The 57,671-nt window shown below is 42.6% G+C and carries 51 protein-coding genes (1 of these 51 running past the window's edge); 32 read left to right on the top strand and 19 right to left on the bottom strand.

What is annotated here, in order from left to right; genetic code table 11:
- Window positions 1–693, bottom strand: the 5' portion of a protein-coding gene (gene ttcA / locus JMX48_RS04355) for a tRNA 2-thiocytidine(32) synthetase TtcA (RefSeq protein WP_201534787.1). It extends 474 nt beyond the left edge of the window; only the first 693 of its 1,167 coding nucleotides appear in the window; the start codon lies at window positions 691–693; its stop codon lies beyond the left edge, outside the window.
- Between the two features lie 346 nt (window positions 694–1,039).
- Between ttcA and queC the strand changes: the two genes are divergently transcribed.
- The 12 genes from queC to JMX48_RS04295 all read left to right on the top strand — a co-directional run bounded on the left by queC (window position 1,040) and on the right by JMX48_RS04295 (window position 14,327).
- Entirely contained in the window at window positions 1,040–1,819 is a 780-nt protein-coding gene (gene queC, locus JMX48_RS04350; protein ID WP_201534785.1) for a 7-cyano-7-deazaguanine synthase QueC, read from the top strand.
- Between the two features lie 235 nt (window positions 1,820–2,054).
- On the top strand, window positions 2,055–2,384 hold the full coding sequence (locus JMX48_RS04345; RefSeq protein ID WP_201534784.1) for a hypothetical protein: 330 nt from the start codon (window positions 2,055–2,057) through the stop codon (window positions 2,382–2,384).
- 156 nt (window positions 2,385–2,540) lie between these two features.
- Window positions 2,541–3,032 (top strand): peroxiredoxin, encoded by a 492-nt coding sequence (locus JMX48_RS04340; RefSeq protein ID WP_201534782.1) that lies wholly within the window; start codon window positions 2,541–2,543, stop codon window positions 3,030–3,032.
- 272 nt (window positions 3,033–3,304) lie between these two features.
- Entirely contained in the window at window positions 3,305–4,801 is a 1,497-nt protein-coding gene (locus JMX48_RS04335; RefSeq protein WP_201534780.1) for a dihydrolipoyl dehydrogenase, read from the top strand.
- 87 nt (window positions 4,802–4,888) lie between these two features.
- Entirely contained in the window at window positions 4,889–6,076 is a 1,188-nt protein-coding gene (locus tag JMX48_RS04330) for a mechanosensitive ion channel family protein (protein WP_201534777.1), read from the top strand.
- A 227-nt stretch (window positions 6,077–6,303) separates the two neighbouring features.
- Window positions 6,304–8,601 (top strand): bifunctional 23S rRNA (guanine(2069)-N(7))-methyltransferase RlmK/23S rRNA (guanine(2445)-N(2))-methyltransferase RlmL, encoded by a 2,298-nt coding sequence (gene rlmKL / locus JMX48_RS04325; protein WP_201534774.1) that lies wholly within the window; start codon window positions 6,304–6,306, stop codon window positions 8,599–8,601.
- 267 nt (window positions 8,602–8,868) lie between these two features.
- Window positions 8,869–9,444 (top strand): TerD family protein, encoded by a 576-nt coding sequence (locus tag JMX48_RS04320; RefSeq protein WP_201534771.1) that lies wholly within the window; start codon window positions 8,869–8,871, stop codon window positions 9,442–9,444.
- Between the two features lie 193 nt (window positions 9,445–9,637).
- Window positions 9,638–10,705: a DUF475 domain-containing protein gene (locus JMX48_RS04315; RefSeq protein ID WP_201534768.1), complete on the top strand. Its 1,068-nt coding sequence runs from the start codon at window positions 9,638–9,640 to the stop codon at window positions 10,703–10,705.
- 160 nt (window positions 10,706–10,865) lie between these two features.
- The gene (locus JMX48_RS04310; RefSeq protein WP_201534766.1) at window positions 10,866–11,786 is read left to right on the top strand and encodes a glutaminase; all 921 of its coding nucleotides are present in this window, start codon (window positions 10,866–10,868) and stop codon (window positions 11,784–11,786) included.
- A gap of 313 nt (window positions 11,787–12,099) precedes the next feature.
- Window positions 12,100–12,675: a TerD family protein gene (locus JMX48_RS04305; protein ID WP_201534765.1), complete on the top strand. Its 576-nt coding sequence runs from the start codon at window positions 12,100–12,102 to the stop codon at window positions 12,673–12,675.
- A gap of 208 nt (window positions 12,676–12,883) precedes the next feature.
- Window positions 12,884–13,636: a TIGR00266 family protein gene (locus JMX48_RS04300; RefSeq protein ID WP_201534764.1), complete on the top strand. Its 753-nt coding sequence runs from the start codon at window positions 12,884–12,886 to the stop codon at window positions 13,634–13,636.
- 82 nt (window positions 13,637–13,718) lie between these two features.
- A complete protein-coding gene (locus JMX48_RS04295) occupies window positions 13,719–14,327 on the top strand; it encodes a TerD family protein (RefSeq protein ID WP_201534763.1) in 609 nt (202 codons plus the stop codon).
- A 93-nt stretch (window positions 14,328–14,420) separates the two neighbouring features.
- Here the strand turns inward: JMX48_RS04295 and JMX48_RS04290 are convergent, their stop codons facing one another.
- Window positions 14,421–15,713 carry a TerD family protein gene (locus tag JMX48_RS04290; protein ID WP_201534762.1) on the bottom strand — a complete coding sequence of 431 codons (1,293 nt, stop codon included), beginning with the start codon at window positions 15,711–15,713 and terminating at the stop codon, window positions 14,421–14,423.
- Window positions 15,714–16,061: 348 nt separating this feature from the next.
- Here JMX48_RS04290 and JMX48_RS04285 point away from each other — a divergent pair, with 348 nt between their 5' ends.
- From JMX48_RS04285 to JMX48_RS04260, 6 genes are all read left to right on the top strand, one after another.
- Window positions 16,062–17,213 carry an ATP-grasp domain-containing protein gene (locus tag JMX48_RS04285; RefSeq protein ID WP_201534761.1) on the top strand — a complete coding sequence of 384 codons (1,152 nt, stop codon included), beginning with the start codon at window positions 16,062–16,064 and terminating at the stop codon, window positions 17,211–17,213.
- 133 nt (window positions 17,214–17,346) lie between these two features.
- On the top strand, window positions 17,347–18,576 hold the full coding sequence (locus JMX48_RS04280) for a S1 family peptidase (RefSeq protein ID WP_201534758.1): 1,230 nt from the start codon (window positions 17,347–17,349) through the stop codon (window positions 18,574–18,576).
- Between the two features lie 44 nt (window positions 18,577–18,620).
- Entirely contained in the window at window positions 18,621–19,922 is a 1,302-nt protein-coding gene (locus tag JMX48_RS04275) for a phosphoribosyltransferase domain-containing protein (RefSeq protein ID WP_201534756.1), read from the top strand.
- Between the two features lie 42 nt (window positions 19,923–19,964).
- Window positions 19,965–20,765, top strand: a complete 801-nt coding sequence (locus tag JMX48_RS04270) for an HAD hydrolase family protein (protein WP_201534754.1) — start codon at window positions 19,965–19,967, stop codon at window positions 20,763–20,765.
- A 50-nt stretch (window positions 20,766–20,815) separates the two neighbouring features.
- Complete coding sequence (locus tag JMX48_RS04265) at window positions 20,816–21,997, top strand: cysteine protease StiP domain-containing protein (protein WP_201534752.1); 1,182 nt, start codon at window positions 20,816–20,818, stop codon at window positions 21,995–21,997.
- Window positions 21,998–22,101: 104 nt separating this feature from the next.
- Complete coding sequence (locus tag JMX48_RS04260) at window positions 22,102–23,178, top strand: HpcH/HpaI aldolase/citrate lyase family protein (protein WP_227687895.1); 1,077 nt, start codon at window positions 22,102–22,104, stop codon at window positions 23,176–23,178.
- A gap of 150 nt (window positions 23,179–23,328) precedes the next feature.
- Here JMX48_RS04260 and JMX48_RS04255 read toward each other — a convergent pair whose 3' ends face one another.
- The gene (locus JMX48_RS04255; protein ID WP_201534750.1) at window positions 23,329–24,141 is read right to left on the bottom strand and encodes an alpha/beta fold hydrolase; all 813 of its coding nucleotides are present in this window, start codon (window positions 24,139–24,141) and stop codon (window positions 23,329–23,331) included.
- 508 nt (window positions 24,142–24,649) lie between these two features.
- Between JMX48_RS04255 and JMX48_RS04250 the strand changes: the two genes are divergently transcribed.
- Complete coding sequence (locus JMX48_RS04250) at window positions 24,650–25,447, top strand: enoyl-CoA hydratase/isomerase family protein (protein WP_201534748.1); 798 nt, start codon at window positions 24,650–24,652, stop codon at window positions 25,445–25,447.
- Window positions 25,448–25,565: 118 nt separating this feature from the next.
- Here the strand turns inward: JMX48_RS04250 and JMX48_RS04245 are convergent, their stop codons facing one another.
- On the bottom strand, window positions 25,566–25,892 hold the full coding sequence (locus JMX48_RS04245) for a DUF805 domain-containing protein (RefSeq protein ID WP_201534746.1): 327 nt from the start codon (window positions 25,890–25,892) through the stop codon (window positions 25,566–25,568).
- 328 nt (window positions 25,893–26,220) lie between these two features.
- Window positions 26,221–28,824, bottom strand: a complete 2,604-nt coding sequence (gene acnB, locus JMX48_RS04240) for a bifunctional aconitate hydratase 2/2-methylisocitrate dehydratase (protein WP_201534742.1) — start codon at window positions 28,822–28,824, stop codon at window positions 26,221–26,223.
- A gap of 366 nt (window positions 28,825–29,190) precedes the next feature.
- Between acnB and lipA the strand changes: the two genes are divergently transcribed.
- Window positions 29,191–30,237, top strand: coding sequence for a lipoyl synthase (gene lipA, locus JMX48_RS04235; RefSeq protein ID WP_201534739.1), 1,047 nt, complete (start codon window positions 29,191–29,193; stop codon window positions 30,235–30,237).
- A 280-nt stretch (window positions 30,238–30,517) separates the two neighbouring features.
- Here the strand turns inward: lipA and JMX48_RS04230 are convergent, their stop codons facing one another.
- The 3 genes from JMX48_RS04230 to JMX48_RS04220 are packed head-to-tail and all read right to left on the bottom strand — an operon-like array spanning window position 30,518 to window position 34,148.
- Entirely contained in the window at window positions 30,518–32,599 is a 2,082-nt protein-coding gene (locus tag JMX48_RS04230; protein WP_201534736.1) for a TRAP transporter permease, read from the bottom strand.
- Entirely contained in the window at window positions 32,571–33,116 is a 546-nt protein-coding gene (locus tag JMX48_RS04225; protein WP_201534734.1) for a DUF1850 domain-containing protein, read from the bottom strand. The genes JMX48_RS04230 and JMX48_RS04225 overlap by 29 nt, the downstream gene beginning before the upstream one ends.
- A 6-nt stretch (window positions 33,117–33,122) precedes the next feature.
- Entirely contained in the window at window positions 33,123–34,148 is a 1,026-nt protein-coding gene (locus tag JMX48_RS04220) for a TAXI family TRAP transporter solute-binding subunit (protein ID WP_201534732.1), read from the bottom strand.
- Between the two features lie 529 nt (window positions 34,149–34,677).
- Here JMX48_RS04220 and mtnP point away from each other — a divergent pair.
- Window positions 34,678–35,571 (top strand): S-methyl-5'-thioadenosine phosphorylase, encoded by an 894-nt coding sequence (gene mtnP / locus JMX48_RS04215; RefSeq protein WP_201534730.1) that lies wholly within the window; start codon window positions 34,678–34,680, stop codon window positions 35,569–35,571.
- An 80-nt stretch (window positions 35,572–35,651) separates the two neighbouring features.
- Here mtnP and JMX48_RS04210 read toward each other — a convergent pair whose 3' ends face one another.
- From JMX48_RS04210 to arsS, 4 genes are read right to left on the bottom strand one after another with little or no spacing between them, the layout of a single operon-like run.
- Window positions 35,652–36,305: a TIGR04282 family arsenosugar biosynthesis glycosyltransferase gene (locus tag JMX48_RS04210; RefSeq protein ID WP_201534728.1), complete on the bottom strand. Its 654-nt coding sequence runs from the start codon at window positions 36,303–36,305 to the stop codon at window positions 35,652–35,654.
- 17 nt (window positions 36,306–36,322) lie between these two features.
- Window positions 36,323–37,048, bottom strand: a complete 726-nt coding sequence (locus JMX48_RS04205) for a TIGR04283 family arsenosugar biosynthesis glycosyltransferase (protein WP_227687894.1) — start codon at window positions 37,046–37,048, stop codon at window positions 36,323–36,325.
- Window positions 37,049–37,077: 29 nt separating this feature from the next.
- Entirely contained in the window at window positions 37,078–37,941 is an 864-nt protein-coding gene (locus tag JMX48_RS04200; RefSeq protein WP_201534723.1) for a DUF547 domain-containing protein, read from the bottom strand.
- Window positions 37,942–37,953: 12 nt separating this feature from the next.
- Entirely contained in the window at window positions 37,954–38,952 is a 999-nt protein-coding gene (gene arsS, locus JMX48_RS04195) for an arsenosugar biosynthesis radical SAM (seleno)protein ArsS (RefSeq protein ID WP_201534721.1), read from the bottom strand.
- A 660-nt stretch (window positions 38,953–39,612) separates the two neighbouring features.
- Between arsS and JMX48_RS04190 the strand changes: the two genes are divergently transcribed.
- The 7 genes from JMX48_RS04190 (at window position 39,613) to JMX48_RS04160 (ending at window position 45,870) form a co-directional block, all read left to right on the top strand.
- Window positions 39,613–40,554, top strand: a complete 942-nt coding sequence (locus tag JMX48_RS04190) for an alpha/beta fold hydrolase (protein WP_201534719.1) — start codon at window positions 39,613–39,615, stop codon at window positions 40,552–40,554.
- 149 nt (window positions 40,555–40,703) lie between these two features.
- On the top strand, window positions 40,704–41,525 hold the full coding sequence (gene dapD / locus JMX48_RS04185) for a 2,3,4,5-tetrahydropyridine-2,6-dicarboxylate N-succinyltransferase (RefSeq protein WP_201534716.1): 822 nt from the start codon (window positions 40,704–40,706) through the stop codon (window positions 41,523–41,525).
- A 210-nt stretch (window positions 41,526–41,735) separates the two neighbouring features.
- Window positions 41,736–42,398, top strand: coding sequence for a DUF4272 domain-containing protein (locus JMX48_RS04180; RefSeq protein ID WP_201534713.1), 663 nt, complete (start codon window positions 41,736–41,738; stop codon window positions 42,396–42,398).
- Between the two features lie 136 nt (window positions 42,399–42,534).
- A complete protein-coding gene (gene queE, locus JMX48_RS04175) occupies window positions 42,535–43,260 on the top strand; it encodes a 7-carboxy-7-deazaguanine synthase QueE (protein ID WP_201534711.1) in 726 nt (241 codons plus the stop codon).
- A 60-nt stretch (window positions 43,261–43,320) separates the two neighbouring features.
- On the top strand, window positions 43,321–44,466 hold the full coding sequence (locus JMX48_RS04170) for a multidrug resistance efflux transporter family protein (protein ID WP_201534708.1): 1,146 nt from the start codon (window positions 43,321–43,323) through the stop codon (window positions 44,464–44,466).
- 15 nt (window positions 44,467–44,481) lie between these two features.
- Entirely contained in the window at window positions 44,482–45,117 is a 636-nt protein-coding gene (locus tag JMX48_RS04165; RefSeq protein ID WP_201534705.1) for a trimeric intracellular cation channel family protein, read from the top strand.
- 87 nt (window positions 45,118–45,204) lie between these two features.
- Window positions 45,205–45,870, top strand: coding sequence for a trimeric intracellular cation channel family protein (locus JMX48_RS04160; protein ID WP_201534702.1), 666 nt, complete (start codon window positions 45,205–45,207; stop codon window positions 45,868–45,870).
- Between the two features lie 57 nt (window positions 45,871–45,927).
- On the opposite strand, the gene recJ is transcribed toward JMX48_RS04160, so the two are convergent.
- Window positions 45,928–47,742 (bottom strand): single-stranded-DNA-specific exonuclease RecJ, encoded by a 1,815-nt coding sequence (gene recJ / locus JMX48_RS04155; RefSeq protein WP_201534699.1) that lies wholly within the window; start codon window positions 47,740–47,742, stop codon window positions 45,928–45,930.
- A 274-nt stretch (window positions 47,743–48,016) separates the two neighbouring features.
- Between recJ and JMX48_RS04150 the strand changes: the two genes are divergently transcribed.
- On the top strand, window positions 48,017–48,532 hold the full coding sequence (locus tag JMX48_RS04150) for a hypothetical protein (protein ID WP_201534697.1): 516 nt from the start codon (window positions 48,017–48,019) through the stop codon (window positions 48,530–48,532).
- Between the two features lie 82 nt (window positions 48,533–48,614).
- Here the strand turns inward: JMX48_RS04150 and JMX48_RS04145 are convergent, their stop codons facing one another.
- Window positions 48,615–49,619, bottom strand: a complete 1,005-nt coding sequence (locus JMX48_RS04145) for a hypothetical protein (RefSeq protein ID WP_201534695.1) — start codon at window positions 49,617–49,619, stop codon at window positions 48,615–48,617.
- Between the two features lie 254 nt (window positions 49,620–49,873).
- Here JMX48_RS04145 and JMX48_RS04140 point away from each other — a divergent pair, with 254 nt between their 5' ends.
- Window positions 49,874–50,263 carry a hypothetical protein gene (locus JMX48_RS04140; protein ID WP_201534693.1) on the top strand — a complete coding sequence of 130 codons (390 nt, stop codon included), beginning with the start codon at window positions 49,874–49,876 and terminating at the stop codon, window positions 50,261–50,263.
- A gap of 135 nt (window positions 50,264–50,398) precedes the next feature.
- On the opposite strand, the gene JMX48_RS04135 is transcribed toward JMX48_RS04140, so the two are convergent.
- Window positions 50,399–50,770 (bottom strand): hypothetical protein, encoded by a 372-nt coding sequence (locus JMX48_RS04135; RefSeq protein WP_201534691.1) that lies wholly within the window; start codon window positions 50,768–50,770, stop codon window positions 50,399–50,401.
- A 231-nt stretch (window positions 50,771–51,001) separates the two neighbouring features.
- Window positions 51,002–53,113, bottom strand: a complete 2,112-nt coding sequence (gene uvrB, locus JMX48_RS04130; protein ID WP_201534689.1) for an excinuclease ABC subunit UvrB — start codon at window positions 53,111–53,113, stop codon at window positions 51,002–51,004.
- A 184-nt stretch (window positions 53,114–53,297) separates the two neighbouring features.
- Here uvrB and JMX48_RS04125 point away from each other — a divergent pair, with 184 nt between their 5' ends.
- Together JMX48_RS04125 and dps are read left to right on the top strand one after the other, a co-directional pair.
- A complete protein-coding gene (locus JMX48_RS04125) occupies window positions 53,298–53,732 on the top strand; it encodes a GFA family protein (RefSeq protein ID WP_201534687.1) in 435 nt (144 codons plus the stop codon).
- Between the two features lie 476 nt (window positions 53,733–54,208).
- The gene (dps, locus tag JMX48_RS04120; RefSeq protein ID WP_201534684.1) at window positions 54,209–54,691 is read left to right on the top strand and encodes a DNA starvation/stationary phase protection protein Dps; all 483 of its coding nucleotides are present in this window, start codon (window positions 54,209–54,211) and stop codon (window positions 54,689–54,691) included.
- Window positions 54,692–54,906: 215 nt separating this feature from the next.
- On the opposite strand, the gene JMX48_RS04115 is transcribed toward dps, so the two are convergent.
- The 3 genes from JMX48_RS04115 to JMX48_RS04105 form a co-directional block, all read right to left on the bottom strand.
- Complete coding sequence (locus JMX48_RS04115; RefSeq protein WP_201534682.1) at window positions 54,907–55,470, bottom strand: DUF2059 domain-containing protein; 564 nt, start codon at window positions 55,468–55,470, stop codon at window positions 54,907–54,909.
- Window positions 55,471–55,505: 35 nt separating this feature from the next.
- Window positions 55,506–56,609 (bottom strand): cation diffusion facilitator family transporter, encoded by a 1,104-nt coding sequence (locus JMX48_RS04110; protein ID WP_201534679.1) that lies wholly within the window; start codon window positions 56,607–56,609, stop codon window positions 55,506–55,508.
- A gap of 148 nt (window positions 56,610–56,757) precedes the next feature.
- Window positions 56,758–57,312 carry an acyl-CoA thioesterase gene (locus JMX48_RS04105; protein WP_201534676.1) on the bottom strand — a complete coding sequence of 185 codons (555 nt, stop codon included), beginning with the start codon at window positions 57,310–57,312 and terminating at the stop codon, window positions 56,758–56,760.
- Window positions 57,313–57,671 lie beyond the last annotated feature (359 nt).

Below are 57,671 nucleotides of genomic sequence, written 5' to 3'. Positions count from 1 at the left end.
TGGCATCGATTTGAGTTTGCCACCATGGAATAAATTTAAGAAAAAAGTAGCCAACATGTCGTCGCGATGATGACCAAGCGCAATTTTGGTCGCGCCAATTTGTTTGGCAAAACCATATAGAGAACCGCGACGCAAGCGTGAACACGCTGAGCAATAAGTTTTACCTTCTGGCACCACACTTTTGACAATACTATAAGTATCTTTTTCTAAGATATAGTGGGCAATGCCCTGCTCGTTTAGATACGCGGGCAAAATATCCTCAGGATAGCCGGGCTGTTTTTGATCAAGATTGACCGCAACGATATCGAAGTTAATGGGTGCGATGCGCTTTAGGAGCAATAAAATATCAAGCAAGGTATAACTGTCTTTGCCGCCTGACACGCAAACCATCACTACATCGCCATCTTCGATCATATTAAAATCACGTATCGCCCAAGATACTTGTCGACGTAGCTTTTTTTGTAACTTACGAAACGGTGCAGACTCAGTCAGCGCCGACTGCCCAGCAGCAAGGCTATCTTTATCAATATCGCCTTCATCATTAGCGCCTTCATCAATACTGTCATCAGCGAAATCATCGTATGCCATGTCATCAATATCAGCTTCTAACACAGGGTTATTCAAACCCGTGTTAGTAAACGTATCATCAAAACTAGGCGTGATTTTTGGCGTAAACAAGGTCGCTGCGGTCATAAGTTACTCAATGTCTTTACAAGGATGGTTTTGCTATGAAGCAATGGGTCATAAAATAATAAAGCACTTAGCCAAAATGTATGCGTACGGCTGCTTTAAAAGCAGGATTATAACAAATATTGTGAAAAGATTGAAAAATGACAGTAAATTATAAATTTTCCTTGCTCGCTGTGCCTACGCAGACAGAGGCGGCGTAAAACTTATTTTAGTAACACTGTGTGTGTTTTATCGTAGAGCAATTATACGCCAAAAATTTAATACTAATTTTATCGTAGCCACATGGTTCTGTAATCATCGAATTTTTGCTAAAATAGCGGTTTTTCGTAAACCAATAATAGATACCACTATGACTAACGTTACCCTACAAAACGCCTTCACCAATCAAGTTTCTGATGATACTTTAAACACGCTTCACAAAAACCAAAATGCCGTCGTACTTCTGTCAGGCGGGCTTGATTCGGTCACTTGTTTGTATTGGGCTAAGGCGCGCTATGCGTCTGTGACGGCGGTCAGCTTTAACTATGGTCAACGTCACAATAGTGAGCTTGTCGCTGCAAAAGCCATCGCTGAGGCCGCCGAAGTCAATCACAAAGTGATCGATATTGATATCGCTCAACTTGGCGGCTCGTCATTGACCGATCACAGTATGATTGTGCCGGATGGTGATGCAGATAAATTCCCGAATAAGAAACGTGATGAGATTGATAACGACGCCATTCCTAATACCTATGTGCCTGCACGTAACACGATATTTTTGTCTTATGCGCTGGCAGTTGCCGAAGTAACCGATGCCAATCATATCGTCATTGGTGTCAGCTCAGTCGATTATTCTGGCTATCCTGACTGCCGTCCTGAATATATTGCTGCTTTTGAGCATATGGCAAACCTTGCCACCAAAGCGGGCGTCACTGGTCACCATTTATCTATTCAAACGCCTTTGCAGCAGCTTTCAAAAGCAAAAACCATTGAGCTTGGTCTATCGCTAGGCGTCGATTATGGACAAACCATTTCTTGTTACCGCGCAGACTCAAACGGTCTTGCTTGCGGGGTTTGCGATAGCTGTGCGCTACGCCGTCAAGGGTTTGCCCAAGCGGGCGTCGCCGATCCTACTCATTATCAATCTTGATAGACTCTGTAGTTGCATTTGCTTTAAAAAATGATGGTATTCAACATTAGAGAAACATTTACTTGCATTAACACAGCAGGCTGCCATTGTCTTTTAATCGATATACTTGCTATCGTATGAGCGCTTGCCTATATCAACAGAAATAATAAGTAGCGACATTAATCACTCACCTATTAGTGAGTTGATTCTAACTTGAGTACAAGATTTAAGAAATTGATACCACGAGAGGATGTTTATGAAGTTTTTGCCAGTATTACCCCTAGCCTTAGCTGCCTTTTTCGCAATGCCGCAAGCAAATGCTGTTGATATCAAACAAAACAATATCAATACTTGTGTCACTGGTGCGGTCAAATATAAAGTCGCTGACAAAGGCGATGCTACCAAATTATGCAGTTGCACCATTGGTGTTCGCAGCAACATGACGATCGGTCAAATGTGGGAAATTGAAAGCTACGCACAAGACAAAAAAGATCCGTCTGGACTGCCTTACGTCAAAAAAATGCAAAAAGATTTGCAGCAATGCACCGTTGGCTTAGATTTAAAACAGCCACAAAAACCAGCATAATATACATCTCATTTGATATAAAAAAGACTGGTCATTACCAGTCTTTTTTATTGTCAATAAAGCAGCAAAGTGTAAAACTAATTATTAATTTCTGCTACTCTAGCTATAATAAGAATACTATAAGCGAATATAACCAAAACCAATAGGGACCTTACCATGGCAAAGCCAACCACAGAAAATATTACTTTACCCAGTTTTCCAGTGACCATAGTACGAAAGTTAGATGGACACTTCATTCATGATGAGATTAATCTAACGGATATGGTTGCCAACACCAATAAAGGACTTATTCTTTATTTTTATCCAAAAGACAATACGCCAGGCTGTACCGTACAAGCAACAGAGTTCACCGCTCGCCTCAATGAGTTTGACGATTTAGGTTATGACATTATTGGTGTCTCACGTGATAGCGTTGATTCCCATGAAAAATTCATCACCAAGCATGATTTAAATATTTCACTAATCAGTGATACTGACGAAAAACTGTGTCAGTACTTTGATGTCATCAAAGAAAAAAACATGTATGGCAATATAACGTTAGGTTTAGTACGCTCGACATTTGTGTTTGATACAGAAGGCAAACTGACGCACGCTCAAAGAAATCTACGCGCCGCAGGCTATACCGAGCGCTTGCTTGAAACACTATAGTCGATCCACTATAAAATCAATACAGTGCTCTTAAGATAAATTTTGCGCCGCCTCTGTCTGCGCAGGCACAGCCAGCAAGAAAAATTTATCTTAGGAGTACGTGATAATAGTTGTACTCTTTTTATTTAAGACTGACTATAGCGCCTTAATAACCAAACTGACCTCGTAAACTATAAAAGGCCATATAGTAGATTCTAAAAATAATGATAAAAACATAGGGTCAAATACTAAAAATAACCTTTAATAGCCAACCATCACCATGTGAGTATAATATGAATAAACCGTCTGGCTCTTCTACTGATAACACAACATCCAAAGTCACTCGTAAAGTCGCTGTTGCCATTATTGGCGCAGGTACCGCCGGTCAGAACGCTTTTAGCCAAGCCAGCAAAATCCATGATGATATCGTCATTATTAATGAGGGGTTTTGGACCACAACGTGTATCGCTGTAGGCTGTATGCCCAGCAAACTGCTAATCGCGGCGGCTGATCGCGCGCACGATGCCAACCATTCTGCTGAGTTTGGCATTCATGCCACCGCTCAGATAGATGGCAAACAAGTCATGCAGCGCGTACGGGATGAACGTGATCATTTTGCGAGCTACATCAAAAAACAGGTAGACAGCTGGCCCGATAATAAAAAAATCGCAGGGCATGCTCGCATTAATGAGCAAGGATTAATTGAAGTCAATGATGAATTGATTGAAGCCGACAAAATCATAGTTGCCACGGGCAGCTCGCCATTTATACCAGATGGCTGGGCAGATAAGCTTGGTGATACTATGATAACCTCCAATACCGCCTTTGAGTTAACAGATTTACCAACGTCAATGGCAGTGATCGGTGCTGGATCCATTGGTCTGGAGCTGGCGCAAGCGTTCACGCGCTTGGGCGTAGACGTCACCTTATTTAATCAAGAAAAGCGCGTGGCAGGCCTTAAAGATGACGATATTAATAGTAAAGCGATCGATTGCTTAAGTCGCGAATTGACCATGCATTTGGGTAGCGAAATTAAAGATGTGGGCATCAAAGCAAACGAAGACCATAAAACCTCAGCAGCATTTATTGACTACGAAGACAGTGCTGGTGAGTCAATGCAGTGGCAAGGTGAGTATGTACTGGTCGCTACAGGTCGTCGTAATAACATAAAACAGCTGGGCATTGAAAACTTGGGTGTTGAGCTTGATGATAAAAACCGCCCGAAAAATTTAAGTAAAAAAACCGGTCAGATTGGCGATTTAGATGTCTATATCGTTGGAGATGCCAATGCCCACATCCCATTGCTACATGTGGCCAGTGATGAAGGATATAGCGCAGGAAGTATCGTCTGTGAAAACAAAGACGATGCTTATATTCGCCCGCCAGCCACGCCATTCTCCATCGTATTTTGCGCCCCACAAATTGTCAATGTCGGCAAGTCTTTACCTGAGATTCAAGAAGACTCAAGCTTAGAGTACGTCATTGGTAGCGTCAGTTTTGACAATCAAGGTCGTAGTCGTGTGATGGGTGTCAACTGCGGGCTGTTACATATCTATGGCTGTAAGAAGACTAATGTCATATTGGGCGCAAGTATGGTCGGGCCTGATGCCGAGTATATCGGTCATATTTTGGCTACCGCGATTACCAATGATTTAAGCGTCAAAGACCTACTGGATACGCCTTTTTATCATCCGACGATACTAGAAGGTCTACGGACGGCTCTACGTGATGTTCAACAAAAAATGAAAATTCCTTATCAATTACATGACACACAAGAAAATAACTTTTAATGCTCAGCTCAGCCACACTTTTTTAAAATGAAGACATGCCCTAATCGTGTGAGATCATTTAAAATAAAACTCTTTATGGACTAAAAGATGCCAATCGCTAGTATTACTGATTTTTTTAGAGAGATCGTCCGCGATCTCCATACTAGCCTCTACCTTGCTCTTGGTGGTTCTATCGATGAAGAGACATTTGATTGGTCATCTAAAGCGGTAGAGCTGACTAGCACTGGCATAAAAATCCTAATACTGCTCGCCGTATTGGGATTTTTTTATTGGCTCGCCATTTATATCATTAAGAAAAGTAGAGCCAAAATTCGGCTGAACGAACGACGCACTAAAATTGTCCGATCAGTGCTACGCTATGTTTGGGTTGTGACCAGCTTAATTGCTATTATGAGCCAAATTTACTTTGAGCCAGAGACTGTCAACGCTACTGCAAAAGCCAGTACTTGGGCTGGTATTTACTACGTACTTTGGGCTTCATCGGGACAAATCATTCATAGAATCTTGCAACACTATGGTCTCAACGCTTCCATAGAGCAGCTGCTCCAAAACATTTTGTCCGTGCTACTATTGGTACTCGGTCTTGCCAGTGTCATGGCACAGTTCGGTTTCGATATTGTCTCATTAGTCGCAGGTTTGGGTATCGTAGGTTTGGCAGTTGGTTTTGCAGCCCAATCAACGCTTGCCAACTTTATCGCTGGCATCACTATTTTGCTTGAGCAGTCTTTTCAGGTCGGTGATTGGATTCATATCAATGAAAATGAAGGTCGCGTCGTACTTATCGCCCTGCGCACTACCCATATTTTGACTCGAGATAACATCACCGTTATTATTCCAAATTCCAATGTAGCCTCATCTGAGGTAACCAATTTGACCTCCAAAAACTTTATACGCTTTGATATTCGTGTACGCATTGCTTTTGAAGATGACATTGACGCGGCGCGCAAAGAAATTGTGCAAGTGCTCACCGATACTGAGGTGGTACTTAGCCGCCCTGAGCATTCGGCCACTGTGGCAGAAATTGGTGAATATGGCGTGTTCTTTATTGTACGTTTTTGGGTCAAACCCGCTGCCGTTGCACGTATGCCCAAAATCAAAGAGGGTTTGAGAGAAGATATTAAGCTCGCTTTTGATGCCGCTGGTATTTCTACCCCCTATCCTCATATGCGTTTGCTCATGCCAAAAGACGTTGATTATCCTATCGCGACCAAACCTTTTGCGACGACAACGCAGATACTATCAGAGACCGTACCGCTGACAAAAAACGATCAATAACGTCATTAGAGCATGTTAACTTTTTAACATTCGACCCTCACTATTTTAGGCTGAGCTTTTTAGCCATTCTCTTTGAGATATCAAACCTTAAGAATAGTTTTTTAACAATCCGCTTTGTTAAACACAACCACTTTGAACCATCCTGCCCTGAATTATGGTAAAATTGCTGGTTAAACCGCCTATTTTATTATTTACATTTTTTGTCAATTTAGCCCACAGGTATCCGTATGACCGTAACAACCGCGCCCTCATCTTCAGCCGAAACTTCATCAGCGTTGTCGCTTGATCTTATCATCACTTGTGCCGATGGGCTTGAGGCACCGCTACAGACTGAGCTGACAAGTTTTGGTATCGGAAGCGAAGTTAAAAGTACGGGCCGTCTAGCGGTCACGGGTACTTTGCGTGATTTATATACTATTTGTCTTTGGTCACGCGTGGCCTCTCGAGTATTGATGCTCATCAAACGTAAAAACATCAATATGGAATATGATGTGGCTGAGCAGCTTTATGGTTTGGCAAAATCAGTCAACTGGACGGAGCAATTCAGCTTAGAGCAAACCTTTGCTATCCGTTTATCTGTCGATAAGCGCGTCGCAGTCAGCCAGCAGTTTGCTATGCTGCGTATCAAAGATGCCATAGCTGATACCTTTAATGAAGTTTACGACAGCCGACCTAACGTCGATAGTAAGAATCCAGACTTTTCAGTTTTTGCGACCGTTAATGACAAGCAAGCTGAGTTATATCTTGATTTATCAGGAACCAGTTTGCATCGCCGTGGCTACCGCGTGGCGATGACAGAAGCGCCATTAAAAGAAAACTTGGCAGCCTCTTTGCTCTATAGCGCGGGTTGGCATAAGAAAAATGAGGCAGGCAATGCGCCTTTTTATAATGCTCTCATCGACCCTATGTGTGGCTCTGGAACGTTTATCATTGAAGCGCTATTGATGCATTGCGACTATGCCGTTGGTATTGATAAAGCAGCCAATCAATTTGGATTTTACCAATGGCAACATCATGATGATGCGCTATGGCAAGAGATGATTGATGATGCACAGACGCGTTTTCGTGACGCGTTAGCAATTGCTAATGAACAACCAGATACCTTACCGCTGATTTTGGGCTTTGATGCTGATAGTGGCGCAATTTTGGCCACAGAAAAGAACCTTATTGCGGCAGGTTTGCAAGACTTACTACCGCTACTTGATCTTGAAACGCGCGCCCTCGACCAACTAAGCAGTATTTTAAAGCCATTGGTTGATGATGGTCGATTGAGCAATCCTCTGATTATCACCAACCCGCCTTATGGTGAGCGTTTGGGTGACGAAGAAATGATTAAGCCTTTATATCAAGCGATTGGGCTTATTTTACAAGACAGTTTTGCAGGTAGTGGCGTCAATCCAATGCTGGGTATATTGGCATCCAATGTTGAGCAAGTCGATATATTGCCCATCAAAGATCCAAAAACGTTGCGTTGTCATAATGGTGCCATCACCGTGTATTTCCGTCATGGACGCTTGATCGCTGGGCAGACTGGCAACCTTGTGAGTCGCTTTGAAAAGCATGAGATTGAAGTGGAAGACGGACAGGATTTCATTAATCGCTTGCAAAAAAACCTTGCCAAACTGAAAAAACTGGCTAAAAAAGACAATGCGAGTAATGTCCGTGTATACGATGCCGATCTCCCTGACTTCAAGGTAGCAATCGACTTATATGGCGATTATGCCCATGTGCAAGAATATGCACCGCCAAAAACCATTCCACCTGAAACCGCCAAAAAACGCTTTAACTTAGCATTAATGGGCATTCGTGAAGTGTTTGATATTAACCGTGAGCAAATCTTTATCAAAACGCGCGCGCGTCAATCTGGCAATGATCAATATAGCAAACAAGGCAATACAGAAAAACGTGGCAAGTTCTATGTGGCTCGTGAAGACGGTGCCTACTTTTACGTCAACTTCACCGATTATCTAGATACGGGGTTATTCATTGACCATCGTAATATGCGCGCACGCATCAAAGACAACAGCCGCGGTAAAGCGGTATTGAACTTATTTGCTTATACCTGTACAGCGAGTGTGCACGCGGCACTGGCAGGCGCCAAAAAAGTCACCAGTGTGGATTTGTCACAAAACTATCTAGATTGGGGCAAGCAAAACTTTGTGCTCAATGGTTTGGATGTCAGCCGCAACAAATACCAATTCGTTGCCGCCGATATCTTTGAGTGGATTAAAGACAATACTGAGCAATTCGATATTATCTTTATTGATCCACCGACCTTTTCAAATTCTAAAAAATTCCAAGGTACTTTTGACGTACAACGTGACCATGCGGCCATTATCAATCGTGCGATGAACCGCTTAACAGCGGATGGTGTCCTGTATTTCTCTAACAACTTTACCCGCTTCGAGTTAGATGAACAGCTAACTGAGCGCTATGACATCATTGACATCACGCAAAAAACGATAGGGTTTGATTTTAATATTAAAAAACCCATTCATCAGAGCTTTGAGATTCGCCATCGTTAGAGTCTGTAGGTTAGTATTGATAAATGAGCGTCTATATCTGACTGCAAATATGAGCCAGCATAGTATCAGACCTTAAACCATTGTTTTTGTGCTTAATTTACATGAAACACAACAATGACCTAATCCGCTTTGATTGGGTCATTTTTTGTTGTTATGATAGAGCGTCATTAAGCGTTGGTTTTGTGCCAATGTTGGCTCAACATCGCTTTCGTTTTTATGATTTATATATAAGAACCTTTAACTAACTCTAATAACAAGGACAATTTCATGGCTTTATCACTTAATAAAGGCGGTAATTTATCGCTAACGAAAACCGACCCAAATTTAACCAAGCTGCTGATCGGTCTTGGCTGGGATGAGCGTTCGACTTCTGGTGCTGAGTTCGACCTTGATGCGAGCGTCTTTTTGCTAAGCAACGCTGGTAAAGTACGTGGCGACCATGACTTCATTTTTTATAACCAGCTTAAGTCTGATAATGGTGCAGTTGAGCACACAGGCGATAACCGTACTGGTGAAGGCGATGGCGATGATGAAGTTATCAAAGTAAACCTGACCCAAGTACCTGCTGATGTCGATAAAATCGTCGTCACCGTGACTATCCATGATGCGGCTGCTCGCAGTCAAAACTTTGGTCAAGTCGCCAATGCTTTTATTCGTGTCGTCAATGAAGAAACAGGCACTGAAGTGGTACGTTTTGACTTGGCAGAAGATTACTCTGTAGAGACAGCAATGGTGTTTGGCGAAGTGTATCGTCATAACGGTGAATGGAAATTCCGCGCCGTGGGTCAAGGCTACGCAGGTGGTTTGCAAGCGATGTGCCAGCAATATGGCGTTGATATTTAAGTTAATATCGTAATTTAGAATATAAAATATTTTTAGTTGCAAAATAGTGACAATTATTGATAGCCAAATGGCCAATAATACTTTATGTTTCATCTAAACTTATACATAAGAAGTGGTTAGCGATAGCCGCTTTTTTATGGTGTGCGTCTATACTAGACTGACCTTAGCTTCGTGCAATCAGACAGGATGTGTCATGAGACATTTTTATTTAGACTTTATCTTCACAGCAATCGCCTTAGCGGTGGCAGCGTGGTGGGGGTATTCACATGGTGGTATGGGCGGAATGATATCCACCCTATCTATTACTGCTATTTTGGCCGTCATGGAGATTTCATTATCATTTGATAATGCGGTGGTCAATGCCTCAGTCCTCAAGGGCTGGGATGAGTTTTGGAAAAAGATATTTTTAACGGTTGGTATTTTGATCGCCGTTTTTGGTATGCGCTTGGTATTCCCTATCGTCATCGTCGCTGTTACAGCAGATCTTGGCATGATGGAAGTGATCAATTTGGCGTTGTATAACCCTGTAGAATACTCAGCCAGACTAATGGCACATCATGCTGAAATTTCAGCATTTGGTGGTATTTTCTTATTACTCGTGTTCTTGAACTTTATTTTTGATGATAAAGAAGTTCATTGGTTCGATTGGTTAGAAAGCCGCTTAGCAAAGCTAGGCAAAGTCGATGCCATGAGCGTCTTCGTTGCGCTTATTGTCTTGATGATTGCGGTATCTTGGGCTACAGCTGAACAAGCCTCTGCCGTGTTGATTGCAGGTGTTTGGGGTATCTTGGTTTACCTTGGCGTACAAGTGGTTTCTGGTATGCTTGAAGGTGACCTTGAAGCAGACTTAGAAAACGAAGAAAGTGGTTCAGGCGCTGCGGCGACCAGTGCTATCATGAAAGGCGGTATTATTGGTTTCTTATACTTAGAAGTCCTTGATGCCTCATTCAGCTTCGATGGCGTGATTGGCGCATTTGCAATTACTAATGACGTTATCGTTATTATGCTAGGCCTTGCGATTGGTGCGATGTTTGTTCGTTCGATGACTATCTTTTTAGTAGATAAAGGCACACTTGATGAGTTTGTCTATCTTGAGCATGGCGCTCATTATGCCATTGGCGCTTTAGCCATTATCATGCTGTTATCAGTGAAGTTTCATGTACCAGAAATCATCACGGGTCTGATCGGTATTGCCTTTATTGGTTGGGCGTTTGTTGCCTCACTCAATTATCGTAAAGCTGAAGCGGCACGTCTCGATTAGGACGTATCGCTAGTACAATATTTTATGTATCTAAGCAGGTCATACCATCAGGTGTGACCTGCTTTTTTACGCCTTAAGGCAATAATTTACAAACATTGCGCTTATTCAGTTAAAATTCCACTCCTTCAACCCCTTAATAAAAATAAGCTTACTTAACTATATGCAACAGATTCTTGATGATATTGCCGCAGAGATGGCACTCGAAACCGATCGTGGCAAAGTGGCGGATTATATCCCGCAACTGGCCCATGTAGACCCAAACCAGTTTGGTATTGCAGTAGCAACACCTGACGGGCAGGTATATTCAGCAGGTGATGCAAGTACCCTATTCTCGATTCAAAGTATCTCTAAGGTATTTACCTTAACCATCGGCCTTGGCAAGTTGGGTAATGAGCTTTGGACACACGTTGGTCGTGAACCATCCGGCGATCCTTTTAACTCAATCACGATACTAGAGCATGAATCCGGCCGACCACGTAATCCCTTTATCAATGCTGGTGCGATTGCGGTAGTGGATGCGATTATGATGGGGCATGAACCTAAAGAAACGTTGGGTGAGATTCTTCAGTTTGTGCACTTTATTGCAGACGATGATTCGATTCGTTTTGACCATAAAGTGGCAGCGTCTGAAATGAAGCATAAAGACCGAAACGCGGCATTAGCGCACTTTATGAAAGCCTTTGGCCGCCTAAAGCACGATGTCGATAAAGTATTGGGAGTTTATTTTCATCAATGCTCGATTGCGATGAACTGCCAGCAATTGGCCCGTGCAGGTCTCTTTCTCGTATCCAATGGCGTTAATCAGCACACAGGAATGAGGGTCATCAATGAACAGCGATCTCGACGGATCAATTCGTTAATGATGATGTGCGGTCATTACGACGGTTCTGGTGAGTTTGCCTACCGTGTCGGTCTGCCCGGTAAAAGCGGGGTTGGTGGTGGTATTTTAACGGTAGCGCCAGGTAAAGGATCTATCGCTGTATGGTCGCCAGGTCTCGATCATGTCGGGAACTCCAAACTTGGATTAAAAGCATTAGAGATGCTTGTCCAAAAAACAGGCTGGTCCGTTTTTGCTAATTAAAAGCTGTCTTTCGACTAGGGCATGGTGTATTAACGAAATTGGCTTTTGATAACAATATCTTAACCAGTGTTGTTAGGATTGTTAAAAAGTCTCAGATATATAGAGTTATTATAACTCTTAGTAATCATATCGTAATCACACAAAATACGCCTTGCTTAGTGAGCAAACGCTTAGTATAGTAAAACGTAATGATATGCAATACGTGGCATAAAGGTAGATTTGTTTGCCTTTTATGCTCACAACACAATAGATGCATAATTTTTATTTTTTCAATAACCTAGTCCACTTAATTATTAATCTAAAGGATATCTGTATGGCTATTAGCTTAACGAAAGGCGGCAACGTAAACTTATCAAAAGAAGCGCCTGGTTTAACCAACATTACGGTCGGTCTTGGTTGGGATCCACGTGCTACTGACGGTCAAGAGTTTGACTTAGATGCGATTGGTTTTTTGGTCAATGAAGCTGGTAAAGTTCGTAATGATCAAGATTTCATTTTCTTTAACAATCTAAAATCAGACAATGGCGCGGTTGAGCATACTGGCGATAACCGTACTGGCGAAGGTGATGGCGATGATGAAAAAATCAAAATCAATCTTGCTAGTATTCCAGCTGATGTTAATAAAGTAGCAATCTGCGCTATCATTTATGAAGGTCAAGGTCGTAACCAAAACTTTGGTCAAGTTGGTGATGCTTATATCCGTGTCGTTAATGATAACGGCGATTCTGAAATCGCTCGTTATGACCTATCAGAAGACGGTAGCACTGAGACTGCCATGGTCTTTGGTGAATTGTATCGTCACAGCGGCGACTGGAAATTCCGTGCCGTTGGTCAAGGATTCAGTGGTGGTCTTGGACCATTAGCTGCCTCTTATGGCGTAAACGTTTAAAGATAAAATTTCTTTAATCTCTTACGACTTTAATTAGCGCAATTAGACTGTTAGTTGCGCTCGATATAAGCCATCAAGTGTGCCTTTTTTAAGCATTTGATGGCTTTAAATTTAATAGATTTCCCAAAATAAAAAAACTTTATATCAGAACAGTATTTATTAAATTAAAAAGCATATTTCAAAGCATTAAAATAAGGATTCACACCTCATGGCCGCAACGTTTAGCTTAATCGGTACTATTGAACCTTTTTTGCATTGTAATCTTAAAAAAGGCGATTCAATCTATTGTGAAGCCAATGCAATGGTAATGATGGAATCCAATCTTGAGCTGAAAGGTAAGCTGCAAGGCGGCTTAATGCAATCACTGATGCGCCGCTTTGCGAATGATGAATCCTTATTTCAACAGCAGATTGAAGCTGTCAACGGTGAAGGCGATTGCTTACTTGCGCCGACGCTCGATGGTGATATGCAAATCATTGATGTCGGTGCACAGCAATATACATTGAGTGATGGTGCCTTTGTCGCAGCGCAAATGGGTGTCGATATCAGAGCCAGTATTCAGCGCAACTTAGGTGGCGCAGTGTTTGGTGATACGGGCGGATTCATGGTCATGCAGACACAAGGTCAAGGCCAAGTAGTGGTATCGGGTTTCGGATCACTTTTTGAGATTGATGTGACACCTAACAAAGACGTTATTATCGATAATGGTCATGTGGTGTGCTGGGATTCAAATCTTGATTATAAGTTGTCGGTTTCGACCAGTAAGAAAAAAGGCATTATGAGCAATATCATCAATTCGGTCACCAGTGGCGAAGGTATGGTATTGAATTTCTCAGGTACAGGTAAAGTTATTATCTGTTCGCGCAATCGAGACAGCTACCAAGGCTGGTTACAGAGTATCTTGGGTACTAGCTCAGGTGGACGCGGTGGCAATGGTGGTTTTTTGAATAATATTTTATAAATTTTTTTTGTAAAAACGACAGTATTTTGTAAAAACTAAGGTTACTCAGCGTTTTTTTCTCAATTATTATAAGGATTATCACATGGCAATTAGCTTACAAAAAGGTCAGAAAATATCGCTTAGCAAAGAAGCTGGCGGCGATCTCACGCAAGTAAAATTGGGTCTGGGTTGGGATGTGTTTCAAGGTCCACAAGATAAAAAAGGTGGCTTCTTAGGCAAATTGTTCGGTGGCGGCAGTGGCGGTGATTCTATCGATTTAGATGCCTCATGCATTATGTTTGATAGCAATAAACAAGCCGTCGATGCCATTTGGTTCAGTCAGCTTACATCAAAAGATGGCAGCATCGTTCATACAGGTGATAACCGCACTGGTGACGGTGATGGCGACGATGAAGTCATCAACGTTGATTTATCTAAAATACCTGCCAATGTTGTGTCGCTCGTATTCACCGTCAATAGCTTTACTGGGCAGACGTTTGAAACGGTAGAAAATGCGTTTTGCCGTATCGTTAATGCCAACAACAATAGCGAGGTTGCCCGCTACAATCTATCAGCGCAAGGTGGTCATACAGCGATGATTATGGCAAAAGTTTATCGTCATAATAATGAATGGAAAATGCATGCAATTGGCGAAACCGCTTCAGGTCGTACTTTCCATGACTTGATGCCTGCTCTTACACCGCATGCTTAAGCATTTTTATTGAAGATTGCTTATAGTTATACAAAAAATCAGCCCCTCTATTATGAATAGAAGGGCTGATTTTTTAAATTATAATATGATCTATTACTTACTGCCACGCTTCCAACTAAAGCCCCAGTTAAAGGCTTTATCCATTTCTTGATGTCCTTTAAAGTATTGGTTGATACGCTCAACATTGATACTGCCCTGCTGATTTACCAAACGTGCAATGGCACACATTGGTAGATTGCCAGTCCCTTCCGTCAGACGCGTTTCAATTGGTGGTTGCTCCGGCACATGAATGGTCACTACCCCATCGGTTTGCGCCCAATTTGGCGCACCTTCGTAGATAAAGGCAAAGATAAATACTTCCTCAATCTGTGACCACTGCTGGCCATTGATATCGAGCCATTCGCCACCGCTGACCTGACCCGTTCTATCATCAGCACGTAATAAAACGTAAGGCGCTGATTGCAAACTACCAAAGCGATTACCGAGCGCTTGAATTAAGGTTTTTTCACCATTTTTTAAGTGAATCATCGCGCCAACATCAAGATCAATCCCGCCTGATTTATGCTGTTTAAACAGATCGCCTAACAATCCTTTTTTGGGCGCTTGCTTATCCATATCTGGACGCTGGTTCCAGTTTAGATTGACGGAGATTTTACCAAAGTCATCGCGTTTTTTGAGATTGATGCTAGATTGGTTTTTGGTTAAGGTGATTTTGCTTAAATTGATTGAGGGACTGGCTGGAATCGGTGGTGGCGTACTGGTTTGAGAGGCATTACCCGCTTTTTGTGTATTGATCGGACGCTGTGTATTAATAGGTTGCGACTGATTCTGTGCTTGGTTCTGTGACTGGTTTTGACCTTGATTTTGAACTGGTGCTTCATCAGCAATTTCAACACCGAAGTGCTCGGACAAAGGTTTTAAGCCGCCTTCAAAGCCTTGGGCAATAAAGCGAAACTTCCAACTGCCCTGCCTGCGATAGCATTCAGCCAAAATAATCGCTTTTTCATTACGTCCAGTGCTACTGAGCTGACAAGTCATCAGAACTTGGCCACCTTGCAATACTTGGATATCCACATCACCGACTTGAGCCAGCGTTTGCGCACTAGAAAACGCCAGTGCTATTTTCTCGATGCTCGCAGGCTGTGCGGATAAATTGATATCAAAGAAGCCATCACTATCGTGACCACGAAAACTGACACTGCCATCATCGCTACGTGTTTGTCCATAAAATATCATATCGCCATCACCGCGCACTTTACCATCAGTCGTCAGGCGATAAGCGGCACAATCAATCGCGCTTTGGCTTAAAATACGAATGCTAATGCTGTCAGTTGGTAATGGCGCATTGGCACCTGCAATCAGTTTTTGAGGTTGGATTTGGCTCATCATATGTCCTTTAAATGATTTATTATGTCGTTGTGTTTATTATGCAATTATCGTCACATAGTAGCACGGATGTGTCTTTGTTTTAATCCACATTGATATTCGGTAAACCATTAAAAACAATCAAATAATGATCTCAAAAATACTTAAGGCTATTTTGTTGGGAATGTTTATAACGCCTAGCATTTGTATATAATAGTCTCTGCTATCAGCAGTATAGGGACTTATTTATAGAGGCCAGTTTTTTAATCTCGCTGAGCCATATCTAGGTCTTATCTATATGACTAATAGCGTTGTGATGACGACACTGAGTTATCCCATTCTATCTAAAACTTATAACAAGAGAGCACTATGGATAACCCTGCTAACGATACACTTTCTTTGACGTCAACAGCCGCTTGGCTAGCTGAAGGTCAAGCCAGCCAGCGCGATATGTTAGCCAGCCTACAAGCCTTAAAAGCCCAATCTGATACACCATTTAATATCATTGCCTCACACCGCCACGATAGACCTGAGATTTTTGAGTTCGCCGATAATGTCTATTATGAGCCGTCTAAAATCACCGTAGACAGCGATGAGCAAGCAGCGCTTGAACCCGTAGCGCCATTTATACCACGCTGGCAATTTGTTTTAGAAAAAGCGCAGCAGAACAATGTTAAAGTATTACTGACTGGACGCAACGGCATCACATACGAAGCACACCGTGAGGCATTTAACGCTGCCGGTATTCGTCTGTTAACAGGAGCGACCAGCGTCGCAGCTTTAGAGTCAATCGATGATAAATTTGCTTTCATGCAACAGTGTCACCAGCATAATATTCCCGTCGCCGATGCATGGCGCTTTGACACGGTTGCAGAGCTTGAGGCTTTACTTGCCGAACACGGTCATCAGCCCTTATGTGTCAAACCTGTCACTGGTATTTTTGCGCAGGGATTTTGGCAACTTGATTCGGAAAAAGCGGCGGATGAGCAATATGATAGCTTTGAGCATTTATACTTTACCGAAGAAAAAAGAATCAATACAGCTCAGTTTATCAATGCTTATGCAAACAGTTTGATGATACACACGCGCCCTATCCCAATGCTGTTAATGCCTTATTTATCTGGGCAAGAATACTCTATCGACGTGGTGTGCGAATATGGTGAAGTTTTAGCCGCAATCACTCGCTATAAAACCGGAAAAATCCAGCATATTGGTTACGAGCAATCGGTCATGGATGTCGTTATTCCATTGATTAAAGCATTTGGCTGTGACGGCATCGTCAGTGTACAAACCAAAGCCGATGATAATGGCCAGCACCGTGTTCTTGAGATTAATAGCCGCCCGTCTGGTGGCATTGGTTACACGACTCATAGTGGTGTAGACTTAACGCAAGTTGGCTTCGCTTATTGGTTAGGCCTGACGGATAAACCAAAGCTGGCAGATATTGCGCAGCAGATAACACCCTGCCAAGTACGTTCAATTATGGTCGGTGTGAAAATTGAAGAAAATGCTATTGAATAAATAGTCGATCTCGAAACAAGTAGCTTCAAAGCAAACCACATTAAAGAGCGGACAGACACCAAAGAATTGATAATTGATAATTGATAATTGATAATTGATAATTACTGAATGTACATTCAATGAGAGGCGATTGATGACAACACAAACCACGTTAGTGTTAGGGGCAAATACGGTTATCGCACAATCCGAGTGTTCAGTCGCCTTTTCTACGACACAACCACTTAAATTTGGTCAACAACTGGGACTGATATGGTTGCCTTTAGATCAGCACCGTAAAGCAGCTTGTAGTCCTGCCTATCTTCATGAACCTAAGGATTGGGCAGCCGTAGATAATGCGGATAATCCAAGTAGTTGGCAATTGGATTTACCCAAGTTATTTGATACACAAGGGGTTAGTTTTTTACAACTGATTGCGTATGTTTATCACGAGCCAACCTTGAACTTGCCAGCGGTTGAGCTAAACACTGTCAGTCTGACGCTGAATAATGGCGCGATTAAATATGATTTCACCGCAAATGAGCGTCATATCAAAGCGGCGATTGTATTGGAGATCTACCAGCGCAATGGTCAGTTTAAATGTCGTGCGCTTGGTGAAAGCTCCACTCAAGGATTGGCAAGCCTAGAGCAACGAGTGCAAGTCAGTCTTGATATCCGTCCGCCAACAACCCATGCGCTCATTCAAGAGGCGCAGCAACAGCAACGTCAGCCCAACAGTGACGCGCGTCCACCTCGACAAGTACAATCAGGTGAGACCTGGACAGGAACTGCTTTTGCCATTGACCCATATCACCTACTGACTTGCTATCATGTCATTGAATCGGCGGCAATGATTGGTGTGCGGCAGCAAGGTCAGCCTGACCGTGAAGCGCAAGTCGTGCTCAGCGATATCGGTAGCGATTCGGCCATTATTAGAGTGAGTGACCCTCTGCCATGCTATTTGCCGTTAGCGCAGCAATGTTCTGATATTTTGGGCGAGACCATCACAACGCTGGGATTTCCATTATCAGGCTTGAGCAGCCAACTACAAGTCACACAAGGTTGTATCTCCGGTCTGACAGGGTTTGGCGATGATATCCGTTATATGCAATTCACGGCTCCCATCCAGCCCGGCTCTAGTGGCAGCCCTTTATTGTTGCCGACTGGCGAAGTAATCGGTATGGTGGCGTCAAGTTTGGTTCATGAGCATGCACAAAACATGAACTATGCTGTGAAATTTCAGTTATTATCTGCCCTACTGGCAAGCGCTGGCATTGGCTTAGACAATTTATCAGATTCGTCAAATGCCAAAGCAGCACCTCTGACCACACCGCAGTTGAGCAAACAAAGCCGCGCGGCGCTCTGGCTGGTAGGATGTCAGGGTTAAGAAAACTGCTCATTATATGAAATCAAAAGTGTCAAGGAATATGAATGTCAAACAAGCAACACAGTACAACCATTACTCTGCCTCGCGGTACGCTCGATCTGACCTATCAAACCAATTCAGCAACTAATAAAAATAACTTGGAACCAAGCGACAGTTATCAATTAGAGGATTTGCTTGGGTTTGCACAGCGCATTAATCCGAAACGGGCATTTTTATTCGTCTCAAAAGTGCTCGGTCGTCATATTCCAGTCGCACCTCACACGATGCGTCATGCTTTTACTGATTTGGCAAACTTAGTGCCTAGTGATTTACCTGAACCCATTTTGGTTATTGGTATGGCAGAAACGGCGGTTGGCTTATCAGCGGGCGTGCATCAAGCGCTACAAACGCGCTATCCGAATGCGCTACTACTGAACTCCACTCGTCATGCGCAACACGACGACAATGATGCCAAAAGCAGCAACGCTTTATTGACCACTTTTAGCGAAGACCACAGTCATGCTAGCCAGCATTTGATTTATCAAAGCGCGGATCAATTCACTCAAGCGCAATTACTGTCCAGCAAAACCCTGATTATGGTCGATGATGAAGCCTCAACAGGCAACACTTGCGTCAATGTCGTGACGGCGATACGCAATGCGGGCCTCACACAATTAGAGCAAGTACATCTAACCACGTTGGTTGATTGGTCATTAGATCAAGAAAATGCAAATCAGCAGACAGAGCGCGCTAAGCCTGAGCGCATGGCTGCCCGCTTAACTGGTATTGATTTTCATCGTCATCATTTACTGTCTGGCGCTTGGCAATGGACAGACGCTCCCAACCCCGAACCCATTACCATGCCATCGGTTGACACGACTGAGGCTGGCAGTCAGGCGCTAGGTAATACCAGTAATTGGGGACGTTTTCCAACGCTGGATAGCATAGAGGGTTTCGATCATTATCTTTTGAGATTTCAGAAAGCATTTGTAGGCTTTAATGGTCAAGAAAGTTTTGACGTTACTCAGTTGCCAAAAAGAATTTTAGTGTTAGGTAGTAATGAATTTGTTTGGTTGCCATTCTTATTAGCAGAATGGCTTGAGACACAATCCGAGCAACAGGCTTCTGAAAATATTTCTACGGTTAACTTTAGCGCTTTGACACGCTCGCCGATCGCGCTTGGTGGAGCGATTACGACTGTGTTGAGCTTTAGTGATAATTATGGGCTTGGTATGACCAATTTTGCTTATAATGTTGAACCTAATAAATGGGATTTGATTGTGTTGTGTGTGGAGACATCAGCAGATAGCGTGGATGATCTGTGGCAAGGCTTGGACAATGTGTTGGTGGTGAGTCCAAAGTTTTAAATCACTTACTAATTTTCAAACCTAATATTTATGGAAACTTTTATGAACATCCCATTCTTCAAAGCCAACCCCGACATTATTAAACCTTATGCTCTCATGGATTTGGACGACACATTATTTCAAACTCAGCGTAAAATCGATGCGTGGGATTTACCTACTGCTGAATCTGAGAACTTGGTTTGCGCGACGGTCAATAAACAAGGCGAACCGCTAAGCTTTATGAGTCAGCGCCAGTCCGCCTTTTTCAATTGGTTACTTACCAGCACTGACTTAATAGTGGTGACTGCCCGTGACCGCAGTGAAATTAAACGCGTTAAATTGCCCTTTAACAGTTGGCAAGTATTGACCCATGGTGCAATCATTCTAACGCCCGATGGTGAACTGCTCGATGCTTGGCAGCAGTATATTCATGAGCAGCTTTTGCCACTACAAAAACAGATAAACCAACTTGCTGAATTAATCCTTGAACATAGCGGTCAAGACAACCTAGTATTTACACTGCATACCGATAGATTTATCAATGATGAACTGACCATTTATCTAGCGATTAAACATGCACAAAAAGACCATCAACTTTTGGCAAAGTTGGCAAAGCAACTACCGATACTGATACCGAATTTTGCTGAAAATTTTTACGTGCATGTGAATGCAAATAATTTGGCAATATTGCCGCATAGCGTCCACAAGCGCCATGCAGTGCAGTTTTTATTAGACAACCATTTGGACAATCAGCGTCCGAGCTTTGGTTTTGGTGACAGTCTGGCAGATTTACCATTTCTGCAATTGCTCGACTGGTACGGCATGCCCAATCATGGTCAGCTACACGAGCAACGTCATGCTTAGTAATAAACAGGCAAATTCACTGTCATCACAACGAGTGCTAATATCCTACTATGACTTTAAATAATACAAACATAAAAAGATCACATTTAAAAAGCTATGGCTCAGGCAGCTATCTTGCCCGCGATGTGACTGTCTTGCTCGATATCGTTGATAAAAATGCCGTTGCCGATGTGCCTGTCAGTCAAAAAGAAGCGCTTATCCAAAGTGGGCAACGTCATTATTCGGATATGTTGACGTTAGAGCAGGCACCAAGTGCAATGCATGAGCAGCTATACGCGCAGGCTTTAGAGCAAGGGTCGACGAGAACGGCTACGGATATCGCCAATTTGGCTTATACCCTACATCGCGCTTTTCAAGACACAGTTAGTGATGAGCATCCATTAATATTAGTCAGTTTGGTGCGAGCAGGTTTGCCGATTGGCGTATTGTTACAAAGAGCGCTTACTGACACAGATAGCGACTATAATTTGCCAACTGCGCATTATGGTATCAGTATCATTCGTGACCGTGGTCTTGATCCAATCGCCTTACAAATGCTGCTAGAAGCTTATCCAGATAGCCCACTCGTCTTTGTCGATGGTTGGACGGGCAAAGGGGCCATTTATCAAGAACTGACCCGCAGTTTAGAGACATTTAGTAACCCAAGTCATGACCATTTTGATAATATTTTCCATCAAGGTGTGGGTGTTATTCCGCTACTCACACTTGCTGATCCAGCAGGCGTTGCTTGGTTGGCGGCTAGTGAAGAGGATTGGTTAATTCCATCAGGACTTCTAAACAGTACAGTATCAGGACTGATTTCACGTAGCTTGTACACCGAGCCGCAATCGGGTCTACATCGTAGTGTCTTTTATGATAACTTAGTTGCAGCGGATCACAGCTTAGCCTTTATTGATCGCATCGATATAGTACGGCGCGATTTAACCAAAGCGCCTCAATGCCTGCCAACGTTTAATCAGCCGCGCTATCAAACTGCTGACTTGATAGATCAGCTGGCAGCAGACTATGATATTACCAATCGCAACCGTATCAAGCCGACGATTGCAGAGGCAACGCGGGCAATATTGCGCCGTGATCCTGAACGTATTTTATTGGCGACCGCTGAACATCCTGACACCGAGCTACTGCGACATTTATGTGAACAACGAAACATCACTATCAGTGTATTAGGTGATAAAATACTGCCTTATCAAGCCATTACTCTCATTAAACAGCGCACCAAAGACAGTTAAATCATTGCTATGTTTAGAATAATGTATGAATCCCTGAATTGTCTCAATGAGCAATGCCAATTAATCATACATTTTACGATTACTCACTATTTACGATGCCGATTATGTCAGATATGCAAAATAACAAGTCAAACCTTTATACCCATACCCAGTCTTACGCGCATCTAATTACTGAGCGTCATTCTATGGTCAGACCAAACACGCATCATCCTTATCAGCTGGGTGCAAGCCTTTATATGCCTGCAACTCGCCAAGATATTTGGCAAGTAATCAGACGTGATAAATTGCCAACGATTAATAGTATTATTATTTGTTTAGAAGATGCCGTCAGTCATAATGATGTCGAATTGGCACTTGAGCGCTTGCAGACGCTGCTTCACACATGGGCCACACATGTCGATAGTATCAACGATCCATCGAGACACGTTGGCCCTCAATCCAAGCAGCAAACTCAGCATCCGACCCGCCCATTGGTGTTTATACGTCCACGCAATCCGATGATGCTACAGCAACTGGCTGACTATACCCATATCGATCTTATCGATGGCTTCGTCATGCCAAAAGTCGATATGTTCAGCTTATCCAATTGGCGAATGGCCTGTCAGAATTTAAGTGCCGATCAGTTGCTCATGCCAACACTTGAGACCGCTGTATTATTTGATCCGCATCACAATCAAGAGCTTGCTATTGGCTTTAAAGAAGCTTTCAGTCAGCCCGTTTTTGCCCTGCGTATCGGTGGCAATGACTTATTTGCCACGCTGCGACTGCGCCGACCAAAAAACAGCATCGTCTATGATACGCCCATCGGTACTCTTGCCTATCAATTACTTGGCTGTTTTGTGCCGCACGGCTTTTATTTGACAGCGCCAGTCTTTGAGTACTTAGATCAGCCTACGCTCTTTATGCAAGAACTGACTCATGATGTCAGCTTGGGATTGGTCGGCAAAACCGTCATTCATCCCAGCCAAATTGCATTGGTACAGCAAGCGTATTGTGTACCGTCGAGCACCTTAGATGAGGCGCAAGCGATACTGCATAGCGAAGCCAAGGCAGTGTTTAAATACAATAATACTATGCTAGAGCCAGCCACGCATCGCGCTTGGGCAACTGAAATAGTTAATCGAGCCGGGGTCTTTGGCACTATTGACGACGGTAATAGCGAATACAGCTCACGACTTTAGTTGTTCAACACTTAGCTTTTATATTTGTACCAAAAAAGCCGCTATCATGATTTGATAGCGGCTTTTTATTTGGCAGTATCCTAGCGTTTTAAGGTGTTTTGACTATATTAGAAACCTGAATACTAAAAACCAAGCCTTAGAAGTTAAACGTTAAATACTGTTTTCTAAAAACTGACGCATCACTCGATTTACCTGTTCAGGCTCCTCGACTGTCGAGGTGTGACCTGCACCTTTAATGATCGCAAGCTTTGATCCTGCAATGGCAAAATGCATACGCTCAGACTTTGGATAAGGGGTTGCAGCATCTTCATCACCCACGACGATGAGTGTGGGTGTTGTGATGTCTCCCAGCTGCTCATAAGTGCCAGTACGCTCAATAACTCCCATCGTCGCCTGAACCACTCCGCCCTTGCGATTGCCTTGTAGCATCGTGAGCCACTGTTTGCGATCGGATTTGCGCAGCTTGTCTGCTAAAAAAGTACTGCCAAACATAATAGGCATGATTTTGTTACTCACGCGCTTGATACCTAACCAGCGAATGGCTTTTACAAGCTTGCGATAATGCGGCACGTTTTTAGGATCTTCAGGATCAGCAGACGTCTCTAAAAGAATCATCGACAGTAAAAGCTCAGGACGCTTAATAGCAATACGCTGTGCGATAAAGCCGCCCATTGATAATCCGACAAAGTGACACTTATCAATACCCAGCGCCGCAAGCAATCCAATGGTATCTGCCGTTAATGTTTCCATATCGTAGCCTGACTTAGTGATCTGCGACTGCCCTTGTCCACGGAAATCAAAAGCGATACAACGATAGTCTTTTTGAAAGTGTTCGACTTGCTTATCATACATCCGCGTGTTCCATAGGAGACCATGTGCAAACACCATCACTGGCTTTTGCATCTCATTTGGTGCGCTGTCTTCATAATGAATATTGACATCATTAATTTTTATCGTTGGCATAAACGTTTCCTTTATTATTAGGCAAATTAGATATGTAGGCTTATTAATGAATAAATCTTTGATGCAGGTCTTTGCATTTAGCATAGTCCATTAACGATTCAGGTAATAGTGTTTTTATGATTCATCTGCCTTTAGTCAATCAATCACCCTATACTTGTACTGCCATTCCATACATTTGACCAGCATTTCTGTGTGTCTTAAGCGCCCACAAAACCCGCTTTTATAATCATAGTAAACTGCTATAGTAATCAGCATTGCGTTATTTATTACCAACATTTTGTACAATTATCTTCAGGGCGTGTCCTCAATCTGAACAAAAGCGACTAAATGGGTTAAAAATAGCTAAATCTTGCCAAACTACGTCAAATAGCTAGTCAATATCTCGATATTACCTGCACTATTTTCCTTGTTTGGCTGCCATTTATCTTATTTTTATCACCATTTTCAGATTGAGGACACGCCCTAGTACATACATTTAAAACAGTCTTTCAAAATGAGGAAATCTAAGATGTCACAGCCGATAGTCGATTATCAAGTGAACAACCACATTGCGACCATTACTTTTAATGATCCAAAAAGTCTCAATGCCTTTGGCACGCCCTTAAAAAACAACGTAATTATAGCGCTGGATAAAGCGGCGACAGATGATCAAGTACGAGTGATTATCTTGCAAGGGGCTGGTGGTAATTTCTCAAGTGGCGGCGATATCAAAGAGATGTTATCTGAAGGATTGGACAAGGACATTATTTCAAACAAACTACAAGGCATGGTAAAAGGTGCAGGAGAAGTCAGCTTAAAGCTACGTAATGTCCATAAGCCAATCATTGCTAAATTGGAAGGCGCAGTGGCAGGTGCTGGTATGAACTTAGCGCTCACGTGTGATTTTCGTATCGCCGCAGACAACGCAAAGTTTGTTCAGGCTTTTGTCAATATCGGTTTGATTCCCGATGCAGGCGGTATTTATTTATTGAATCAATTAGTTGGTGCGGCAAAGGCCACTGAGCTTGTGATGCTGGGTGATAAGCTTAAAGCGGAAGATATGGCTCGCCTGAATCTAGTGAACAACGTGGTTAGTGCTGAAGAGCTAGACGCCACCGTACAAGCATTGGCCCTAAGGTTGAGCCAGTTGCCAGGTAAAGCCCTAGCCTCTATGAAACATATGTTCAATGTACATGCTTTTATGGGTTTGAACGAAGCGCTAGATATGGAAGTGGAACAACAGACAATGATGGCAAAAACCGATGACTTTATAGAAGGTGTCAGCGCTTTTATAGAAAAGCGTAAACCTGTTTATCAGGGTAAGTAATTTATAAACCCAAAGGCCTTTTTCAGTGAAAGTGCTTTTGGGCTTTTCGGTTTAGGTATGCGAATTATATTTTATAGATACTTTAGATAGCTTCTAAAGTTAAACGACATTCGCAAATTTATTTTGCTGGCGGACCCCATTGATTGGTTTCAGAATTAGTTTCGATAGCAAAAAACATAAGTAACATAATGAGACCTATGAATGGTACTACAGGTATCAAAATCCACCACCCTGAACGACCAGTATCATGTAATCTGCGAACACAAACTGTAATACTAGGCACAAGCATACCAAACGCTACGCCTACATTAAAAGACTCTGATTCTGAGCCAAATAACACTGTGTCTAATATAATCGCAAGCACTGTCAAACCTATTTGTACCAAGACAAAGTACCAAAATTCTTTACGACGAGCGCGACCAAAAAGATTGGTATAGTTCTTCATACTTTTCTTAAACCAATCAACGATGCCTTAATTTTCTTCCACGTTGTGACGGTCCACAATCACAACTTTTGTTAATGATGATGGTGTCTTTTTATTAAGCATATTCTATGACCCATGAACTCTACCGCTAATAATAACTAAAGGTAGAAGTTGCACTTTGAGTTTTTCGATTGTTAACTTCGATTATAAGCATGCAATAAAAGTTTATAAACGTTTATTATCGTATTTCTAATAAACGAATAAAAACCCCGCATCATCACGATACGGGGTTTTTATTTAAATAAGAATGATAAAACTTAAAAACGTTTAGCCTAAATTTGAACCAAGATTAGGTCAACTGAGCAACATTAATTTTATCGGCTTCTTCAGTGTAATCAGTCATACGGTCAAAATTCATGTACTGATATACTTCCTCGCCCATGCTATCAAGCATGCCAGCATACTGCTGATACTCTTCGTTCGTTGGCAATTTACCAAGTACCGCGGCTACAGCTGCAAGCTCCGCAGACGCTAGGTAGACGTTAGCGCCCTGACCTAGACGGTTCGGGAAGTTACGAGTTGAGGTCGATACCGCTGTCGATTTCGGTGCGATACGCGCTTGGTTACCCATACATAGTGAACAACCTGGCATCTCAGTACGAGCGCCGGCTTGTGCATAAATGTTGTAATAGCCTTCTTCCATCAACTGACGCGCATCCATCTTAGTTGGTGGTGCAATCCATAAACGAGTCTTGAGGCTACCCGCTGGTACGTCTTGTAGCAGTTTACCAGCAGCACGGAAATGACCAATGTTGGTCATACATGAACCGATGAACACTTCATCAATGGTGTCCCCTGCGACGTCAGCCAATGTTTTTGCATCATCTGGATCGTTCGGGCAGCAAAGAATTGGCTCTTTGATCGTGCTCATATCGATTGTCATATCGATCGCATATTCTGCATCTTCGTCAGCACGCAATAGGCTTGGTTTTGCTAGCCACTCTTGCATTTGCTCGATACGGCGGCTGATCGTACGCGCATCGCCATAACCTTCTGAGATCATCCACTTTAGAAGCGTGATATTTGAGTTTAAGTACTCAGTCACTGATGCTTCAGATAGCGTGATGGTACAACCAGCAGCACTACGCTCAGCTGATGCGTCAGATAGCTCAAATGCTTGCTCAGCCGTTAGATCTTCTAGGCCTTCGATTTCAAGAATACGACCATTGAATTCGTTAATTTTGCCTTTTTTATCAACGGTCAATAGACCTTCTTTGATTGCTTGATAAGGAATTGCATGGACTAAGTCACGTAGCGTGATACCAGCCTGACGTTCGCCAACGAAACGGACACGGACAGATTCAGGCATATCAAGTGGCATAACACCAGTCGCTGCAGCGAATGCAACCAAGCCAGAACCGGCTGGGAATGAGATACCCATTGGGAAACGCGTATGCGAGTCACCACCAGTACCAACGGTATCTGGAAGTAGCATACGGTTCAACCAGCTATGAATAATACCATCGCCTGGACGTAAGCTTACACCGCCACGGTTCATGATAAAGTCAGGTAGCGTGTGTTGAGTTTCAACATCAACTGGCTTTGGATAAGCAGCTGTATGGCAGAATGACTGCATCACTAGATCTGCTTGGAAGCCCAAACATGCCAAGTCTTTTAGCTCATCACGGGTCATCGGACCAGTAGTATCTTGACTACCGACGGTGGTCATTTTTGGCTCGCAGTACATACCAGGGCGAACGCCTTGTAGACCACAAGCTTTACCAACCATTTTTTGTGCTAGCGTAAAGCCTTTACCCGTATCAACTGGTTCTTCTGGCTTGGCAAAGATATCTGAATGACCAAGACCCATGTATTCACGAGCGCGATTGGTTAGACCACGACCAACGATCAATGGAATACGACCGCCAGCACGAACTTCGTCAAGCAACGTTGGAGAATTTAGCTTGAACGTAGACAATACTTCGTCAGAATCATGCTTGGTGACTTTGCCTTCGTACGGATAGATGTCAAATACATCACCCATGTTTAGGTTGTCGACCGCTACTTTTTCGATTGGCAATGCGCCAGAATCTTCCATAGTATTAAAGAAGATAGGAGCGATATTGTTACCCAGTACTAGACCGCCACCACGTTTGTTTGGCACGTTAGGGATATCATCGCCCATTAACCAAAGTACTGAGTTGGTCGCAGATTTACGGCTAGAACCTGTACCGACAACGTCACCAACATAAGCAAGTGGATGGCCTTTTTCTTTTAGCGCTTCGATTTGCTTCATCGGGCCGACAACGCCTTCGTCATCAGCAGTAATGCCGTCACGAGAGTTTTTGTGCATGGCCAATGAATGCAATGGGATATCAGGGCGACTCCATGCGTCTTGCGCCGGTGACAAGTCATCGGTGTTGGTTTCGCCAGTGATTTTAAACGTGGTGTAAGTTGTTTTTTCTGGTACGGCAGCACGGTTCAAGAACCATTCTGCATCCGCCCAAGACTGCACCACTGATTTTGCGATGTCATTACCCGCTTCGGCTTTTTCAGTCACGTCATTGAATGCATCAAATACCAGTAGCGTTTTTTTCAACGCTTCAGCAGCATCTTGTGCGACATCGACGTCATCTAATGCCGCAACCAATGGCTGAACGTTATAGCCACCTTGCATGGTGCCTAAGATTTCGACTGCTTTTTGCTTGCTGATAAGTGATGACGATGTTTCACCTTTAAGAATAGCTGCCAAAAATGCCGCTTTAACATAAGCCGCTTGGTCAACGCCCGCAGGAATACGGTTTTCTAGCAAGTTCATCAAGAAAGCGTCTTCGCCTGCTGGAGGGTTTTTTAATAGCTCAACCAACTCTGCTACTTGTTTTTCATTCAGTGGTAGCGGAACCGTTCCTAGCTCAGCACGTTCTTCGACATGTTTACGATAAGCTTCTAACACAATAGTCGTCCTCGTCAGTTGGGGGTTTAGCACATTACGTGGGTAGTCGACATGACTGCCTGCGTCAATATACTAGATAGAATAATTATTCGTGCAATCATAGCTCAAAACGGTCAAAATGTTAACCAGCAAAGCGTCCTGTGATGTCCATAGCCAACATTTATTATAAAAATATAAGGTATTTTCAGAATGTTATTTATCTTTTTTATACTAAAAAACCAAACACAGTAATATAAAACGGTTGGATGAAACTTGGCGTGATGTTTGCTATAATCCTTACACAAATTCTACTGCCTCTTTTAGAAAATAATAAACAAAACCCTTATCCTACAAAGGTTTAGGATTGTTAGGGTTTAGGATAAAACTATGAATTCACTCGCTGTACAAACGCATGTCCCTGCTGCCAAAGCCAAACCCAAAAAAGCCATCCAAGGCGAAAAACTGCGTGGCTACGATAAAGTTGCGCGTATCCCAATTAAAGTGATTCCGACCATTGAGGCCAAGAAAAAGCCAGATTGGATTCGGGTAAAAATGTCGTCACCTGCCGAAGTGGCACGTATTAAAGCCACGCTGCGTGAGCAAAAGCTTTATACCGTCTGTGAAGAAGCGGCCTGCCCTAACTTGCCGCAGTGTTTTGCTGATGGTACGGCGACCTTTATGATTATGGGTGATATCTGTACCCGTCGCTGCCCGTTCTGTGATGTCGGCCATGGTCGTCCAAATGAGCTAGACGCTGATGAGCCGCGTCATACTGCCGAGACGATTTTAGGCTTGCAGCTGAAATATGCCGTTATCACCTCGGTTGACCGTGATGATCTAAAAGATGGCGGTGCTAAGCATTTTGTTGAAGTATTAGAAGAGTCAAGAGCGCTTAGCCCAAATTGCTTGATTGAAATACTCGTACCAGATTTTCGTGGTCGTATGGATATCGCTTTAGACTTGCTCACTGAAACCGCGCCAGATGTGTTTAACCACAACATCGAAACCGTACCACGCCTATATAAAGCATTCCGTCCAGGCTCTGACTATCAGCATTCACTTGATTTGCTCAAGCTCTATAAAGAGCGTCGTCCTGATATCGCTACCAAATGCGGTTTTATGGTCGGCCTTGGTGAAACTGAAGAAGAGATTTACGCCCTTCTTGATGACCTAAAAGCGCATAATGTGGATATGATTACTGTTGGTCAGTATCTACAACCTAGCAAAAACCACGCGCCAGTTGACCGCTATGTTCACCCAGACGAGTTCCAACGCTATATGGACTACGGCAAAAAGATTGGTTTCTTTAACATTTGGGCAGGCCCGATGGTACGCTCAAGTTACTTTGCCGATCGTCAGTACTATGGCGAAGATTGCCCAGCACCCATTCGTAGCAAAAAAGCCTTAGAAGCTGAAGGCAAACTTGGCTGTTAAGCTATTTTGCTCACTAGGCTAAGACAACACAAGTATTAAGCATAAAAAAAGGTGAATGGCAGATATCTGTCATTCACCTTTTTTATAACTTTAAAAGCATTTTAACACCAATATAGTCGATCCACTGTGAAGTAGATACAGTGCTACTGAGGTAAATTTTGTGTAGCCTCTGTCTGCATAGGCACAGCAAGCAAGGAAAATTTGTCTCAGTAGCTCGTGATAATATTTGTATCTCTTTTATCTAGGACTAGCAATACTTAAAATATTAGGATTAAATCGCTTAAACACTTACAGAGGCTGCTGGCGTCTTGCTGGCTTTAATGTTGAGCGCAGCAATTCCCAATATAATTACACCACCTATTAAACCGGTAATAAGCCCAGGATAAATCAGTAGTAAAGCACCAATGGCCAATACGACACGAGTCGCTGTATTCATATCACCCTTAAAATAACCCTCTAAAGCCGCGCTTAAGCCAATTACCCCAATAACAGAGGTCAAGACCGCCGTCACGATATCAATAATAGGTGGTAGCGGGAATTCTTTCGCGGTTACTGCAAGACCTGTGGGATCTATCATCAACATAGCAGGATTATAAATAAACATAAATGGAACGATAAATCCGGCCAGTGCTAACTTTAGCGACAAGAATCCTGTTTTCATAGGATCACCACCCGAAATACCAGCCCCAGCAAAGGCAGCCAAACAGACAGGCGGGGTAATATTGGCAAACACTCCAAAATAGAACACGAACATATGCGCTGATAAAATAGGGATATCAAATCCTGCTAAGGCTGGTGCCGCCATCGTTGCCGTAATAATATACGCAGGAATTGATGGTAGACCCATTCCTAAGACCATCGACGCAAGCATGGTTAAGATTAGAGTGAGCAATAGAGATCCTGCGCCTAAAGTCACAATAGAAGAAGTCATCACCGTACCAAAGCTCGTTAAGCTTACGACGCCAATGATAATACCTACTACCGCACACGCTGCCATTACCGCCAATGATTGGCGAGCGCCATCTTCTAAAGCGCCTAAAATATCCTTAAACCCCATTCGCGTTTCTGCTCGTAGCATACTAATCACGACGGTAAAACCGATAGTGTAAGCGGCCGCATAACCAACGGGCACATTTCTGATCAATAAGAAAATCAAAAAGACGATTGGTAATAGCATGTGACCACGGGCTTTTAACACCTCTTTTACCTTGGGTAGGCTCTCTTTGGCAATGCCCTTTAAGTCACGACGTCCTGCACGAAAATGAACCTGAGCGATGACGCCCAAATAATACAATATCGCTGGTAATAATGCTGCCAACGCAATCGTGCTATACGGCAATCCTGTAGTCTCTGCCATGATAAAGGCACTCGCACCCATAATAGGCGGCAATATCTGACCACCGACTGAAGCACTTGCCTCTACCGCACCCGCAAAATCTTTATGATAACCAACTTTTTTCATCAATGGTATAGTAAAAGCCCCTGTACTGACGACGTTCGATAAGGCTGAGCCGTTGATGCTGCCCATAAAACCACTTGAGATAACCGCAACTTTTGCGGGTCCACCTTTTTTATCGCCTGCCAGCGCCAAGGCTAAATCATTGAATAGCTGACCCATTCCAGAGCGTGCCAAAAATGCCCCGAATAAAATAAATAAGAAGATAAAAGTTACCGACGCCCCGATCGCGACAGAATATAAGCCTTCCGTTTTTAAAAACAATTGACCAAAAATATCACCAAAATCATAAGGACGAGTCAGCAGTCGGTTGGGCATAAAATCTAAATGACTGATGAATGGATACAGCAAAAATATCGATGCCAATATAGGTAGTATCCAACCAGTAATTCGTCGGCTGCCCTCAAGCACACAAATGACCGTAATAATAGAAAATATCACATCAACTGAGTTTGCCATTCCGCCACGCGTGGTAACAATGTCTTGATATTCGTAGATAAGATAAGACATGCCAGATAAAGACAGAACAAACCAAATCCAGTCATACCATGCTACTCGCTTGCGACTACTTTTTTTACTGGCTGGAAAAATTAAAAAAATCAGTGCAAAACCAACGCCCACATGCACAGCGCGTTGCAGCAATGATGGCATAGGGTTAAAGGTAATGTATAGATGGAATAGTGAATATAAAATACAAACTACAGCGATAATATATTTCACTGGCCCATGAGTGATATGACGCGTAATTGATTCACGGTCGTATTTTTCTAATATTGCTTGAGTGAGGCTAGGATCAACGTCATCATTGACATCAGTATTTTCATGAAGGTCGGGTTGCTTTGACAATTTAGCGTCATCGCTGGGAACAGTAGTGGCGCTATTGTGATCCATCACTTGGGAGTTCATGACAAAAATCCTTATTGAATCTATCGATTAGACTATACGTTTTAGGCGTAATAGTTACTTCAGAATAATCTGGCACCCATTGATGAATCAAAATGCGATAGTCAGCATAATCAATCTCACCTTTGGTCAGCCTAGATACCACCCAGTTAAGACTGGGCAGTCTCTCGTTAATTTGATACCCGACATAACCAGGTTTTTTTATGGGAGCAACACTTTCAGTGGACGGTGTACCCGCTCCGAAAGCTTGAAAGTAGGTGGTCGTTAGCAGTAAGCCATCTGTCTCACGAAGATATTGTTCTTCCCACCATTGTTTCTCTACCGAATGCATCCAACGCAATTGAAAATTGGGCTCAACAAAATAACAAACCAAAGCATCGGTTTTATCATCGCCTTTAACTTGCACTTCGATGACAGACTGGCGTGTAGAAACAGAAACCGCCCACAGTATCGATATAACCAGCGCAACCATCAGTGTTACGCCAGCTATTAACCACCATTTCTTATTGTGAGTAAACATAGCGGCTTATTTAGCGGCTTGTTCATCATAGTATTTTTTAGCACCCGGATGAATAGGAGCAACCATACCCTCTTGAGCCGTCTCTAAACTAATATCCTTAGCCGCTTGGTGGGCGTTTTTTAAACCATCCAAGTTATCGAATAATGCTTTGGTCAGTTTATAACCATCATCTTCAGAGATATCAGAACGAATTAACAAAGCGTTCATGACCGCTGTTGTTGGGATGGGTTTATCATTGCCGTAAGTGCCGGCAGGAATCTCAAAAGTCTTGAAGTAAGGTTTGGTTTTAATGATCTCTTTAAGCTTGTCTTGATTGATAGATACCAGCTGCAATTTTATGCCTTGCTCCAGCTCCAATAATGATGAGTTTGGTAGCCCACTACTAAAAAATGCTGCTTCAATTTTGCCTGCTTTCATCGCATCTGCGGCATCAGCAAAGCCTAAGTAATCAACGGTAACATCGTCATAAGTTATACCAAAACCTTCTAACAACGTTCGGGCATTAACTTCCGTTCCAGAGCCTTGATCGCCAACAGCAATGCGCTTGCCTTTTAAATCTTCGATGTTTTTGATGCCAGATTTTTCTGAGGCAACCAATTGAATGACGTTTGGATATAGTACGGCCACTTGCTGAATATTGGTTATAGGTGCTTTAAAATCGTTTTTACCTTCGACAGCGTCAGTAACAACGTCACTAAGCGCTAGCACCATATCTACTTTACCTTGTGTCAATAGATTAACGTTCTCTACTGAGGCGCCTGTGGTTTGCGTTTTAGCATTGACCCCAAAGGTTTTGGCATAAATCTCGGCCAAAGAAGTACCAATAATATTATAAGGACCTGACGCACCACCTGTAGCGATGGTAACAAATTTGGTTTCAAGCTTATCAGTGCCTGCGGCACCATCGGTTGCAGTACCTTCAGCTGCGGCACTCTCGCTATTTTCTGAGCTTGGAGATGAGCATGCTGTTAGACCCAAAATGGCACTTAGCATCGCTGATAAAATTAATGGAGATTTTAGAGAATGGTGCATTGAGTTCATCCTTGAAGTAATCGGTTTAAGAAGTAATCGATTTAAAGTGTCTAACTGCATTAATAATGAATATTAATACATTACAGACCCGTAATAGTATAGTAATCCTTGTAATAAATAAACCGCTATCTATTTGATCAGAAACTGTTTATTTTCCTAAATACCACTTACATTGTTTTGCTAAGCGAAACAATGTTTCATTAATCAATCTATTTAATCAAAAATCAATCTTCGTGTAAACCTTTATCGTTACTCAATGGCTAAGAAATCAACAACCAAACTAATAATGACGAACACGATCGAAAGCGGCTACATTAGCAAGCTAGGGTATAGTCAATCCTATATTGAACCGACTATCGCGCTATATTTTGCCACGATAAATAATGATAACGCTGCAAATAGCGCAGATAAATAACAGGATATTGATTGGCTATTTGACGCAGTTTGGTAAGATTTAGCCGTTTTTAGCCCATTTAATCGCTTTCGTTCAAATTTAGAACACGCCCTAACCTATCGATTTGGAGCTCGTATGACATCAAACATAGTAGAAGACATCAAACATCTATCCGCTGACATTGCCATCATTGGCGGTAGCGGTCTTTATCAGATGCAAGATTTAACCAATAAACGCAGTGTTAGCATATCGACACCTTATGGCAAACCCTCCGACGATATCGTCTTAGGTGAATTGAATGGCGTAGCGGTCGCCTTTCTCACTCGTCATGGTCAAGGTCACAAACTCACCCCTTCTGAGGTGCCTTATCGAGCCAATATTTATGCGCTAAAAACGTTGGGGGTACGCTACGTCATTTCGGTATCGGCGGTGGGATCACTAAGAGAAACACTTAAACCCTTGGATATGGTCATACCCGATCAAATGATTGATATGACTAAGCATAGAAAAAGCAGTTTTTTTGGTGAAGGTGCGGTGGCACACGTCGCGATGGCTGATCCTTTATGTCCTAAAGTAGCTGATATCCTAACGCGTGCTTATACTCAGGCGCAGATAGATGACGGCCAATGTCATGCAAAAGCCACTTATGTCTGTATCGAAGGGCCACAGTTCTCTACTCGTGCAGAATCAAACTGGTATCGCCAAATGAACGCTGACATCATCGGCATGACCAATATGCCAGAGGCCAAGCTTGCACGTGAGGCGAGTATGGCTTACGCGACGCTCGCACTAGTGACGGATTTTGACTGCTGGCATCCGACTGAGGAAACCGTCAGCGCTGATTATGCTATTCAGAATTTGATGAAAAACGCTGATAATGCACAGCACGTTATTAAGCAAGCGGTCGCCCTACTCGCAGCAGAACAGCCGGACTCCATTGCTCATACGGCTTTAGCTCAAGCATTGGTAACGCCAGTAGAGGCGATGAGCGATGAGACCAAGGCCCGACTTTTAGTATTATTGCCTTAATAGTAGGAATTTATGATCAACAAAAAAGCCATCAAACTATCGTTAACCTAATAGGATCAACCAAATAGTTTGATGGCTTTTTAGCTATCATTTAGCTTATAACCATCAAGCCAGCCTTGAGGTAAATATTGTAAATCTTCAGGCTCATCGATATCAGGCAAAGGCGCTAACAACTTTACAGACCAGCTCAATTCTGCCAAGCGCTGTTGAGTGATCTTTGCTACGCTCGCCGTACTCCATTCGATATCGCTAAATAAACGAGCAGCAACTTGTTTAAAGCCAAACAGCACATAACCCCCATCAAAAGCGGGAATCATGACGCTATCTTGAGTTTCTAACTGCTGGGCCGCCTGTCGAATACGAGCGGCGGTGAGACTAGGACAATCCGTACCGATTAATAAAACCTGTTCAAAACGTTTCGATTCGAGAGGTTGTAAGGCACGCCGACTGGCAGTTAACATACGCAAACCCAAGTCGCCATCTGCTTGCGCTGACCATTGCAGCGAGTCAGACAAATCAAGCGCCTGCCAGCAGGGATCAGTTGGCGCAGGACTGACACATAACTCAACCGTAAAGCCAGTAGCGACGGCTTGTTCTATACTATGCAATAGCAGTTTACGCGCCATTTGCGCGGCACCTTCAATGCCAAGCGCGGGTTGCAAGCGCGTTTTTGCCATGCCTTGTGCAGGGAATTTGGCGAAAAGAATAATACAGGTTTGTAGTTTTTGATTCATGATAAGAGTTTATGCTTTTATTTATAATAACGCTGTTTGATATTATCAGCCGAAACCCCGCGCCAATAATCAAAGCGTAGATGCCACATCAAAAGAATCGTCCGCCAAGTGCCATGCTGTTGCCAACGCCTTGCCGACGTAATGACTTTATTTTTGAGACGAGCAGGTGTAGCAATACCCTTTAACTGCATACCTTTTAGTTGTTTGCAGAGCTCGACATCTTCCATCAACGCTTGGTTAGGATAACCACCAATTTGCTCAAATAAAGATTGGCTAATAAAAATCGCTTGGTCGCCTGTCGCAATTCCACTCAACTTTGAGCGCCAATTAATCATCTGACTGACCAATTTTAGCATGAGCTGACGACTGTCTATTCGCACATCAAAACGTCCCCACTCTGCTCGTTTCATGGCTGCAGAAATACTCTCTATCGCATCCATTGGCAATTGCGTATCGGCATGCAAAAACAGCAATATCTCACTAATGGCTAACGCTGCACCTGTATTCATTTGTAGCGCGCGCCCTGCTTTAGACTCAGTCATTTGCCAATCAATTTTACAATCATTATCAGGCATTAACTCATTAATAAAACTTCGGATTATGTCAATAGAATCATCTGTTGAGCCACCATCGACCAATATCACTTGCTGCGGTTTTGGATTTAGCTTGTTGATATTCGTAAATAAATAAGCCAGATTACCTGCCTCATTGAGTACTGGAATAATGATAGAAACCGTTGCCATAACCGTCATAGTTCGCAGTACCTGCCTTTTTATTTTTTGTTCAAATTCCAGTTATAATCGGTATAACCAATTTTCGTTTTGCCTGCTTTTAGATCAGCCGTTTGCGACTTATCAAGCCCTAACGAAGCATTATAACGAGCCAAAAACCCTTCTAGATTATTCGTACCGCGCCAGTTAGTCTCGAAGTCTTCTTTATACCATTTAAAAATTGGTGATATCTCCAGCGTATTACCTTTGAGACGATTACGACTACTATCTGCGAGAAATTTACTGGTCACTTGCTCCAACTGTTTATCCAATTTACTACCTGTAAAAGCATCATTCAACAATGCTGGACAGCCAATACTCGCACAGTTTACGGCAAAGTGAATACGTGGTTCGTTATAGCGTTTTGAGCCACGGATTAGATTGTGCTCGATGTCATCAAGCGAACGCTTTTTGCCTAATAGCGTGACAAAATCTTGTTTCCATGGCGAACCAAATATACCGCCGATATCTTTAATCGACTTGATATTAGGATACTTGGTCAAAACTAGCTCTACAGTACCCGCGTTATAGACGTTGATCAAAAATGCCAATTGCTCCTCTTTACTCCAACCGTTAAATTCCGACTGGCTGACTTTGCTAGTCGCCGCCATGTAACTATCAAGTTTGCTTTTATCCGCTTTCATAGCATTATAATTAACGACAGACGCTTTGCCACCGTTAGTCATGGTGACATTTTTATTGAGCAAGCCATCCCAAGTGCTATGATTAAAATCGGCATAACTGGCGACACTGGCTAACAAAATAGAAGTGGCCACTGCCGTTTTGATCAATAAGCGACGGTTTAAAAAAGAGCTTGTATCATTAAATCTTGAACTATTAAATCTTGAACTATTCAGTACTGACATGAGTCACTCCGGTTAAATTGATGATACTTTTTCTATCGTATGCTCTGTCATCTCTTCTTCTAGCGCGCCACCGCAGCTACTTCCCTGTCCTGCCGTACAGCCATAGCAATGATCTGCGATGGCAATGTCATCGCCAGCAGGATTTTGAGTTAATAAATCGCTTAGATACCGGCGTGATTGGTTGCGCACTGGAATCTCTAATTGCTGGTTAAAATCACAATCAAACAACTCTCCTAACCAATTGACACTGATGGTCGATCGACACATGACTTCGGTTAAATTGGCAGCCACGTAATTAGCCTTGAGCAAATCCATATAAGGATGGAATTGTTTTTTGGCCAATAACACCGCACCAAAGCGCTGAATCGGCATATTGGTCAAGGCAAATAACTGATGAAATTCGATATCGAAATGTTCTTTTAACTCACGCTTGTAATCTGCTTCTAGTTGTTGCTGATTGGGTGGTAGCGTGGCACCTTGCGGGTTATAAACGAGGTTCAGCGTTAAGTTTGAGCCAGCTTTGCCATAACCTAAGGCGTTGAGCTTATGCAGTCCCAATATACTGCCATCAAACGCGCCCTTGCCTCGCTGCTTATCGACATTTTCTAATGAATAGCATGGCATTGAAGCCACCACTTCGACCTCATTGTCTGCCAAAAACTGCGCCATGTCCTCATAGCCTTCTTCCATCAGGATAGTCAAATTACAGCGATCAATTACTGTTACATCCAAGGCACGCGCAGCTGTGACCAAATACTTAAAGTCTTCATGCATCTCAGGTGCACCGCCGGTTAAATCAAGCGTCTCGATATTTTGTGCTACTAATACCTGTAAAATCAACTCAACCAACTCACGTGACATCATCTCTGTCCGATAAGGACTGGCCGCCACATGACAATGCACACAAGACATATTACATAAGTAACCCATATTGACTTGTAAGGTCGTTAGCGACCGACGTTTAATCGCTGGGAAATCGGTGTGTTCGAGTAATTCGATAGTTGATTTCATAATGGTATAGAACCCAATGGTTGACCCTCGTTAATCTCAGAAGGCATGAATAAGCTTTGACTTAAACAACCTTTATCTTATAAGTTCACTGTCAAAATACAATTAATCATACCTTATTTTCTCTCTCGAATTTTCATTAATATATTTTTTATTTCTATTAACATTAAGCATTTAGCTGATTATAGCTTGCCTGCAGCAGCTTTTTCTCGACACTACGAAATGCTGATCGATATACTGTTTTAGGTAACGAATACAGCGATTTTAAGTACAAAACCCAGCGACCTTGACAGCATTTACCAAAAGCAAAATTTTTGTAGCGATTGTCTTTATAGATATTTTTTTAGGCAATTCAGTGCTTAGGGCGTGTCCTCAATCTGAACAAAAGCGACTAAATGGGCTAAAAATAAAACTCTATAGAAATGAAAACATAAGTTAAAAGCATTTAAAGCAAGACTATTGTACGATAGCGGCATTGCAGTCAATAATATTGAGCTGATAAGGCTTTATAATTAAATTAACAGCACCATTTATTCCAAAAATAAAACCCTATTAGCGGCTTACTCTGCGATACAGTCATATTGATCATAAGTGCAGTCGTAGTCGTTAAACGCTTAAAAGCTGTTTATTTTTACTCTCTAACCATGCAAGGATTTTACGCTTATGAGTACCTCTGACCAAATTACCTCTTCTGACAATATTCACTATTTGCATCATGTTTTTTTTGAACCAAGCAATAAAGACACCGCTGTAAAAGCCACTTTATTGATTGTGCATGGTATGGCAGAACATGGTGGTCGCTATGCAGATTTTGCTCAGTTTTTAGCAGACAATGGTGTTGCAGTGGCTACTTATGACCATCTTGGTCATGGTCAAACCCTTAAAACAGAAGCAGATTTGGGCTTTTTCGGTGATGAGCACCCAGTACAATCACTACTGAAAGACGTTATTGTAATGGCAGATAGCTTAAAATCTCGCCATCCTAACGTGCCACATTTTGTCATGGGTCATTCCATGGGCTCTTTTATTGTACGTAACGTGCTCAAGCATCATGCGCATAACTTCACGGGTGCCATCTTAATGGGTACGGCAGATGCCAATCCATTGACCAAAGTATTGCTACCTGTCAATAAAATACTGGCGAAAGTTGCTCCTAGACAGCCCAATACTTTGCTTGCCAATGCTATGAATAAGGTGCTCAATACCAAACTTAAAAATCGCACCTCTTCATCACAATTTGCTTGGTTAAGTGAAAACATTGCCAACATTGACGCTTTTGAAAGTGATCCAATGACAGGCTTCGCCTTTACTAATAATGGCTTTATGACCTTGTTCACCTTGATGGAAGCGGGTCTCAATAAAGGCTGGTCTACGACCATTGCCAAAAGCTTTCCAATGCTGTTTATTAGCGGCGAAGATGACCCAGTTGGTAATATGGGTAAAGGTATTCGCAAGATCGTCACTCGTCTCAATAAGCAAAACTTTAGTCACGTAGATATCCAGCTTTATCCAAACATGCGCCATGAGCCATTGCATGAAAAAGACAATCAAACTGTCTATCAAGATATCTTAGAGTGGATAGAGAGCAATACTGCTGACAATTAAAATCTGTGGCGATGTTTGCGTCTAACTTGTTTGCTAAAAGTCGCCAAATTAGCGACAATATGGCAAGCAAATTTTTCGTCCCAGTCATACTGGCTATTTAACGATAATATTTTATTTATATTTACCTTTCATTAATTTTAGGAATCTTTATGTCATTACAACAAATCATCGAGCAAGCTTTTGAAAAGCGTAACGAATACAGCCCAACCACGATGCCACAAGACGTGCGTGACGCTATTGAGCAAGTGCTAGCGCAACTAGATAACGGTACGTTGCGCGTTGCAGAAAAAAAGGATGGCGAATGGGTCGTAAATCAGTGGGCCAAAAAAGCGGTACTACTATCATTCCGCCTAAACGACAATTACGTCATGTCAGCGGGCGAGCATGTGCAGTTCTATGACAAAGTACCAACCAAGTTTGCTGATTGGACCGAAGCACAATTTAAAGAAGCGGGTGTTCGCGTTGTGCCACCAGCCATTGCACGCAAAGGCTCTTATATCGCAGCAGGTGCTGTATTAATGCCATCCTACGTCAATATCGGCGCTTACGTCGATCAAGGCGCGATGGTAGATACGTGGGCAACAGTCGGTTCATGTGCCCAAATTGGTAAAAACGTGCATTTATCAGGCGGTGTTGGTATCGGTGGTGTATTAGAGCCATTACAAGCCAACCCTACTATTATTGAAGACAATTGCTTCATCGGGGCGCGTTCTGAAATCGTTGAAGGCGTGATCGTCGAAGAAGGCGCAGTCATCTCTATGGGTGTATATATCGGTCAATCAACCAAGATTTATGACCGCGAAACGGGCGAGATTCATCGTGGCCGTGTACCAGCAGGCTCAGTCGTCGTACCGGGTAGCTTACCTTCAGAAGATGGCACGCACAGCTTGTATGCGGCTATTATCGTGAAAAAAGTCGATGCGCAAACCCGTGCAAAAACATCCGTAAATGAGCTATTACGTTTGGCCTAATTTTAATCAATATTCAGTGCTTTAAAATATGCTCGCTCAAAGGTGTTTAGATTTTTCTAAGCACCTTTATGCTGTCAGTCATCGTTGCTTTTAAATGTACTACCAATTTTAGACAACCTATCTTTTGAGTGAATTAATAATAGACGCTTCAATTTGTCATCAACCATACAGGCAATGACAAGTTCAGTGACAAAATGAGTGAGAAAGTAGATGAAAACAGCAGAGCAACGCAAAGCCGACTCAATTATAAAATTGGTACAACATGAGGTGCCCTATATTGATTGGCTCCCACATATTGAGGCAGCCGATGAGACTGTTCTTAAAACCAAAGAAACCATTGCCAAGCGGGCTATCGCTTGTTTGATTAGTATTCAAGCGGCGTGCGATCGGGATAATGGCAGTTATACGCCTGAAAGCGCTGAGTGGTGTTTGGACTTGATCCAACAGTTTGAATTGGGACAAGTACTCACCCCTCAAGAAGTTAAAATACTAAATAATGAAGGGGATGAACAAGACGTCATCAATATGATTTGGAAGTACGAAGCGTACTGGTCATTATTATGGGCGTTGGGTTTGGTCGAGCAATTGGACTTTCCAAATGACACCGTCGATTGCGATTACGCAATAAGTGTGGTGTCTCAATGCGACAATTTTGACGCGTTTATGCAGTCTGTGACCCTACGCGATTTAGAAACAGTTTTGGACGAAGCAGACTTGATCTACCGATACCATTGGGCCTGTGTGGATGCTCGTATCAATCAGCGAGAAATACCGAGTGGTATGATTGAAAGCGTCGTGTCAGAACGTCGTGCAGGACTTGACTGGTTGATTCATAGTGATGCTGACTGGGACAATCCTGAACGTTCCACTTAAAATGGGTTAATCTTCGCAAACTAAGATTTGCTGCCCGATATCAGCGTATAATACCTGCGACAAAAGCGGTGAGTATTAACCTATTCATTCGTTTTTAATCTTTTCCTTTATTAATAATCCTATACTGTGTCTTTCTATGTCAATTTTACGCAATGCTACCATTCCTGTCACTGACCCTGAAGCGGGTCTACGTTTAACAGAGATTTTTTACTCCTTACAAGGTGAAGCCCTAACCTCAGGCTTGCCGACCATATTTGTCCGCCTTACTGGCTGTCCGCTACGCTGTGTCTATTGTGATACCGAATATGCATTTACGGGCGGCGAACGTCAGTCATTAGACACCATTATAACGACGATCAAAAGCTATCCTTGTAAGCGTATCTGCCTGACTGGCGGTGAGCCTTTAGCCCAGCCAAATGCCATTGAGTTGATGAAACGTTTGCTTAGCGACAACTATGAAATATCTCTTGAAACAGCAGGCGCACTAACCGTAGAAAACGTACCGCCAGCCGTCAGTAAAGTGATGGATCTCAAAACGCCAAGCTCAGGCGAAGTCGATAAAAACTTATGGTCAAACCTCGACCATCTTACTCAGCATGACCAAATTAAATTCGTCATTATGAACATTGAGGACTACGACTGGGCGAAAGCCAAACTGTCTGAGCACAAACTCAATGAGTTGGTCGGCACGGTTTGGTTTTCTCCGATGTTCAACGTCGCTGATGATGTCGATAAAGAGACTGGCCCCGATGTGCCCGTATTGGCGCGTGAACTTGCAGAATGGATATTATCTGATGCTCTGCCCGTACGCTTCCAATTGCAACTACATAAGATTATTTGGGCAGATGCCAAAGGCAAATAAAACACTAAAATTCGAGTAGACAATTTTAATAAATAGTGAGCCAAGGATAAGGGTGTAGGTATGGTCAAGCTAATTTTACTGGGCTTATTGGCAGGCGCATTTTTTAGCTCAACGTTTGTTTTAAACGAAGTTATGAGTGCAGCTGGTGGGCATTGGTTTTGGTCAGCCAGCTTACGCTATGTTTTTATGTGGCTGATTCTCACGGTTATTATTGGCATACAACATGGCTTTGGTCGTATCAAAGCACTGACGACTATCTTTCGTGAGCATTGGGGCTTTTGGTGTGTGACCGGCAGTATTGGCTTCGGTATATTTTATACAGGTATCTGCTACGCAGCCGACCATGTTGCTGGCTGGGTTGTCGCTGCGACTTTTATGTTTACCGTGGTCACAAGTCTGCTCGTGTTACTGGCATTTGGTCAACGTTTTGATAAAAAGTTTATTATATATGCGCTATTGGTGTTTATCGGCGTGGTGCTGGTCAATGTCAGTGAAGGGCTACATGCTGCCTCGTTATTAGACAGCCAAGCAGCGCCCATGAAGGACATGATAATTTATGGGGCATTGCCTGCGCTTGTGGCAGCCTTTAGCTATCCCATCGGTAACCAACTGGTTTGGCAGGTGTCTCATAACGCTCGCAAACATACCGATGCGCTGCGTAAGGTCGAAGAAAACAGTCTATTGCAAAATGATTTCGATGCTCAGAACCCAGCACTCATTACAGAAGCGCCCATCTTATCAACTGATATGGATAACACGGCAGATGTAGTCGGTAACGGCAGTATTGATAATTCCAGCCAAACCTCGCCCCTACAGAATCTCATCGCGCGCATACCTGCTATCCAGACAACCTTACTACAAAATGCGTTTAACAAAGTATGGCTAATGACACTTGGCAGTTTGCCATTTTGGTTGGTTTTAGGCATTATAGTGCGTCCTGATTTACCCGAAACCACACAGCTGTTCAATACGTTACTCGTCGCTCTGCTGGCTGGCGTTGGTGCAACCAGTATATTTTTGTATGCGCGAGAAAAAGCTGTCACCTCAAGTGAAGTCGCTGGGGTTGATGCAACGCAAGCCAGTGAGGTCATATTTGCCTTGATTGGCGGTATATTGTTACTCAATAACGAGATACCTTCTACGCTGGGGCTGGTTGGCATTGGCTTAATTATGTTGGGATTGGTATTATTTGCCAAAGATGGTTGAGACCAAAATATTACTATGATTACTAATTTTATTTTTCCTGATATTCTGCTGTATTTGCTTGATATGATTGGCGTCATTGCTTGTGCTATCGCAGGCACCTTGCTCGCCCAGCATAAAGGCTTTGATATCGCTGGCTGCATTTTAGTTTCGATGGTCAATGCTATTGGCGGTGGTACGCTACGTGATATGGCGCTAGATCGTCATCCGTTATTTTGGATGACCGACCTCAATTATGTGATCGTCATTACAATGACATCTCTTATTTTACAAATATTTTTTCATCTATATCATAAGATTGATAATGCGCTGAAGTTATTTGACGCTATTGGCTTGGCAGCCTTTAGTGTCATTGGTTTTAAGATAGCATTGACCCAAGATATGTCGCCTGTAATCGCCATTATGATGGGCGTTTGGACCGCCATTATCGGTGGTATGTTGCGCGATATTATTTGTAATGAAATACCGCTGGTACTCCAACGCGAGATTTATATCTCTGCCAGTATTGCCGGTTCGGTCACTTATCTGCTGCTTGACAGTTTAGGTGTGAATGCTGGATTGAATGAATTTATTATGCTTGGTGTTATCTTTGCCATACGGATGTTAGCATTGCGCTTTGATTGGCACTTGCCTTCTATTCGCTTGGTCCAATAAGACCAATTATATGGCTCAAAAATTAAGCGCTCTTGACTGATTTATAATGACTATACAATCATCATAAAAACTTACTGAGAATTGCGCATGCTGGCTATCGCCTTGGATCCTACAGTCCTGATTACCACTTTTGACCCGCGCTCTTTGATATATTTACTTGATATGATCGGTATTATCGCCTGTAGTATTTCGGGTACAATACTGGCCAAGCATAAGAACTTCGACGTGTTTGGCTGCCTACTGGTGTCAATAGTGACGGCTATCGGTGGTGGCACTGTTCGTGATGTGATTTTGGATCGTCATCCATTATTTTGGATGGTGGATATGAGCTACCTGACCGTCATTACCTTTTGTTCATTAGCGACGCAAATATTTTTTCACCCCAACTCTAAACGCGTCGATAAATTTCTTAAGCTCTCAGATACCATTGGATTGTCAGCCTTTACCTTAATTGGTATAAAGGTTGCCGATGATATGGGTACAAACGTTGCGGTGGCATTATTGCTCGGCGTCATTACCATTATAGTGGGCGGTATCATTCGCGATATGATTTGTAATGAAATTCCGCTGGTATTGCAGCAAGAGATTTATATCAGCGCCGCGCTAACTGGCGGTATTCTCTACTTTGCCCTACATAATCTGGGTGTGACCGATTGGGTGACTGATATCGCTACTATGAGTACGATTTTTACCTTGCGCATGTTAGCGATACGCTATGACTGGAAATTTCCGACACTTGAGTGGAAGTACTAAAAGCACTTACTGCTATATAAATATAAAAAGCACTTAATACTTCAAACGTTTGATTCCTTAGGTTTTTTCTACCACCGCTAAGTCTTTTATCATCAGCTGCAAGCTTTGTTTGCCATTCCACTCATTGATGTCCAATTGAAATAACACATGTACTTGTTCAGCGCGGTAATCCCAAACGCTACTATCAAAGTTAAAATAAATCGCCTCAATCGGATACTGTACATCAGGATAACGCAAGGAAAGCTTGAGATGCTTGTCTTTTAACACCTTAAAACTCAGCACTTCAAATACGCCATCAAATATCGGCGGCGCAAAGCCATGACCCCAAATACTGGCATCAGCCAGATGCTCAGCAAACCATAAGCTAAAGTCACTGGCCTGCAAAGACCCATCACTGAATTTTTGCTCTGCAAATACCTCATCATCCATCTGTGCCATGATGTCATCAAAAGCTGCCTCAAACGCCTCGAAATTACGGCGCTTAAGCGTCAAACCTGCTGCCATCGCATGTCCACCAAAGTGGCTAATTAGGTCAGGATAACGCTCAGCGACTTGCTCAATCGCATCACGGATGTGCACGCCAGCGATGGAGCGTGCTGATCCTTTGATGGCATCATCGTCATCAGTCTGCTGCGTATCTGCTGGCGCAAAGACAATGCTAGGCAAATAATGACTTTCCTTTAAACGCCCAGCGACGATACCGATCACGCCTTGATGCCAGTCGTCTTTGTATAAAACAATACTGCGCTTATGATCGCTCGTAGCTTTTTTTTCAGAATCATCTTGGACAATTATTTCATTGCTTTCCTCTATATCAGCATCGGTATCATCAGAAGCCAATGCCTGAACAATGCTATCCGCTTGTGCTCGCATCTCGCCTTCTACCTGACGACGATTACGATTTAGTTGCTCAAGCTCCTGCGCTAAACGCTGCGCGGTGCTCCAATCCTCAGTCAATAAACACTCGATACCGATACGCATATTATCCATACGTCCAGCGGCATTAATACGCGGGCCTAAGACAAAACCAAAATCCTGTGCGTGTAATTGCTTGGGGTCACGACCTGCTTGCTCTAGTAAAGCTAAAATACCTAAGCAACAACGACCTTGGCGAATAGCGGCTAACCCATGATGCACCAATATACGATTGTTTTTATCGAGCACACCCACATCTGCAATCGTGCCAAGCGCCACCAAATCCAAATACTGACTCACTTGTACAGTAGACTTGCCAGCCTCACGACGCAATTTTGCCAATCGTCCGAGCACATAAAAGGCCACGCCCACCCCTACCAGCGCCTTACTGGTAAAGTCGCAATCGAGCTGATTGGGATTGACCACGGCCTCAGCAGGTGGCGTCTCTTTGGTAGTCAAATGATGATCAGTAATAATGACGGTAATACCATCGGCCTGCGCACGCGCCACACCTTCATGGCTTGAGATACCATTGTCTACCGTCACTATCATATCAGGCTGATAGGTCTTTATACCCAACTCGACAATCTCTGGCGTCAAACCATAGCCGTACTTAAAACGATCCGGTACGAGAAAATCAACCACGGCACCCATCTTTGTGAGCGCGCGCATCATTAGCGCCGTACTGGTCGCGCCATCACAGTCAAAGTCGCCAACAATTAAAATGCGTTGCCCTTCATCGATAGCAACGTCTAGCAGACGTACCGCTTCTGTGACACCGTGCAGCATCTCAGCAGGCAATAGACTAGACAATCCGGTATCAAGTTCAGCAGGCTCCGTGATACCGCGGCCTGCGTAAAGGCGAGCAAGCGTTAGTGATTGTGCAGCAAGTGGTTGCAGTGCATGAGGTAACTCGTCGATGCGAGTATTGTTATAACGGGGGGTTAAATTTAGCATGTGCGTATTCTACTGGCTTTATTAGAGGCTCACAATGATAATTTTGACGCTTTGGATTGCCTTTCATAGCGTTACGTAAATGATATTTTGGCAATCATGACAAATAAAGCGTCAAATATACGGTTAGATAGCCTTATATTTACAAAAACGGTGCATAGTCATAGTAATTTTCTGCATTTTGCTACAAAGCAATAATGGTAAGCTGCTTATAAACCCCTAAAATAGGGACTATCTGTAATATTTGTAATTTTAATTAATTTTATAAGGAATCTCTATGAAAACCACGCCACTCGCTGAAAAACTACCAAACACCATTGATCCAAATTTAGATCTTGAAAAAGTTAAAAAAGAATGTCAACAAATGGTAAAAAAGCGCGCTAGAGTATCAGCTGGTGTGGCCATTGTGCCAGTGCCATTTTTTGACGTTGCCGTTGATGCTGGTATGCTCACTCAGCTTATGCCTGAAATCAGTGAACGTTTTGGTTTGATTGAAGATCGTAAATCAGCGATTGACTTGCAATCACGTGAAGTACATTGGAATGCGCTTAAAGATCGTACCGTAGATTTCGCTGGTCTAATGGCAACACGCGGTATCGTTAAAAAAACCATCCAAGGCTTCGGTGGTCGTATTGCCGCCAAACAAGTGACGAAATTTATTCCGTTAGGTGGTCAACTGGTTGCAGCGACGATGGGTTACACCATCTTCAAAAAGATCGCAAACGACCATATCAATGACTGCTATAAACTGGCCAAAGACATTCAACAAAAACAACATGGCAAAAATGTCTAAAACAGTCAGATAGCCTCAAATAAATTTAACCAGCTCAGACAATATGTCTCGGCTGGTTTTTTATAATTAGCAGACTACATTACTACTCTTTTTGAGATAAATTAATTATCACACTAGCGCTCTCAAAACCGCGCTCGATATGTACTTGCCCTGACCAGTCGTTCGATAAGCTCATCACCTCGCCAAATACAATTTGCGATTGTTGATCCATTTTTAATAACGTCCTAAGCGGTTTATGCTGAGCAGTCACTGGAATCAAAGCTTGTAAGATATCTGCCAAAACTGGCAAGTTATGTCCTTTGCTAGGCTGAATAACAAAGCTTACGCTTTTGGCATCACAGCCATCCAGCTCGGCAGATACTTGCATATCGTTTATCTGCAACTTCTCTTCAATCACCTGTGTATACTCATGAATATCGATAGTAGCGATGCGCTGCACACCACGATTGGTAGTAAATATCTGCTTATTCGTTTCTTCTGATAATCGACAGTTATCTCGATAATGAGTGCTTATAGGAAGTCCTTTTATCCAATTGATATCAAATTCTATAGTTGGCTCTATCAGCTCGCCATTGTCATAAGCCTCAGGATGTGAGCGATAGTTAGGCACGGCTGCATAATGTATGCGAGTACCATCTACTTCGTATTCGACAATATGCTCACTAAACGGCGCGTACAGTAGCACTTCGTGATCGTTAATCACGCGATTATTCTTATCTAATAGCAGATAGTGCACCGCACTATTGGTCGTCACACTGCCACCTAAGGGACCAGAAGATTCAATTTCTAATACCACATCTTCAATCCCATCACGATTGAAATCCTGCCTTATCAAAGGCAGCAGGCGCAGACTATAATTCATGCTTTGCTCAGTGCCATCAGCATCGTCATATTTGTCAGAGCAGTGGTATTCAAGGTCAGGACTTGCCTTATTTATCTTATTTACGTGAGGGTCTGGCTCCGGAAACGAACAATGCTGCTCTACCAAATCAACAACCAATGACTTTGGCAATGTAATCTCAGCGGCATGAGCAAACGAGACCACGCTGATAGAGAGCGTGCATAATAAAGATAGGCGTAATAACATAAGATCACCAGCAGCAGCCAATTATTCTTAATAATACTCAAAATTCTATGTTGAGAGATAGTAATTAACGGTTTTGATCATGTAATAAATACTTATAAAACCGTGTAAGACAGACGTAAGGTCATAGTTGATGATGTCATTGATAGATTTTACTGATAATATACGACTCGCTTGCAGAAAACACATTTCGATCAGTGAGTATCAACTTCTATTAAATGCAAATGTTTAAACCAATAAAGACCAAGGACTAACCTATGAAAAAAATCTTAATCTCGACGGCCATGCTCGCTACTTTCGCACTAGCTGGATGCACGACGACTGACGGTATGAACACCAATGCTAGCAATGCGATTGGCACAGCAAACAATATCGGTATGAATGTTTTCAAATCAGCAATAGATAACCAGTGCCGTAGTCAGATTGAGAAACAAAGTGCTTGGCGTATTGCTAGTGTTGCGATGACTGAAACGCAACAAGAAGCGGTAAAAAGTAATGTTTGTGGCTGTGTCAGTGAACAAGCACCGCAGCAAGTGACTATCGTTGAATTGGGCAATGCCGCCATAGATTCACAGTATCGCACGCAATTGGTAACGAAAGTCGTCGCTAAATCTCTACAGAGCTGCTATGCAAGTTTCACCAAATAAATGTTCTAATACGCATCATTAAGTAACATTTAGCATTCACTTACCAAGAAATTCAGAAATAAAAACGGGACGCTATATATGACGTCCCGTTTTTATTTTTGAATTTTTATTTCTGAGTTTTTATTATAATCATCCTTATGAGCCAGCAGGAGGTTTGGACGCTAAAGATACGGTAGAAGGTAATATTTTATTCCGGCGAAAATACTTCGAAGAGCCTTCGATAATCTTGTCCACTTCTTTGATTAAATCATGGATGACATCATCATAAATACCATGATATAGCTCGTTTTCAAATGAGGTAAATGGATGCTTACGTGCTGCTGAGCCTACTTCTGTTATACCCTGTTTGGTATAAAAAATATCAACTCGACCATCACTATTTAACACACAATTCAATAGTCCGTCTTCTAAATCCATCGCAACGCGCTCAGGCATAAAAATATAGCTATCTACATCCATAAGCTTCTTTTCTACTTCTCTTTTAAAAAATGATTTGACATCAAACATAGATCCATCCTTCACTTAAATACTTGTAAAATACGTTAACACGCCTGACTTTATAAATATTGTCCAGCATTTATCCATCTGCTTTTTAGGTCGTGCTTTATTCATTTATCTTACAAGATATATTGGCATCTTTTAAGGTGCGATATGTAAAACTGCGTTTGATGTTGGTAAAAATAAGGCGAGCTAACTACTTGCTAACTCGCCTTCCTCTCTTACGATATATTTTACTTACTAAATCAAATGCGCTTTTAACTCAAGTACCTTATCACGAGTCTTGGCGGCATCCTCAAACTTCAAGTCACGCGACATCTGCTGCATTTGCTTCTCAAGGCGTTTAATTTCTTTAGCCAATAAATCAGGACTGCGCAAGATGCTGATATCGACATCAGGCAGATTACTCTTGATCGGAATGACTTGATTGTCATTGGCATTCTGATCTTCGCCCGTATCGATTTTATCCGTGATACTACGACGTGCACCTGTTGGTATAATATTGTGCTCAAGGTTAAAGGCGACTTGTTTTTCACGGCGGCGATCGGTCTCGTCTATTGCCTTTTGCATACTATTGGTGATGCGATCAGCATAAAGAATCGCTTTACCATTAATATGACGTGCTGCACGACCAATAGTCTGAATCAGTGCGCGCTCAGAACGCAAAAAGCCTTCTTTATCCGCATCAAATATCGCCACTAATGACACCTCGGGCATATCCAAGCCTTCACGCAATAAATTGATACCGACCAAGACATCATGTACGCCAGTACGTAGTTCATGGATAATTTGCGTACGCTCTACCGTGTCGATATCGGAGTGCAAGTACGCCACTTTTACATCATATTCTTTGAGATAGCTGGTCAAATCTTCTGACATGCGTTTGGTCAGAGTCGTGATTAGTACACGTTCATCTTTTTCGCGGCGTTTGGTAATCTCCGACAGCACATCATCGACCTGCGTCAACACAGGTCTTATCTCAATCTCAGGATCAATCAAACCGGTTGGACGCACGACTTGCTCAACCACTTGCTCGCTATGTTCTAGCTCATACAGTGCTGGCGTGGCGCTAACGTAAATGGTTTTGGGTTTAATGCGTTCCCACTCTTCAAACTTCATCGGACGATTATTCATCGCACTTGGCAGACGGAAACCATAATTAACCAAGTTCTCTTTACGCGATCTATCGCCTTTATACATCGCACCAATCTGCGAAACGGTCACATGCGACTCATCAAGGAATAACAATGCATCCTCTGGAATATAATCAAACAAGGTCGGCGGCGCTTCTCCTGATGGACGACCAGACAGATGCTGTGAATAGTTTTCGATACCGTTACAATAGCCAAGTTGCTGAATCATCTCAAGATCATACTGAGTACGTTCTTTGAGACGTTGCGCTTCAACCAATTTATTATTGTCACGGAAATACTCCAAACGTGGCTCAAGCTCAGCGCGAATGGTATGACTGGCCGCTTCCAGCTTATTGCGCGGCGTCACATAATGCGATTTTGGATAAATGGTAATACGCGGCACGCTACGTACGGTTTTTCCCGTTAATGGATCAAACCATGTGATTTTTTCTACTTCATTGTCAAATAGATGCACACGAACCGCCAACTGCTCAGACTCAGCAGGATAAATATCGAGTAGCTCACCACGCAGGCGATAAGTACCACGACCAAAATCTAGCTCATTGCGTGTGTATTGCATCTCAACCAAACGTTTAATCGTCGCAGTACGATCTATTTTGTCACCAACGACGATATGCAGCAACATTTTTAGATAACTTTCTGGATCACCCAAACCATAAATACACGATACCGAAGCAACAATAATCGCATCACGACGCTCAAGAAGTGCGCGCGTGGCTGATAAGCGCATTTGGTCAATATGGTCGTTAATGGCGCTGTCTTTTTCGATAAAAGTATCACTGGCAGCCACATAAGCTTCCGGCTGATAATAATCGTAATAGCTGACAAAATACTCAACGGCGTTATTCGGAAAAAACGATTTAAACTCGCCATAAAGCTGGGCGGCAAGGGTCTTGTTATGCGCCATAATAATCGTCGGACGTTGGGTCTCGGAGATGACTTTAGCCATCGTATAAGTCTTACCAGAACCCGTGACGCCTAATAACAACTGTTCATCCATACCAGAATTGATACCGTTAACCAGCTTTTTAATCGCTTGCGGCTGATCGCCCGCTGGCTCAAACTCGGTGACCATCTCAAAGGCACGACTCGATATTTGCGTCCCAGACGCATTGACACCACTGATTTCAGCTTCGCCTTGGAGCTGAGTGGCTAATTGATTTAACTGACGCGATGAGCGCGGTTCAGGCATACGCATAATGGTTTTCTTCCTAGTATTTATAAAATATTATAAGAGGTTAGGTTTATAACAATATGGGGATAAATAGTAATTTTTAAAGCGTATTTATTTTGCTAAAGACATACATAAAGATGCAAATTTACGCAATAAAAATCTTACTGAATCAGGTATATTCAGCTTATATCTAATTAAGGAAATATTTATGAAAGGCCATTGTTTGTGCGGTAATGTCACTATTGAGTTAGAAGATATCAATACCTTTGAGGCCTGCCATTGCGGTATGTGTCGACGCTGGAGTAGCGGCGCACTGATGGCCGTTCATAGCCTTTCTAAGCCGACTATTCAAGGCGAGGATTCGATGACAGTCTATCCTTCATCTAGCTGGGCAGAGCGTGCTTTTTGTAGTCAATGCGGCACCAATCTATATTATCATCAGCTAAAATCTGAGACGTACGTTTTGTCACTTGGACTGTTCCAAGATCATCCTGACTTTACCTTTGAGAGCCAGATCTTTATTGATAAAAAGCCTGATTATTATGAATTTGCCAATGATACGGTCAACTTAACCCAGCAACAGCTTTTTGATAAGTTTGCCGTTAAAGGCATCACCACGGCGAAAGACACAACTACTGAATAGTCGCTATAGTCGATCCACTATAAAATCAATACAGTGCCCCCTAAGATAAATTTTGCGCCGCCTCTGTCTGCACAGGCACAGCTAGCAAGAAAAATTTATCTTAGGAGTACATGATAATAGTTGTACTCTTTTTATTTAAGATTGACTATATTTACATATTGCTATTTACACAACTAAGCAGTGATTAGCAATGATTATGGTTTGAAGTTACAAAGATTTTCACGATTAACAAAGTCATTACACGACCACTCAATAAAGCCTAACGCTTGGGGGTTCCAACATTCGTTATAGCTGCTATTATTGTTCTTGAAATAACGATTCAAAGCTAAGAGCGATACTGATGTGTTTTTCATCAAAAACTTGTCGAATAGAAAAGCTGATAGACAGTGAAATTAACATGTATCAAATGATTCTTAGATAAATTTCTAATAAAACAAATATTCATTCAATAAAAAATTCAAATAATGGAGCAAAATATGAGAGAACGTTACGCAAGTGGAATATCAGACGATACTGCCAAAAAAATGGTAGATCTATTGAATGCGAACCTAGCCAATGTTATCGATTTAACATTAGATGGCAAACAGTGCCATTGGAATCTACAAGGTACTGGTTTTATCGGTGTACACCAGTTATTAGATGATACCGCAGATCGTATTCGCGAAGTATCAGACACCATCGCTGAACGTATTGTCATTTTAGGTGGTCAGCCAAATGGTTTAGCCAGTCGTGTTGCAAAAGACTCTATACTAAATGACTATCCAACTGATATTACTGAAGTTGATCAACACGTTCGTGAAATCACTGATCGCTACAAAAAAGTGGCCGAAACGCTACGTAAAGCAATCGATACTGCTGGTGACGCAGGCGATGAAGATACCGCTGATCTATTAACCGAAGCCAGCCGTATTATAGATAAAGATGCATGGTTCATCGGTGCCAATGCGCCAAAGAAATAAATAATTTAAAATAAGCAGTTTATAGTTTTGACTGATTAACGTTAATATTGATTAATTTCATTACTATCGATAAATTAAAAAAAAAGGTCACTCTATTGGGTGACCTTTTTTTGTGCGGGATTTTTTATAGGATTGTTTTTGCAAGATTGTTATAACTATTCCATTGTAATCAGTACTGTCATGAGTAGCACTACTGCTTGATTATAACGCTACCACTACTTGTCAGTTTTGATGGCTTTAATATCTGCTGCCATGCGCGGCATGATGTTCTGCATTTTTTTCATAGTCGACTCTATGACGATAGGCATAATTTTCGCCATGTAATCTTTCATCATTGCAGGCTGTTTATCGATGATACTTTGACCAATCTGACTGCTATAAAAAGCGATCTGCGCATCCACTTCTTTTTGGCTAAAGTGTTGTTTAGCAGACTGCACATAAACATCAATTATCTGTTTATTGAGACTCTCACTATTCTCTTTGTCCGTCATCTCTTTGCTATATTTGAGTATGATCTCATTAAAACGCTTTCGCTGAGCAGTATTCAGTTCATTATCAGGCATGGATGCCAGCATGGTTTGCATGATTTGCTCTGTCACCTCACTATCGCTAGACATATCATTCATTGTCTCTACGACCTTAGTGACCTTGATCAATTTAAGTAAAGACGCATCCGTCGGAACCGCTGCGTGTGCAGCTAGAGTTGGCAAAGCCGTTACAGTCATAGCGCTCAGGCTCAATGAGATAGCAAATGCAGAACTCTTTATTAATGATTTCATGTAATTATTACCTAGTTATAAATAGTTATTAAGGATCAGCCTAATTGGCTATTATCTAAAATCAAAGTTTCCGCATTAGGCACTGACAATGTCAAGATTGCTTCTTGAAATAAGGGATTACTACGAAATTGATTTTCAATTGTTTCGAATTTATGAGCAATGTCCTCTTCTTTTTGATTGCCTGCAATATCCACTGCTGCCACCATAAATATCTTTTTGGGCCCAACCCACTCTAAATGTAAGTACGACACACTATCAATATCTGCATGACCAATGAGCTCACCCAGCACATATTGATGCATTCTATCTGAGACTTTATAGCCAACCAAAAAGTCGCGATTACGACTGATTAAAAATATCGCCACCACACCAAGCAATAATCCAACGATGATAGACCCTAATGCATCCCAAAATGGCTGCCCAGTATAGGCATGCATACCCATCGCCGCCGCCGCAATCACCAAACCAATGACAGCAGCCAAATCTTCAAAAAACACACCGCGTAACGTCGGGTTTGAAGTATCAATGACATAGCCAAGCGCGCTGACATTAATCTTTTCACCATGCTTTTTGCTTTGCAGATACGCTTGCGCCAACGAAAACCCTTCGAGCACAAAAGCGACAGCCAATATAATAAAACCGATGGTGTAATTGGTTTCAGTTTCAGGTGCATTCCATTCGGTAATGCCCGTATAAATAGAGACAATAGCCCCTGCCATAAAAACACCAAAAGCGGCAATCATCGACCAAACATACGACTCTTTGCCATAGCCGAGCGGATGGCTCTCATCAGCAGGTTTGACCGCCTTTTTTTCTGCGACAATTAATAATGTGCCATTGCCCGCATCTGCCCAAGAATGCGCTGACTCGGCAATCATAGAGGCAGAACCTGTCATAACAGCTGCCACTGTTTTTGCAATTGCAATAATAAGATTGGCGCCAACGGCGATCAATACCGTCTTTAATGATCCAGAATGCTGCTCATCGTTATTGGGCGCAAGGTTGGAGACAGGACTGGAATCCTCATCAATAATCTCATCATTAATGAGCTTGCCAGCACCGCGAGTACGGCGACTGCGTCCAACTGACGGACTATTAGCAGGACTATGTGAATTGGTTTCGGAGGGCTTCAAACTCATGATAGTCTCAATAAAATAATAAATGTTTAATTATGCACAATGTGGCTATTCAAAACACAATATGATTATTCAAAAACAGGCACGACGTAAAGGGTGAGCCAGATACAGACTTGCTATTTAGGGCGTGTCCTAATCACTGATTACTGTACTACTCAGCATAGTTTTCATGATTGCTAGATAACTCTCCGACCATCTTTTCAAGATCACAGCTTGGGCGATGTGAGCTGTTCATACGTAGGTTTTTGCGCTCTAACCCTGCATCAAAACGACATTGCTGCATGGGATTCTTGATATCGAGCGGAGGAACAGGTGTCGGTTTGCCTTTGTCATCGATAGCAACCATCGTAAAGTAGCAGCTATTGGTATGACGAACCGTACGTGCACGCACATCTTCTGCTTCAACACGAATACCGATCTCCATCGAGGTTCTACCGACGTAATTGATACTTGCCGCAAAGGTGACCAACTCACCCACATAGATAGGCTCTCGAAACATGACTTGGTCGACGGACAGTGTCACCACATAATTACCACTATAGCGGCTGGCACAGGCATAAGCGACTTGATCCAGCATTTTAAGCAGGTCACCACCATGCACATTGCCAATAAAATTTGCCATGTCGGGGGTCATCAGCACTGACATATACAGCTCATGGTTTAATGGCGCTTTTTTGGCAGTTGACGTGGTATTGTATTGCGGCATAACGTTCCTTACGGTTTTCTAAATTTATTGGTTTTGAGTGACTTAGCAGGTTTTGATAATATACGCTAAGTAATTTTTTATAAACATAACCATTCACATAGTCTATTATAAGTAGTTCCATTATAGCAGTCTATTTTGGGTGGTTGATAAATAGGATTGAATGTTACGAATAGCTGGTTCCCTTGGGGTATACCTCAGCGGAACCAGTGAAACTGACTTCTAACATCCAACGTCATAAACTCTGTTGTGGGAACATGATAGATGCGCTATACAGGCATCGAACTGAGCTATGCTGAAGAAACCGTAGAGATAAACTTGGTAAACTAAGCATATTCACAGGAGTTTACCATGACCAAGAA

This window comes from Psychrobacter immobilis, assembly GCF_904846225.1.
In the GTDB taxonomy this organism is placed as follows: Bacteria; Pseudomonadota; Gammaproteobacteria; order Pseudomonadales; family Moraxellaceae; genus Psychrobacter; species Psychrobacter immobilis_F.
The sequence above is the reverse complement of the archived record's forward strand: the minus strand, read 5'-3'. Positions and strand labels throughout refer to the sequence as shown.

Coding starts and splice junctions, on each gene's coding strand:
- queC (WP_201534785.1), top strand. CDS start 1,040: ATGACTAACGTTACCCTACAAAACGCCTTCACCAATCAAGTTTCTGAT.
- JMX48_RS04345 (WP_201534784.1), top strand. CDS start 2,055: ATGAAGTTTTTGCCAGTATTACCCCTAGCCTTAGCTGCCTTTTTCGCA.
- JMX48_RS04340 (WP_201534782.1), top strand. CDS start 2,541: ATGGCAAAGCCAACCACAGAAAATATTACTTTACCCAGTTTTCCAGTG.
- JMX48_RS04335 (WP_201534780.1), top strand. CDS start 3,305: ATGAATAAACCGTCTGGCTCTTCTACTGATAACACAACATCCAAAGTC.
- JMX48_RS04330 (WP_201534777.1), top strand. CDS start 4,889: ATGCCAATCGCTAGTATTACTGATTTTTTTAGAGAGATCGTCCGCGAT.
- rlmKL (WP_201534774.1), top strand. CDS start 6,304: ATGACCGTAACAACCGCGCCCTCATCTTCAGCCGAAACTTCATCAGCG.
- JMX48_RS04320 (WP_201534771.1), top strand. CDS start 8,869: ATGGCTTTATCACTTAATAAAGGCGGTAATTTATCGCTAACGAAAACC.
- JMX48_RS04315 (WP_201534768.1), top strand. CDS start 9,638: ATGAGACATTTTTATTTAGACTTTATCTTCACAGCAATCGCCTTAGCG.
- JMX48_RS04310 (WP_201534766.1), top strand. CDS start 10,866: ATGCAACAGATTCTTGATGATATTGCCGCAGAGATGGCACTCGAAACC.
- JMX48_RS04305 (WP_201534765.1), top strand. CDS start 12,100: ATGGCTATTAGCTTAACGAAAGGCGGCAACGTAAACTTATCAAAAGAA.
- JMX48_RS04300 (WP_201534764.1), top strand. CDS start 12,884: ATGGCCGCAACGTTTAGCTTAATCGGTACTATTGAACCTTTTTTGCAT.
- JMX48_RS04295 (WP_201534763.1), top strand. CDS start 13,719: ATGGCAATTAGCTTACAAAAAGGTCAGAAAATATCGCTTAGCAAAGAA.
- JMX48_RS04290 (WP_201534762.1), bottom strand. CDS start 15,713: ATGAGCCAAATCCAACCTCAAAAACTGATTGCAGGTGCCAATGCGCCA.
- JMX48_RS04285 (WP_201534761.1), top strand. CDS start 16,062: ATGGATAACCCTGCTAACGATACACTTTCTTTGACGTCAACAGCCGCT.
- JMX48_RS04280 (WP_201534758.1), top strand. CDS start 17,347: ATGACAACACAAACCACGTTAGTGTTAGGGGCAAATACGGTTATCGCA.
- JMX48_RS04275 (WP_201534756.1), top strand. CDS start 18,621: ATGTCAAACAAGCAACACAGTACAACCATTACTCTGCCTCGCGGTACG.
- JMX48_RS04270 (WP_201534754.1), top strand. CDS start 19,965: ATGAACATCCCATTCTTCAAAGCCAACCCCGACATTATTAAACCTTAT.
- JMX48_RS04265 (WP_201534752.1), top strand. CDS start 20,816: ATGACTTTAAATAATACAAACATAAAAAGATCACATTTAAAAAGCTAT.
- JMX48_RS04260 (WP_227687895.1), top strand. CDS start 22,102: ATGTCAGATATGCAAAATAACAAGTCAAACCTTTATACCCATACCCAG.
- JMX48_RS04255 (WP_201534750.1), bottom strand. CDS start 24,141: ATGCCAACGATAAAAATTAATGATGTCAATATTCATTATGAAGACAGC.
- JMX48_RS04250 (WP_201534748.1), top strand. CDS start 24,650: ATGTCACAGCCGATAGTCGATTATCAAGTGAACAACCACATTGCGACC.
- JMX48_RS04245 (WP_201534746.1), bottom strand. CDS start 25,892: ATGAAGAACTATACCAATCTTTTTGGTCGCGCTCGTCGTAAAGAATTT.
- lipA (WP_201534739.1), top strand. CDS start 29,191: ATGAATTCACTCGCTGTACAAACGCATGTCCCTGCTGCCAAAGCCAAA.
- JMX48_RS04230 (WP_201534736.1), bottom strand. CDS start 32,599: ATGAACTCCCAAGTGATGGATCACAATAGCGCCACTACTGTTCCCAGC.
- JMX48_RS04225 (WP_201534734.1), bottom strand. CDS start 33,116: ATGTTTACTCACAATAAGAAATGGTGGTTAATAGCTGGCGTAACACTG.
- JMX48_RS04220 (WP_201534732.1), bottom strand. CDS start 34,148: ATGCACCATTCTCTAAAATCTCCATTAATTTTATCAGCGATGCTAAGT.
- mtnP (WP_201534730.1), top strand. CDS start 34,678: ATGACATCAAACATAGTAGAAGACATCAAACATCTATCCGCTGACATT.
- JMX48_RS04210 (WP_201534728.1), bottom strand. CDS start 36,305: ATGAATCAAAAACTACAAACCTGTATTATTCTTTTCGCCAAATTCCCT.
- JMX48_RS04205 (WP_227687894.1), bottom strand. CDS start 37,048: ATGGCAACGGTTTCTATCATTATTCCAGTACTCAATGAGGCAGGTAAT.
- JMX48_RS04200 (WP_201534723.1), bottom strand. CDS start 37,941: ATGTCAGTACTGAATAGTTCAAGATTTAATAGTTCAAGATTTAATGAT.
- arsS (WP_201534721.1), bottom strand. CDS start 38,952: ATGAAATCAACTATCGAATTACTCGAACACACCGATTTCCCAGCGATT.
- JMX48_RS04190 (WP_201534719.1), top strand. CDS start 39,613: ATGAGTACCTCTGACCAAATTACCTCTTCTGACAATATTCACTATTTG.
- dapD (WP_201534716.1), top strand. CDS start 40,704: ATGTCATTACAACAAATCATCGAGCAAGCTTTTGAAAAGCGTAACGAA.
- JMX48_RS04180 (WP_201534713.1), top strand. CDS start 41,736: ATGAAAACAGCAGAGCAACGCAAAGCCGACTCAATTATAAAATTGGTA.
- queE (WP_201534711.1), top strand. CDS start 42,535: ATGTCAATTTTACGCAATGCTACCATTCCTGTCACTGACCCTGAAGCG.
- JMX48_RS04170 (WP_201534708.1), top strand. CDS start 43,321: ATGGTCAAGCTAATTTTACTGGGCTTATTGGCAGGCGCATTTTTTAGC.
- JMX48_RS04165 (WP_201534705.1), top strand. CDS start 44,482: ATGATTACTAATTTTATTTTTCCTGATATTCTGCTGTATTTGCTTGAT.
- JMX48_RS04160 (WP_201534702.1), top strand. CDS start 45,205: ATGCTGGCTATCGCCTTGGATCCTACAGTCCTGATTACCACTTTTGAC.
- recJ (WP_201534699.1), bottom strand. CDS start 47,742: ATGCTAAATTTAACCCCCCGTTATAACAATACTCGCATCGACGAGTTA.
- JMX48_RS04150 (WP_201534697.1), top strand. CDS start 48,017: ATGAAAACCACGCCACTCGCTGAAAAACTACCAAACACCATTGATCCA.
- JMX48_RS04145 (WP_201534695.1), bottom strand. CDS start 49,619: ATGTTATTACGCCTATCTTTATTATGCACGCTCTCTATCAGCGTGGTC.
- JMX48_RS04140 (WP_201534693.1), top strand. CDS start 49,874: ATGAAAAAAATCTTAATCTCGACGGCCATGCTCGCTACTTTCGCACTA.
- JMX48_RS04135 (WP_201534691.1), bottom strand. CDS start 50,770: ATGTTTGATGTCAAATCATTTTTTAAAAGAGAAGTAGAAAAGAAGCTT.
- uvrB (WP_201534689.1), bottom strand. CDS start 53,113: ATGCGTATGCCTGAACCGCGCTCATCGCGTCAGTTAAATCAATTAGCC.
- JMX48_RS04125 (WP_201534687.1), top strand. CDS start 53,298: ATGAAAGGCCATTGTTTGTGCGGTAATGTCACTATTGAGTTAGAAGAT.
- dps (WP_201534684.1), top strand. CDS start 54,209: ATGAGAGAACGTTACGCAAGTGGAATATCAGACGATACTGCCAAAAAA.
- JMX48_RS04115 (WP_201534682.1), bottom strand. CDS start 55,470: ATGAAATCATTAATAAAGAGTTCTGCATTTGCTATCTCATTGAGCCTG.
- JMX48_RS04110 (WP_201534679.1), bottom strand. CDS start 56,609: ATGAGTTTGAAGCCCTCCGAAACCAATTCACATAGTCCTGCTAATAGT.
- JMX48_RS04105 (WP_201534676.1), bottom strand. CDS start 57,312: ATGCCGCAATACAATACCACGTCAACTGCCAAAAAAGCGCCATTAAAC.